At 37.2% G+C, this 41,011-nt stretch carries 42 protein-coding genes and 1 pseudogene (1 of these 43 running past the window's edge); 22 read left to right on the forward strand and 21 right to left on the reverse strand.

Annotation, left to right across the window (positions count from 1 at the left end; all coding sequences use genetic code 11):
- Both clpX and R2S57_RS08195 read left to right on the forward strand, forming a co-directional pair.
- Window positions 1-537, forward strand: partial view of an ATP-dependent Clp protease ATP-binding subunit ClpX gene (clpX, locus tag R2S57_RS08190; protein WP_410479068.1) — the final stretch only. The gene continues 732 nt to the left of window position 1, outside the view; the window shows 537 of its 1,269 coding nt (coding positions 733-1,269); its start codon lies off the left edge, out of view; it ends in the stop codon at window positions 535-537.
- An 81-nt stretch (window positions 538-618) separates the two neighbouring features.
- Window positions 619-1,482: an AMP nucleosidase gene (locus R2S57_RS08195; RefSeq protein ID WP_316844558.1), complete on the forward strand. Its 864-nt coding sequence runs from the start codon at window positions 619-621 to the stop codon at window positions 1,480-1,482.
- Window positions 1,483-1,583: 101 nt separating this feature from the next.
- On the opposite strand, the gene R2S57_RS08200 is transcribed toward R2S57_RS08195, so the two are convergent.
- A complete protein-coding gene (locus R2S57_RS08200; protein ID WP_316844559.1) occupies window positions 1,584-2,243 on the reverse strand; it encodes an ATP-binding cassette domain-containing protein in 660 nt (219 codons plus the stop codon).
- Between the two features lie 405 nt (window positions 2,244-2,648).
- On the reverse strand, window positions 2,649-3,509 hold the full coding sequence (locus R2S57_RS08205; RefSeq protein WP_131558136.1) for an RNA polymerase sigma factor RpoD/SigA: 861 nt from the start codon (window positions 3,507-3,509) through the stop codon (window positions 2,649-2,651).
- Between the two features lie 443 nt (window positions 3,510-3,952).
- On the opposite strand from R2S57_RS08205, the gene R2S57_RS08210 reads away from it, so the two are divergent.
- Genes R2S57_RS08210 through R2S57_RS08225 form a run of 4 tightly spaced genes read left to right on the forward strand, consistent with a single transcriptional unit; the run spans window position 3,953 to window position 6,156 of the window.
- The gene (locus tag R2S57_RS08210; protein WP_316844560.1) at window positions 3,953-4,510 is read left to right on the forward strand and encodes a hypothetical protein; all 558 of its coding nucleotides are present in this window, start codon (window positions 3,953-3,955) and stop codon (window positions 4,508-4,510) included.
- Window positions 4,510-5,331, forward strand: coding sequence for a DUF2975 domain-containing protein (locus tag R2S57_RS08215; RefSeq protein ID WP_316844561.1), 822 nt, complete (start codon window positions 4,510-4,512; stop codon window positions 5,329-5,331). The genes R2S57_RS08210 and R2S57_RS08215 overlap by 1 nt, the downstream gene beginning before the upstream one ends.
- Before the next feature lie 2 nt (window positions 5,332-5,333).
- Entirely contained in the window at window positions 5,334-5,945 is a 612-nt protein-coding gene (locus tag R2S57_RS08220; protein ID WP_316844562.1) for a DUF2975 domain-containing protein, read from the forward strand.
- A gap of 4 nt (window positions 5,946-5,949) precedes the next feature.
- Window positions 5,950-6,156, forward strand: a complete 207-nt coding sequence (locus tag R2S57_RS08225; protein WP_316844563.1) for a helix-turn-helix transcriptional regulator — start codon at window positions 5,950-5,952, stop codon at window positions 6,154-6,156.
- A gap of 118 nt (window positions 6,157-6,274) precedes the next feature.
- Here the strand turns inward: R2S57_RS08225 and sucC are convergent, their stop codons facing one another.
- The 7 genes from sucC to R2S57_RS08255 form a co-directional block, all read right to left on the reverse strand.
- On the reverse strand, window positions 6,275-7,474 hold the full coding sequence (gene sucC, locus R2S57_RS08230) for an ADP-forming succinate--CoA ligase subunit beta (RefSeq protein WP_316844564.1): 1,200 nt from the start codon (window positions 7,472-7,474) through the stop codon (window positions 6,275-6,277).
- A gap of 229 nt (window positions 7,475-7,703) precedes the next feature.
- Complete coding sequence (locus tag R2S57_RS08235; RefSeq protein WP_316844565.1) at window positions 7,704-8,012, reverse strand: hypothetical protein; 309 nt, start codon at window positions 8,010-8,012, stop codon at window positions 7,704-7,706.
- Window positions 8,013-8,136: 124 nt separating this feature from the next.
- Entirely contained in the window at window positions 8,137-10,965 is a 2,829-nt protein-coding gene (locus R2S57_RS08240; RefSeq protein ID WP_316844566.1) for an MSEP-CTERM sorting domain-containing protein, read from the reverse strand.
- A complete protein-coding gene (xrtK, locus tag R2S57_RS30500) occupies window positions 10,949-11,482 on the reverse strand; it encodes an exosortase K (protein ID WP_410479069.1) in 534 nt (177 codons plus the stop codon). Before xrtK ends, R2S57_RS08240 begins: the two co-directional genes overlap by 17 nt.
- 4 nt (window positions 11,483-11,486) lie before the next feature.
- The gene (locus R2S57_RS08245; RefSeq protein WP_316844567.1) at window positions 11,487-13,046 is read right to left on the reverse strand and encodes a DUF4173 domain-containing protein; all 1,560 of its coding nucleotides are present in this window, start codon (window positions 13,044-13,046) and stop codon (window positions 11,487-11,489) included.
- 114 nt (window positions 13,047-13,160) lie between these two features.
- On the reverse strand, window positions 13,161-13,457 hold the full coding sequence (locus tag R2S57_RS08250; RefSeq protein ID WP_316844568.1) for a transcriptional regulator: 297 nt from the start codon (window positions 13,455-13,457) through the stop codon (window positions 13,161-13,163).
- Between the two features lies 1 nt (window position 13,458).
- Window positions 13,459-14,094 (reverse strand): hypothetical protein, encoded by a 636-nt coding sequence (locus R2S57_RS08255; protein ID WP_316844569.1) that lies wholly within the window; start codon window positions 14,092-14,094, stop codon window positions 13,459-13,461.
- 237 nt (window positions 14,095-14,331) lie between these two features.
- On the opposite strand from R2S57_RS08255, the gene R2S57_RS08260 reads away from it, so the two are divergent.
- The 7 genes and pseudogenes from R2S57_RS08260 (at window position 14,332) to R2S57_RS08295 (ending at window position 20,785) form a co-directional block, all read left to right on the forward strand.
- Window positions 14,332-14,982: an ABC transporter ATP-binding protein gene (locus R2S57_RS08260; RefSeq protein WP_316844570.1), complete on the forward strand. Its 651-nt coding sequence runs from the start codon at window positions 14,332-14,334 to the stop codon at window positions 14,980-14,982.
- A 142-nt stretch (window positions 14,983-15,124) separates the two neighbouring features.
- The gene (locus tag R2S57_RS08265; RefSeq protein WP_316844571.1) at window positions 15,125-15,604 is read left to right on the forward strand and encodes a hypothetical protein; all 480 of its coding nucleotides are present in this window, start codon (window positions 15,125-15,127) and stop codon (window positions 15,602-15,604) included.
- 1 nt (window position 15,605) lies between these two features.
- On the forward strand, window positions 15,606-16,214 hold the full coding sequence (locus R2S57_RS08270) for an HAD family hydrolase (protein ID WP_316844572.1): 609 nt from the start codon (window positions 15,606-15,608) through the stop codon (window positions 16,212-16,214).
- Window positions 16,215-16,216: 2 nt separating this feature from the next.
- Window positions 16,217-17,707: a S41 family peptidase gene (locus tag R2S57_RS08275; RefSeq protein ID WP_316844573.1), complete on the forward strand. Its 1,491-nt coding sequence runs from the start codon at window positions 16,217-16,219 to the stop codon at window positions 17,705-17,707.
- A 147-nt stretch (window positions 17,708-17,854) separates the two neighbouring features.
- Window positions 17,855-18,121 (forward strand): hypothetical protein, encoded by a 267-nt coding sequence (locus R2S57_RS08280; protein WP_316844574.1) that lies wholly within the window; start codon window positions 17,855-17,857, stop codon window positions 18,119-18,121.
- A 121-nt stretch (window positions 18,122-18,242) separates the two neighbouring features.
- Window positions 18,243-19,268, forward strand: a pseudogene (dprA, locus tag R2S57_RS08285) (DNA-processing protein DprA).
- Window positions 19,269-19,423: 155 nt separating this feature from the next.
- The gene (locus R2S57_RS08295; protein ID WP_316844575.1) at window positions 19,424-20,785 is read left to right on the forward strand and encodes a pyridoxal-phosphate dependent enzyme; all 1,362 of its coding nucleotides are present in this window, start codon (window positions 19,424-19,426) and stop codon (window positions 20,783-20,785) included.
- Window positions 20,786-20,989: 204 nt separating this feature from the next.
- Here R2S57_RS08295 and murA read toward each other — a convergent pair whose 3' ends face one another.
- The 8 genes from murA to R2S57_RS08335 form a co-directional block, all read right to left on the reverse strand.
- The gene (gene murA / locus R2S57_RS08300; protein ID WP_230143971.1) at window positions 20,990-22,315 is read right to left on the reverse strand and encodes a UDP-N-acetylglucosamine 1-carboxyvinyltransferase; all 1,326 of its coding nucleotides are present in this window, start codon (window positions 22,313-22,315) and stop codon (window positions 20,990-20,992) included.
- 145 nt (window positions 22,316-22,460) lie between these two features.
- On the reverse strand, window positions 22,461-23,153 hold the full coding sequence (locus R2S57_RS08305; RefSeq protein WP_316844576.1) for a DUF4290 domain-containing protein: 693 nt from the start codon (window positions 23,151-23,153) through the stop codon (window positions 22,461-22,463).
- A gap of 356 nt (window positions 23,154-23,509) precedes the next feature.
- Window positions 23,510-23,677 (reverse strand): hypothetical protein, encoded by a 168-nt coding sequence (locus R2S57_RS08310; RefSeq protein WP_316844577.1) that lies wholly within the window; start codon window positions 23,675-23,677, stop codon window positions 23,510-23,512.
- A gap of 323 nt (window positions 23,678-24,000) precedes the next feature.
- Window positions 24,001-24,498: a histidine phosphatase family protein gene (locus R2S57_RS08315; RefSeq protein WP_316844578.1), complete on the reverse strand. Its 498-nt coding sequence runs from the start codon at window positions 24,496-24,498 to the stop codon at window positions 24,001-24,003.
- The gene (locus R2S57_RS08320; protein WP_316844579.1) at window positions 24,491-25,522 is read right to left on the reverse strand and encodes a glycosyltransferase family 9 protein; all 1,032 of its coding nucleotides are present in this window, start codon (window positions 25,520-25,522) and stop codon (window positions 24,491-24,493) included. The genes R2S57_RS08315 and R2S57_RS08320 overlap by 8 nt, the downstream gene beginning before the upstream one ends.
- 64 nt (window positions 25,523-25,586) lie before the next feature.
- Complete coding sequence (locus R2S57_RS08325; RefSeq protein ID WP_316844580.1) at window positions 25,587-26,189, reverse strand: DUF4254 domain-containing protein; 603 nt, start codon at window positions 26,187-26,189, stop codon at window positions 25,587-25,589.
- 204 nt (window positions 26,190-26,393) lie between these two features.
- The gene (locus tag R2S57_RS08330) at window positions 26,394-26,900 is read right to left on the reverse strand and encodes a hypothetical protein (protein WP_316844581.1); all 507 of its coding nucleotides are present in this window, start codon (window positions 26,898-26,900) and stop codon (window positions 26,394-26,396) included.
- 23 nt (window positions 26,901-26,923) lie between these two features.
- Window positions 26,924-28,606, reverse strand: coding sequence for a helix-hairpin-helix domain-containing protein (locus R2S57_RS08335; protein WP_316844582.1), 1,683 nt, complete (start codon window positions 28,604-28,606; stop codon window positions 26,924-26,926).
- Between the two features lie 88 nt (window positions 28,607-28,694).
- Between R2S57_RS08335 and R2S57_RS08340 the strand changes: the two genes are divergently transcribed.
- Entirely contained in the window at window positions 28,695-29,324 is a 630-nt protein-coding gene (locus R2S57_RS08340) for a hypothetical protein (RefSeq protein WP_316844583.1), read from the forward strand.
- Window positions 29,325-29,403: 79 nt separating this feature from the next.
- Here R2S57_RS08340 and sppA read toward each other — a convergent pair whose 3' ends face one another.
- A complete protein-coding gene (sppA, locus tag R2S57_RS08345; RefSeq protein WP_316844584.1) occupies window positions 29,404-31,170 on the reverse strand; it encodes a signal peptide peptidase SppA in 1,767 nt (588 codons plus the stop codon).
- Window positions 31,171-31,210: 40 nt separating this feature from the next.
- Here sppA and folK point away from each other — a divergent pair, with 40 nt between their 5' ends.
- The gene (folK, locus tag R2S57_RS08350; RefSeq protein WP_316844585.1) at window positions 31,211-31,717 is read left to right on the forward strand and encodes a 2-amino-4-hydroxy-6-hydroxymethyldihydropteridine diphosphokinase; all 507 of its coding nucleotides are present in this window, start codon (window positions 31,211-31,213) and stop codon (window positions 31,715-31,717) included.
- Between the two features lie 18 nt (window positions 31,718-31,735).
- Complete coding sequence (locus R2S57_RS08355) at window positions 31,736-32,104, forward strand: Hpt domain-containing protein (protein ID WP_316844586.1); 369 nt, start codon at window positions 31,736-31,738, stop codon at window positions 32,102-32,104.
- A 291-nt stretch (window positions 32,105-32,395) separates the two neighbouring features.
- Here the strand turns inward: R2S57_RS08355 and pssA are convergent, their stop codons facing one another.
- Together pssA and rho are read right to left on the reverse strand one after the other, a co-directional pair.
- Window positions 32,396-33,088 carry a CDP-diacylglycerol--serine O-phosphatidyltransferase gene (pssA, locus tag R2S57_RS08360; RefSeq protein ID WP_316844587.1) on the reverse strand — a complete coding sequence of 231 codons (693 nt, stop codon included), beginning with the start codon at window positions 33,086-33,088 and terminating at the stop codon, window positions 32,396-32,398.
- Window positions 33,089-33,221: 133 nt separating this feature from the next.
- Complete coding sequence (rho, locus tag R2S57_RS08365; RefSeq protein ID WP_316844588.1) at window positions 33,222-34,979, reverse strand: transcription termination factor Rho; 1,758 nt, start codon at window positions 34,977-34,979, stop codon at window positions 33,222-33,224.
- Window positions 34,980-35,404: 425 nt separating this feature from the next.
- Between rho and pyrF the strand changes: the two genes are divergently transcribed.
- The 6 genes from pyrF to R2S57_RS08395 all read left to right on the forward strand — a co-directional run bounded on the left by pyrF (window position 35,405) and on the right by R2S57_RS08395 (window position 39,759).
- Window positions 35,405-36,235 carry an orotidine-5'-phosphate decarboxylase gene (gene pyrF, locus R2S57_RS08370; protein WP_316844589.1) on the forward strand — a complete coding sequence of 277 codons (831 nt, stop codon included), beginning with the start codon at window positions 35,405-35,407 and terminating at the stop codon, window positions 36,233-36,235.
- Between the two features lie 120 nt (window positions 36,236-36,355).
- A complete protein-coding gene (locus R2S57_RS08375) occupies window positions 36,356-37,264 on the forward strand; it encodes a DMT family transporter (protein WP_316844590.1) in 909 nt (302 codons plus the stop codon).
- A gap of 75 nt (window positions 37,265-37,339) precedes the next feature.
- Window positions 37,340-37,540, forward strand: a complete 201-nt coding sequence (locus R2S57_RS08380) for a hypothetical protein (RefSeq protein WP_316844591.1) — start codon at window positions 37,340-37,342, stop codon at window positions 37,538-37,540.
- Between the two features lie 346 nt (window positions 37,541-37,886).
- The gene (locus R2S57_RS08385; protein WP_316844592.1) at window positions 37,887-39,170 is read left to right on the forward strand and encodes a DUF2851 family protein; all 1,284 of its coding nucleotides are present in this window, start codon (window positions 37,887-37,889) and stop codon (window positions 39,168-39,170) included.
- Window positions 39,171-39,221: 51 nt separating this feature from the next.
- Window positions 39,222-39,437 (forward strand): hypothetical protein, encoded by a 216-nt coding sequence (locus tag R2S57_RS08390; RefSeq protein WP_316844593.1) that lies wholly within the window; start codon window positions 39,222-39,224, stop codon window positions 39,435-39,437.
- A 103-nt stretch (window positions 39,438-39,540) separates the two neighbouring features.
- Window positions 39,541-39,759, forward strand: coding sequence for a PspC domain-containing protein (locus R2S57_RS08395; RefSeq protein ID WP_047799560.1), 219 nt, complete (start codon window positions 39,541-39,543; stop codon window positions 39,757-39,759).
- 82 nt (window positions 39,760-39,841) lie between these two features.
- Here R2S57_RS08395 and R2S57_RS08400 read toward each other — a convergent pair whose 3' ends face one another.
- Complete coding sequence (locus R2S57_RS08400) at window positions 39,842-40,501, reverse strand: ankyrin repeat domain-containing protein (RefSeq protein ID WP_316844594.1); 660 nt, start codon at window positions 40,499-40,501, stop codon at window positions 39,842-39,844.
- Between the last annotated feature and the right edge of the window lie 510 nt (window positions 40,502-41,011).

A 41,011-nucleotide genomic window follows, 5' to 3' on the forward strand; every position in this document is an offset into this window, starting at 1 on the left:
GTAAACACAAATAACATCCTGTTTATCTGTGGCGGTGCATTTGATGGTATTGAACGCAAAATTGCCAATCGTTTACGTACGCAGGCTGTAGGCTACAGGGTAAAGAAAGATGAGACCGTATTGGATCTTAAAAATCTTTATAAGTATATTACACCTCAGGATCTAAAATCTTTCGGGTTAATTCCAGAGTTAATTGGGCGTATACCAGTTCTGTCTCACTTAAATCCATTAGATAAAGAATCGTTAAGAAACATTTTAACAGCACCTAAAAACTCATTAATTAAACAATACGTTAAGCTTTTTGCTTACGAAGATGTTAAATTGGTTTTTGAAGATGATGTTTTAGATTTTATTGTTGATAAGGCAATGGAGTATAAGCTGGGAGCACGTGGATTAAGATCGATATGCGAAGCGATTATGTTAGATGCAATGTTCGATACACCAACGCAGACGGATGTCAAGGAATTGCACATCAATCTCGATTATGCGATAGAAAAATTTGAAAAGGCCGACTTTAAAAAGTTGCAGGCCGCATAAAAATTCAAATCCTCTCGCGAAAGCGGGGGGATTTTTTTTTAATACGCTTAGCGCATGGCGCTCGGCGCTAAACTTATGAATATGAACGAAGAAAAAGACGTAAAAAAAGACGAAGCCATTGTAGAGAAGTCAAAAAAAGTAAAAGAAGTAGAAAGTCCTGTTAAATCGGGCTTAAAGTCAAAAGACGAAATTGTTAAAAATTGGTTACCCCGTTATACAGGTAGATCTTTAGATCAATTTGGCGATTATATTCTGTTAACCAATTTCAGTAAGTATGTAACCATGTTTTCTGAATGGAATGATAACGCCCCGATAATGGGTTTAGATAAGCCTATGCAGAGCGTTACCGCAAATGGCATTACCATTATTAACTTTGGCATGGGAAGTCCTTTAGCGGCAACCATGATGGATTTATTAACCGCAATTAAACCGAAGGCGGTTTTGTTTTTAGGTAAATGCGGTGGTTTGAAAAAGAAAAATTTATTGGGCGACTTAATCCTGCCGATTGCGGCCATTAGAGGCGAAGGAACATCAAATGACTACCTTCCGGCAGAAGTGCCCGCATTGCCAGCCTTTGCCCTGCAGAAAGCAATTTCTACCACTATACGCGATCATGGTAGAGATTACTGGACCGGAACCTGTTACACCACCAACCGCAGGGTTTGGGAGCATGATAAAGAATTTAAGAAATATTTAAAAACTTTAAGAGCCATGGCCGTGGATATGGAAACCGCTACCATTTTCACTACAGCATTTGCTAATAAAATTCCGGCTGGCGCATTGCTTTTGGTTTCGGATCAACCGATGATTCCTGAAGGTGTTAAAACAGCTGAAAGTGATAGCGCTGTTACGGAGAAATATGTAGAAACGCATTTGCGCATCGGTATCGATTCGTTAAAACAATTAATCAATAACGGCTTGACGGTTAAACATTTGTTGTTTTAAAAAGAGAAAATCGTCCTCCTGAACTTGTTTCAGGATTTTTTTAGTTATTTGAAAGATGCTGATCCCGAAGATTCGGGACAGCATGGCGCCGCCTTAGTTATTTATAAAGCAAATCCTGGTAAGTAGCCATGCAATACCAAATCATCTTCCGTTTTGATGTCATAGTTGCATCTGTTGTGCAGCAGTACAATCCGATCTGAAACCTCTAAAATGGATTGATAATAATGGTCAGTAACGATAAAACCTTTATAGGCTTTTGCCCGGTTAATATGGTTCTTCAGTTCCTCTACCCATAAAGGCGATAATTGCGAAAATGGCTCGTCAAGCAATATATATTCGGTATCGCTGTAAATCATCAGTAAACATTCTAAAAAACGGCATTCGCCACCTGATAAATTGTAAAATTTCGAATGCCGATGATTGGCAACAAAGTCAATTCGATATAATTCGGAGCGGTACTTTTTACAGAAAATATCAATCGCCTGCGCAACATTAATCTGGTCCGGAATAAACCTGTCTTGAGGTAAATACGATAAGTTCTTTGATAAGTACCCTTTGCTGTAGATCTTATTATTGATATTGAGGTATTTGAAGTTGGCTTTTACACTTCCGAAAATGATTTTTAGCAAGGTAGATTTACCCGATCCATTTCTGCCCAGTAAGCCAACTACCTCACCAACTTCACAATTGAGGTAAACGCTGCTTAATACTTCTCGACTTGCAAAAGATTGGTTAACACTATCAATAAAAAGTCCTTGCATAGCCATGATATTATTAAGATTCCGATAAATATAATTAAATCATATAGCACTAAGTTTGTCATGATTTTTTTAAAACCTATGCCCTGGTTCTTGAAGAAGTAGGAGGTAGGCAAATAAAACATAAAGTATATGCCTATAGAGAATGACCAGCCTATAAGTTTGAGGAATAGGGCTAAAGAATAAATGCCTGGTTGCTTAAAGCCATTTAAAATGAGAAATACCGCTGTTAAGATACTCACCAGTATATTCCATATGAAAATGGGTTTATAGATAGAAATGGATTTCTTGAACAGGCTAATCGACATGATTTAAAGATAGGAAATCATAACGGTAAACTTAGTTATGTGCGGGCAAAAAAAAGACTGGCTATTGCCAGTCTTTTAGTATTTGTGTGAAGATATTTTTCTATCCTAAATAAGATTTTAAGATTTTACTTCTTGAAGTATGACGCAGGCGTTGTAACGCTTTATCTTTAATCTGACGAACACGCTCACGTGTTAAGTTAAATTTCTCGCCAATTTCCTCTAATGAAAGCGGATGATTAGAGCCCAATCCAAAGAATAATACGATGATTTCTCTTTCTCTTTCTGTTAAAGTAGATAAAGAACGTTTAATTTCTTCTGATAAAGATTCGTTGATCAATGAGCTATCGGTATTTGGCTCGTGGTTTTCCAATACATCTAACAATGTATTTTCTTCACCCTGAACAAAAGGCGCATCCATTGATACGTGACGGCCAGAGTTACTTAACGTATCCGAAATTTTATCTACCGTAGTTTCTAAAATTTCTGCTAATTCTTCCGGAGATGGCTCACGTTCGAATTCTTGTTCTAATTTAGAGAAAGCTTTACTGATCTTACTCAACGAACCTACCTGGTTTAATGGTAAACGAACAATACGGCTTTGCTCTGCAATTGCCTGCAAAATAGATTGACGGATCCACCAAACGGCATAGGAAATGAATTTGAAACCTTTAGTTTCATCAAAACGTTTCGCTGCTTTAATTAAACCTAAGTTCCCTTCGTTAATTAAGTCACCTAAAGTTAAACCTTGATTTTGATATTGTTTTGCAACAGACACAACGAAACGTAAGTTGGTTTTAGTTAAGCGCTCTAATGCAGCCTGATCGCCCTCACGGATTTTCCTTGCTAAAATTACTTCCTCTTCTGCTGTTATTAAATCTACTTTACCAATTTCGTGTAGGTATTTATCTAACGACTGACTTTCACGGTTGGTTATGGATTGCGTTATCTTGAGTTGTCTCATTTATACGTTTTGTGTGCTCTTTAATTATTGAAGTGTGCAAAGTTACGAAATTGTATGGCAATCCGAAAGGATAAAATGCTGAAAATGTTACTGTTTGCACATGTTTTTTACACTTTTACTTATAACAAAAATCATTCCAATAAAGTTTTTGACATAATTTGGGCAGCACAACGTGTTGTAGTTGTTTTTCAATATTTATTTATTGTAAATCAATAAATATATTTTGATTTGTAATAAATATTTTTTTATGTTTGTCTTGTAAATAATTAAATAAATATGACTTTACTGAAATTTAGTTCGTGTAGCTAAATTTCGAATTCACAATAGTTTGCAGATTTTAATTCCTGTGAATCTTTGTCAGGTTTTTCAGTGAAAGAAATCGCCTTAATTATTTGAAGGATAAATTGAATCTTAACGCAAACATTTTAAAATGATATGTAATTATGGAAATTAAAATCACAACCAGTCAGATTTTGAAGGTATTACAGATTCTTTCCTGGGTCATTTTTATTGGCCTGTGTGTCGAAGCAGGTGGGGTGTTGGTGAATACCGTTATTACCCTGTTTATAAATGCACATGGTGTGCGAAATTTTTGGGATGGCGCGGATTATTTAGCCAGTGTTTACAGCTTTGATCAGGGATATTTCCTTGTCATTACAATAGTCATGATTATTGTAGCGGTACTAAAGGCCATCATGTTCTATTTAATCGTAAAAGTATTTACCGAAAAAAAAATAAGCATTGCTCAGCCTTTCGGGATAGCATTAAAGAATTTTATTATAAAAGAGGCTTTTTTAGCTTTTGCGATAGGTTTGTTCGCGCACTCAGGTTTTAAGTACAGCATTTGGTTAGCCGCGCAAGGACTTACCACAGCCAATCTTCAGTCGCTAAATATTGACGGTGCTGATGTATGGTTTTTTATGGCCGTTATCCTCTTCGTAATTGTACAGGTGGTAAACAAAGGGATAGAAATTCAAAAAGAAAACGATTTAACTATATAATGATGAAATATAATGCTTTAGCAAGGATAATCAGAGTGCTTCTAACGCTCGTTATCTGCCTTGTATCTTTTACTTGTATAATGGATCTGGGTTCATATCTTTTTAATACGAAACGTTATATTTCAACATCAGGTGGTGCGGCATTTGGAGATACAGGCGGACCGGGTACTTATTTGCAAATTGGGATGAGTGTATCCATCCCTGATACGTCCATCTGGTACAAAAATGGAAATTTTGAAACGCGGTCGAAGACGAGGTATTTTGGTTATGATAAATTTGATAATGACAGACTTAACAATTCTGTGATCACCAAAAAGATTGCAAATACCTTAGTGGCTCTCGACAAGGAAAATGAAATTACTGTTGGGAATGATTTAATGATGACTGGGCCTGTACTCTTGAAATTTCATTCTAAAAACAAAATTGACAATGCGTTTTGGTTCTTTTACGCTCAAATTCGTATTTATGCTGTAATACTTTTATTGTTTTTCTTGATCAAATTGGTTAATATTTATCTCAAAGGAGATTTTCTCTGTAAGCGAAGTTTTAAATTAATTTCTTTCATCGGCATATTATTGATTTCTGTAGAGTTTTTTGAGTTAGTATGCATATTCATAAATACCCAGATTATACCAGCCGTTCGCTTAGAAACAAAGGCATTGATTGGTGGATTTTCAAATCAGGGAGGGGTTGATCTCCATTTTAATTTTGGGGGATCTGTAAACTTTCCTAACATCGGAATAGGCATTATCATTATTATTCTATCCAAAGTTATTAAGGATGCGGTATTAATTAAACTAGAAAACGACTTAACAATATAGTGATGAACAACTCTAGTTCTTTTTTTGGTATAAAAGTAAAATTTTGGATGGCATTGACTTTTATTATTTTATATTCTTTTTTAACAGTACCTAGGTTTTTAACCGATAGATTTGTAGGCCATATGAGTGTAAAACCGGTATTTAATGTGAACGATAAATCCAATTTGGTGAAATTAAGCGACGGCAATACATTGGTCAAACAAGATATTGGAAGATTACAGTGGAAGCCCAAGAATAAAAGAGAAATCTTTCTTCTGATGTTAGCCGATAGTGAAAGATGCGTTACACTTGATTTAGCTTATTTTTTTATTGTTGTAATATTAGCTATTATCCTCTTTAATAATGTTGGCGATGATGCTATTTTTTCTTCAAAGGGTATAGGTAAACTAAGGATTATTGGTTTTTTTATATTGATATACCCTCTTCTCTTAATCTACTTAAAACCTCTTTTATGTAACCTGGCAATTGAAATGTTAACGGATGATAACTATACGGGAGTATATTCAATGCAGCCGAATTTAGGATTTAATATTTGGGTGCTGCTTATTGGTTACTTTTCTTTTATGTTAAATAGAGCAAAGGATTTGCAGCGAGAAAACGATTTAACGATATAAGCCCATGCCCATAATTATAAATTTAGATGTCATGCTTGCCCGTCGCAAAATGTCGCTTACCGAATTAAGTGAGCGCGTAGGGATAACGATGTCTAATTTATCGATACTTAAAACAGGTAAGGCAAAAGCGATCCGTTTGGAAACACTGGAGGCCATCTGTAAGGTTTTAGACTGTCAGCCTGGCGATATTTTAGAATTTCGCGCAGAGTAAACCTCGCAAGCAAACCTATAAGGTCTTAAAGACCTTATAGGTTTTAAAAAATAGGGAAATAAAAAAAACCTTCCAGTTTTCACTGAAAGGTTTTAAAATATGATTTGCTTTGTGCTTATTACGCTTGTTCAGCCAATACTTTAGTTACTAAATCTGCAGCTTCTTTTAAAGCAATTGCCGAATAAACCTGAAGGCCAGATTCGTCAATTAATTTTTTAGCTTCTACTGCATTTGTACCTTGTAAACGGCAGATAATCGGTACTGGAATGTTCCCAATTTCCTGGTAAGCATCGATAACACCTTGTGCAACACGATCACAACGAACGATACCGCCGAAAATATTAATCAAAATTGCTTTAACATTTTTATCTTTCAAAATGATGTTGAAAGCCGCTTTAACGGTTTGTGCATTTGCAGTTCCACCAACATCTAAGAAGTTAGCGGGCTCACCACCAGCCAGTTTAATGATATCCATGGTAGCCATTGCTAAACCAGCACCGTTAACCATACAACCAACGTTACCATCAAGGTTTACAAAGTTGAGGTTAGAAGCACTTGCTTCAACTTCCATTGGATCCTCTTCCATAGTATCGCGCATTGCAGCGTAATCTGGATGACGGAATAATGCATTTTCGTCTAAATCAACTTTAGCATCAACAGCAATAATTTTATCATCACTTGTTTTTAATACTGGGTTAATTTCAAACATTGAAGAATCAGTAGCATCATAAGCTTTATATAAAGCACTTACGAATTTAACCATTTCTTTATGTGCAACACCGCTAAGGCCTAATTTGAAAGCAATTTTACGTGCCTGGAAACCTTGTAAGCCAACTTTAGGATCGATTTCTTCTTTGAAAATTAGGTGTGGAGTATGTTCCGCAACCTCTTCGATATCCATTCCACCTTCGGTACTGTACATGATGATGTTACGGCCTTTTGCACGGTCTAATAAAACCGAAATATAGAATTCCTTGGTTTCAGAAGCACCTGGATAATAAACATCCTGAGCAACTAAAATTTTACTCACTAATTTACCTTCTGGACCAGTTTGAGGGGTAACCAATTGCATACCAATAATATCGGTTGCACGTTGTTTAACTTCTTCAAGGTTTTTGGCTAATTTAACACCTCCACCTTTACCGCGACCACCAGCGTGGATTTGCGCTTTAATTACAACCCAATCAGAATTGTAATCTATTTTCAGTTGCTTAGCAGCCTCAACAGCTTGCTCAGGAGTATCGGCAACTATTCCTTCTTGAACGTTAACACCGAAACTTTTTAATATTTGTTTACCCTGGTATTCGTGAATATTCATTTGCTACAAAATTTGCCCAAAGCTACAATTTCAAAGCCTTTAAACAAATAGCAATTGCCGATTTTTTCAGAAAATGAACGTTTTATGTTAATCGGGAAATTATAGCGTTAACAAATTATTGGCAAACGGGAAAGGAAGTTGTCAACGCTTGAAAAAAAATAAATTATCTACATTTTTGCCCATTCGAATCAATGAATATCAAAGTTACGCCATGTTTGAAATATCTTGATTAACTCCCTGCAAAGGGAGTTCCAAAAATACCAACCGCAAGTTCTGCCCAGATGAGAAATAAAGCCAATAATATAATAACAAGCATTACCGTCCTAAAAGTGCCCGTTTTTAGATTTATGATCACCAATTCTATAGCTAAACCGGTGCTCAGCAATAAAATCCCAGCCGTAACAAAATCGGATAGTTTCCACACCACCTCATTTGTAAATTGCATAGCCACCAATGGAATGGCCAATATGATTGCCGTTATGCTCAAAATAGCGGTGATTCTTAGTTTACTTGAACTAAATATTTCTCGATTTTTCATGATTTTATATAATTATAATGTGCTGTTTAAATCGTAAATAATTAAACCTTTGCTTCCCGGTGCGCAATACACCGGGAAAACTAAATCCAACAAAAGTTTAGCAAAGGCGAGAGGTTAATGGTAATTAGGTTTGTTCTTTAATGGTTTTAAAAAAGTTCAGATTATACCTGGTTTTATATAAGAATACCATTATCAATAGTACGACGATCATGTACAAATTTGGCTCATCCATTCTTTGTGTTTCCTCATCGGGATCTAAGTTTTTGTTGCCTGACAAGATTTGTTCCTGTTTCTTTTTTAAAGCTAATTTTTGGGCCTCATTTTCTACAACCAGATATGATGTAGCTGGTGAAAGTATTCCGCTATACATGCTTTGTTTAATTAAATTAAGATGTGATTTGTCAGACTGGCCACCATTGATCAAACTTTTAAGCCATATTCCCTGTAGGTTTAGGCCTGCCAACCATTGTCTTTTATTACCGTTAGTTGGGTTGTTGGCTATTTCTTTGTGATCAATAGTTATTGATGGCTGACCGTTATTGGCTAAATAGGCTTTAGGTTTTGTTGTATTTGGCCAACTGTACACACCAGGATTTTCTATTGTTTTTGCAAGTTGTAATCGCTGTTTAGGCTTATCCTTCAATGAATGGATCCAAAGATGATTATACCGATCGAGCTCATAGAAATCATTACTTTCCGGATAAGCGATTTTAAAATCTGCAAAATCATTTTGTAATATGCTATTTTCTAAAGTATCGGTTATTACGATCATAACGGGATATACATTAGCGTTAGCAATGTAGTTATCTATTAATATTTTTTTTATTGCCCCTTCTAAATAAAAGCCACCTTCAAATAATTGATGGTTAAGTTGATTTCTCCAATCGGGCGCATAATCTATTTCTTTTGAAAAAGCACTTGTGAAATTAAGTTTGATGCTTTTTGGGTTAATTTGGTTTTTGTTGATAAAGTTGTTGATGCGATCGACATAATCGGCCTTGCTGCTTGCTTTGTATTTAGAAACATCCATTATAAAATGATATTCAGGTCTTCTTTTAACGAGTTTCAGTTTTGCTTTTTCATTTAAAGGGACATAAACCGTACCGTTGATGGATTCCGTTTTGGCGGTTCTTTTGGTGTTGTTGTCTCCGAGTAAAACTGTTTGGTCGTCGATATTAAAAGTTATGGGTGTTTTGTGGATCAATTCTATTCCACTTTTGCGGGTTTCTTTAGCTGAAAAGGGAAATACTTTAAATGCAATTCTGTTTCCTGTTAAATAATATAAAATACCTGGATCCCGCCTTTCATTTCTGATTTGAGAAAAAACCCAGAGCGCTGCTTTTTTCTCTGCCAATATTCCGTATTCTTTTCTATTTCCAATATTCAAATAGTAATTGCCGATCCAACAACCCTCAGGTAATATAAATTCTGATTCGTAGCTATCTAAATTTGTATTTGCAGGATTTGTTAGCTCCAAATCAACCGTACTCACCCAGGCTTGTTGTTTCTGGTCAAACTTACTGCTGCTTTCTATTTTTGATATTTTGACTTTAGGTGAAGCTTGATTGGTCACTTCTTTTTTTGACTCAACGCGCTCGCCAAGAAAAATAGCGCCTAAGGTATTTATCTTAGCATCCGACAAAATCATGTTATCTAACACCAGCCAATTGTAATATGGTGTTAAGAATGGCAGTTTTTCTTCTGATAAGAAACTATTTCTTCCTTTATTTTGCTGTATTCGCGCTAAAGTTTTGGTTAATGATTTTTTATTAATGTTATAAATCTTAGCGTAATCTGGACTGTATACATACGCTAACGCATTATTTAAAACATATTTGTCCTGTAAATTTGATCCTGTAATAAAACCTGGTAAAATCAATATCGCCAAACTTATGTAGCCGATCAGTCTTATAGGGGAGTAAATTTTGACCAGCTCATTAAACTCCTTTCGTAGTTCATTAGCCTGTAGAATAAACAGAAATAATGGTGAGAGTAACAGAAAGCCTATGCCAATTGCAACCACAGCAATTACTGCCAGGGGTAAATAGGGTAAGAATACCAGGAAAAAGTATAAAGTATAAGGAAAGCACATCACAAGCCCTAAGAACCGCACAAGACGAAAATTATTGTTTTTAAAAGGTGGTAAACAGATGAGTACTCCGTTTATTAAAGCAATGATATAAAACCAGATACTGCCAAAATTCCCGAAAATTGACCCGCTTAACCCACGGTAGAATGACAATGAACCATTGTTAAAAAGCAAGCCTGTAATTGGTAAAATTATAGCGACTAATATTTTTAAGTAAATAGCATATTTTGAAATTTTTTGCGCGTTAATATTCGTTAGGATATAAATACCCCTGCAGATAAAAAATAGGAATAGTATCGATCCTATAATCAATAAAACGATCAATGCATTTAACTCAAAATTACTTTCGGTTTTTTGCCATAATGGAAGAACAACCTGCGAAAACAGGTATCCAAGTACTGGAACAGAAATACCATATAAAAAACTTAGCCAGGCAGATGATGTTTTGCTTTTTCGGCTCGAAAAAACCACAAGGATAAAAAGTGCGTGGATTAGGGTCGGCATTAAAAAAGTACCGGGATATAAAACGATATCTATATTGATCATCCACTGTGGAACTGAAAATGGAATCAATATATCAGTATACTGTGCATAAGCATACAATAAGATCGTATAAATCAATAGGCTAAAAAATGCATAGTAGATGGAAAGCTTTTGTTTTTTTAATATGCTAAAACCAATATAAGCCAGTTGTATCAGGGTTAATATAAGTAGGATCAGTGAAAAGTTTAGCCATACGGTTACAGTCTCTGTTGTAAGTAGACTTTTAATTATGCCGAATTGGCCATAAAATAATAGCAATAATATTACCGTAGGGATAATATTAATGACAATAAGCCATTTTGGATTAAGCAGGTTTTTCATGTTGACAAGCGTAAGTTTTTAGTAAATGGTTAATTAGTTTATAGGATAGTATCAGAAAGGATAGATAGATAAATGTGCCTTCTGCCTGATGTGCAATTAAGTGGTATTGTTTTGGTATAACTGCCCATTTGCCTATTAAAATTGAGCTTGTTATCCTTGATGTGTTAACGAAGAGGGTTAATATCCAACAAAATACAAGCGAAATGGGCATTGCAATCCACATTGACTTTATACTTTTTAAGTAACTGACCGATGAGCAATACGTAATTAAAAAACTTAATAGGAGAAAATTAAAGCCCGAACACGATTTTTCTATTGTGATATTGAGGTCTTGATGAAAATAACCTAAATGTTCAATAAATGTACTATCAGAGTTCGTTATCAACGATACAAAGTAGTTGGTTGGACCTAGTATAAACAGTAAGCCTTTGATGCTTAACGAAACATAGATCAATTTTAAGGCAACAAACAATACCATACCCATTGCATAAAATAAATATTTGCTATTTTTTTTCATTTTCTTATTTATTCAATCCAAAATATGCTGCCGTATTCCAATCCTGTAAATTCCACGATAACCAGCTTTCCTGCTCATAACGCGCCTTGAAATAACCGATCCGTTTATCCAATTTTCTCATCAATTCCTCCGTTGGCTGGTCTACTTTGACAATTTCGGAATCGTTGTTTGTAGAGGGATGGATCTTTGCCCTATTTTTATCGAGGAAGGGCAGCGTTTTTTCTGATAAGGAAGTTAAATAATAAGGATCGATCGAAACGGCATCAACATGGTTTAGGTTATACTTTACAATTAAGACGTCCCAGTTGATGATGCTAAAACCCAGTAACAATGCGAACCAGATATTTCCATTTATCTTAAATAAATAGAATATTGTTTTCTGTTTGGCTACTTTGAAATAAACTGTTGCCAAACCAATGATACAAAGCGTGGCAAATACCAAAACACCAATCCTTTTGTGGGTTAAGCCATGAAATTCGATATAATAGCCATCACGGATAAATACCGATATGATGAGGATGAAGTTTTGAACCATCCAGGTGTAAGCCAATAACCTTAACGTTTTGCTTTTGTGGTAAAAATTCAAATTCCCTCTGAAATAGTATAAGATTACGGCCATGGCCATCACAATACTGAAAATCAGGGAATTTGTACCCTGGTGCAGCTCACCCGAAAAATTACCTGTGGGTTCGTAACCAAACCAAAGTGTGGTAATATCGATCGCATTTAACAGTAGCAATAGGAGATTAAGTGCAGCAAAAGAGATAATGCCGACAATATATTCTGTTTTTAGTGCCATTTTTCGGGTCAAAAGGTTACCCGTAAAGGTTTGCAAAATATTGTACCATATGGTTTTTTGTCCTAAACCCCTTCTCAAGCGTACCAATCCTTCCTTACATTTCAGCTCGGCCTTTTCCAAACTTTTATCAAAAAATGTAAGCAATAAGCCTCCCGTTAAAATCAAACCGAAACAGAAATGCGTGATGCGCTCAAAGCTTAAATCTTTAAAAAAGAAGTGAAGTACACTGTCGAAGAAGTTGCCAATGTGAATGAACAGGGTCTCCGCATAGTGCGCAAAAACATTACTTGCAGCTGCATAGAGGCATGAAAATATGGTTACAATAATGATTGGGATAAAAATGTATTTAATTAGGGTAAAAACAGGTTTCAGATTAAAATTACCTATGCTTATCTGACTGAGATGTTTAATGGCATTAAAAGGAACAGTTACCATCTGTAAAATAGCCGCAACAAAAGCCGCGAAAATAGTCCTGATTTGTTGATTGTGGCTAAAACCAATAAATAGGATTAAGCTGATGTAATAGGTAGCAATAGATAGGTCTGAGTTATTAACTACAACTAGTATCGCCGCCATAAGATGTGCTAAACTATAAATTTTAAGTTTGGCGCTTTTGGCTACATCAGGATTAATAAAGGTAATTACCAGCAAATAGATGCTATAAATAAATAGATTAAGCGCTAATCTTTCCTGCCAAAACAGAAAAGTAAATAACAGACCGCCCAACAGGGCCGAGAGTAATAAGAGGTTGGATTTATTTTTCATTTTATAATTTATTAATTGATGTTAGTTTGAAGTTGATATAGAAATATTTTTATTTCTTATTTGTTGTTTTTAAAAGTGCTTTGAATTTCAAAGTAAATAGTTAAAAAAAATTGTCTATAGTTTTTTGATCATTTTTTCAAGTGCATCCAAATGTGCTTTAAAGGATTGTTTGCCCAAAGCTGTAATCGAGTAGGTGGTACTGGTTTTACGGCCAATAAAACCTTTGTGTACCTTGATAAATTCGGCCTGCTCCAAAGTATTCAGGTGTGAGGCTAAATTTCCATCTGTTAACTCAAGCATCTGTTTAAGGTCGTTAAAACCGATTTCATTGTTAACCACCAGCATAGACATTACGCCCAGCCTGATCCGGCTATCGAATAATTTATTTAAATCTGCTATCGGGTTCTTCATCTTATTGGCCTCTTTCGTATTTAAAATACATTACCAATCCGTAAACAATATGCAACACACCAAATCCAAATGCCCAAAAATAAAGTCCATAACCAATATTAAACATACATATCAGGCCTAAAATAACTTCGCAATAACCAAGGTAGCGGATATCACTATAGGTATATTTACTGGCATTGATCAGGGCAAGACCATAAAAAATTAAGCAGGTAGGCGCTATAATGCTGTAGGTATTGGGGTGGTTAATCAGTAAAGCGATAATAAACAGTCCGCCTGCAGCCAACGGAATAAATAAGTTGAGCAATAAAGATTTCGATGTTTTGTCCCAGATTGGCAGGTTATTTTTCTGACTTTTTCTATAAGTGAATAAAATCCCGCCTGCCAAAGCAATAATCAATACAAAAATACCAAGCTTAATTAGATTAAATTCCAAATCCATTTCGCCATCTACACCATAGCCATAACCACGTTTGTTCACATACTTATTAATCTCATCATTAGCAAAATAAGCACCAATTAAGGCAATAAAACCTGCAAATACACCGGATAAACCACTTAATGAAATAAACCTCGACGATCGATCCATCATTTGTCTGATATCTTTTAAGGCATTTAATTGTTCTTCTTGATTGCTCATTTTGAAAGTGCTTTGTTTTTCAAAGTTAAATAGAAAATTGATATCTCCAAATCTTTTTTGTTTTTTTCTTCGAGATGATGACACCAATTTAGGGATTACACCGATTTTAATAGCCTGAGTGAGCAGGAAGTATATCCCTTTCCATAGCTATCAACCATGAACCAATTAACCCGTGAACATATGAACTAATGACCAATGATCTATTGAACTAACCAACCATTTTACTAAATTTGAGGCATGTTAAAAGCCACTGGAATAAGAAAATCGTACGGGAATCTACAAATTTTAAAAGGAGTAAATTTTGAAGTGCAAAAAGGGGAGATCGTAAGTATTATTGGTCCATCTGGCGCCGGAAAGAGTACCTTATTACATATTTTAGGCACACTCGATAAACCTGATAATGGTACTGTAGAATTAAAAGGTACGGTGATCAATAAACTGAGTGGCGATTTGTTAAGTACTTTCCGCAATCAGAATATTGGTTTTGTATTTCAGTTTCACCATTTGCTGCCAGAGTTTAGTGCAATTGAAAATATCTGTATTCCGGCTTTTATAGCTAAAACCAATAAAAAACAGGCCGAAACCAGGGCACTCGAGCTGTTGGATCTTTTTGGGCTGAAAGATAGGGCCCAGCACAAACCGAATCAGTTATCAGGCGGTGAGCAACAGCGCGTGGCCATTGCAAGAGCTTTGATCAACAATCCTTCAATCATTTTAGCTGATGAACCTTCCGGTAATTTAGACTCTGAAAATGCAGCTGGACTACACCAATTGTTTGTAAGCTTGCGTGATAATTTCCATCAAACCTTTGTCATTGTGACGCATAACGAACATCTGGCTAAAACCAGCGACCGCGTGGTGAGCATGAAAGATGGACTAATTGTCTAGGGTTAAAGGATTGTATGATTTTAAGATAAAATAGAAGGCATTCGGTTATTCGCTAAATCTATCATTCAATCATTCAAAATTCAATAAATCTCTTTATTCGCTCATTCAAAATTAATTCATTCATTTATTCAATCATTAAATCTTGAAAATACTCATCACAGGTGGAAATAATGCCAAAGCTTTAAAGTTGATGAAAGCATTTCCCAGCCATTTCATTTTGCTAGCCGATTATGGCGGCGTGCCAGGCATTATTACTGAAAAATATGCTTTTGCCTCATTAGGTGTGCTGAATAAAGATAGCATAGCGCATATTTTATTGAATTTCTGCATTACAGAAGGCATAGACTGTATTATTCCACTGCACGATTATGAGGTTGAGCCTTTAGCGAAATCTGCTGTACTTTTTGGTGAATATGGCATTCAGGTTTTATTGCCGGATGCGGATGTAATTACGGATTATATTGGTGAAGAAAAAGCCAATTATCAAAACTTTGCGGTGTTTATCCATGGCGATTGTATTTTTTCGAGCGAAAGCAATTCGGTTGCTCAAAAATTACCTGTCACATTTAATGGTGTATTCGGCTATAATCAATCTGATGATTTAAAACTTTTTACTGTTTAATATGGACGCATATCAATACGTTAAGGATAAGGAGATAGTCATTTTTGAGTTGGACGATGTGCTTTTTCCGGAAAAAGACTATTTGCTGCAGGTGTATTACCTGTTTGCCCAATTTATAGAATATACCGAACAAAAAACTGCTCAAGCCATTATCGAATTTATGCGTTCCGAATATGAAAATGGAGGAACAGATAAGCTTTTCGAAAGAACAGCAGCTCAATTCGGTATTGATGCAAAATATCAGTATAATTTCGATCTTTTACATCAAAACGCCCGTTTACCGCTAAAGCTTTTGCTTTATAAAAACATGCTTGAGTTTATGCAGGAACTTGTGGTAAACCGCAAAAAGATATTTATTGTAACTTCTGGGAATCCCGAGCAGCAATTGAATAAAATAAAGCAAACTGAGTGGAATGGACTCGAACAATATCTTACGGTATTCTTTGCCGACGAATTGAACCAAGCTAAAGCTGAAATTTTTCAGAACATACTAAACGACAATAGTTTATCGGCTGAACAAGCCCTAGTTGTTGGTGCAAATAAATTTGATGCGCAACAATCTAAATTAATTAATTTGCCGTATATTGTGTCACTAGAAATTTACAGATAAATATGCTTAGAAAATTTTTTTCGCAAAATGCATTTTTGTATGCGTTGCTATTGGTGATTGGATTTACAGTTTCATGTAAAAAATCGAATAATGATCCAGATGGTAACGGAGTGCCACAAGGTACATCTGGAACCAGGGCTGAATTAACTAAAGATTCAATTTACCTGTATGCACAGCAAACCTACTTTTGGAATGTAGGGATGCCAAGTTACACATCGTTTAACCCAAGGCAGTATAGTTCAAATAATGCAATTTTGGCTGCTTTAAAGGTTTTACCAAGCACAGGTGGGAAAGATAAATATTCTTTTATTGATGATGGATCGGTCGCCACTCAACTTGGTGGTGCAGGTGATGATTACGGTTTTTCTGCTAATTTCGATACTTCCGATCTTTTAAGGGTTAAGTATGTTTACCCAGGTTCGCCTGCTGATTTAAAAGGATTAAAGCGCGGTTATCAGATTACTAAAGTGAATGGTGGTGGAACTTCCAGATCGAGCAGTACCGATATTGCCAACTTAAACGCATCAATATTTGGCGATAATCCATCTATTTCATTAACCTTTTTAAAACCGGGCAATATTTCGGTAGATGTTGTGATTAACCGTGCTAAATATGACATTAACCCTGTATTATATAGCAATACCTATACAGTTGGGGCAAAAAAAGTAGGTTATATCGTGTTTAACAGTTTTACCACCAATGCACTTACCGCTTTAGACGCGGCCTTTGCAAAATTTTCTACTGATGGGGTAACTGAACTGGTAGTAGATTTAAGGTATAATGGCGGTGGTTCAGTTTCTACTTCTGAAGCATTTACAAACCTAATTGCTCCCCCTTCGCAAAATGGGAGTGTGATGTATACTACCTATTGGACCAAAACCATGCAGGATGGAGCCGCAACTATTCTGGAGAACCAGAAATTTTATGCCAAGGGCAATGATGGTGTAACCAGGCTTTACTCTTACGCGGATTATTCTTATAAACCAACAATGGCGGCCGGAAATCAGGAAAATTTTACTAAAAGAGGTGCTTTAAATGGATTGACAAGGGTTTATTTTTTGGTTACCGGAGGTACCGCTTCGGCAAGCGAATTATTGATCAACAATTTAAAACCGGTTATGGACGTGAAATTAATTGGTAAAACCACTTATGGTAAACCTGTTGGCTTTTTTGCGCTACGGATTGATAAAAACGATTTATACATTCCACAGTTCCAAACTAAAAACCAATCGGGGCAAGGTGATTATTTTTCAGGTATGGCTGTTGATAAAGATGTTACAGATGATTTAACAAAAGATTTTGGAGATCCAACTGAAAAAATGTTGGCACAGGCTTTATATTATTCTGCAAACAATAATTTCTCAGCACTTGCCAAAGATAATGTATTAAGCAGCACTTCTGGAGCAACAAAGGTTCAGATAGACGCTGCAAATGAAAAGTTGAATCACGAATTTAAAGGCATGATTGAAACTAGAAAGCTGAAATTTAAGTAATTAACTATATGTATTGCAAGAAAGGCTGGTTTTGTATTTCGAAACTGGCCTTTTTTATATAATTATTACAAAAATTGAATAAATAAGAGTTGCTTTTTTTCTAAAAAATTGATAAGCTTGTTTAACATTAATCGTTAAAGAGATACCATGCCAATAGAAATTGTAGAAAAGGAACATATAAGCTACTTAAACATTATCAATGCAAAAGAAGATCACACCAATGAATTAAAAACAAAACTTGATGAAGCACAACGGCTGGGTAATGAATTTAAATCGAAAGCCGTGATTACATTCAACACAACCATTGGTCCAAAACGTGTTGACACTACCGTTTGGGCCGTTACAGAGAAATATATACAGTTAAAAAATAATATTCACATTCCATTAAAAAGTTTAATCGATATTGATTTTTAAGCTTGCTTGAAGGAAATAAATCATCCCGCATTTATTTAACCTGATCATACTATGAGCACGCTTCACAAAAATTGCATTAACGTTTATTAAATCTATTGGTCCGGTAACGGCGAAAAACCTCCTGGCTTATTGCGGAAGTGCTGAAAATGTGTTTTCAGCATCCAAAAAGAAACTTTTGGAAATTCCAGGTGTTGGAGAGAAAACAATTGAAGCCATTCGGGGTACCAATGCCTTAACAAGGGCGCAACAAGAACTGGATTTTGTTGAAAAACATGGCATAGAAGTGTTGTTTTTCTCCGATGAAAAATACCCGAAGCGGTTAAAAAACTGCGTCGATTCTCCCATACTGCTTTACGCTAAAGGAACTGCCGATTTAAATCACCAGCGCATTATTAGCATCGTTGGAACCAGAAATGCAACCTCCTATGGTAAAAACCTTTGTAAAGAGTTGTGCGAAGTTTTAGCACCCTATAATGTGTTAATTGTAAGTGGGCTTGCCTATGGAATAGATGTTACCACGCATAAAGAATGCTTGGCTAACAAAATTCCAACTGTAGGCGTTCTTGGGCATGGCCTTGATCGCTTGTATCCCAAAATCCATCAAACGATTTCCCAGAAAATGGTGCTTAATGGTGGTTTGCTTACATAATTTCCTATCCTGACCAACCCCGACCGGCCGAATTTTCCGCAAAGAAACCGGATTATTGCATGTATTGCAGATGCTACCATTGTGGTAGAAGCTTCTATAAAGGGAGGTGCCTTAATTACTGCCGAAATAGCCAACTCGTATAATAAAGATGTTTATGCTTTTCCAGGCCGAACAAATGATGTTTTTTCCGAAGGTTGTAACTTTCTCATTAAAACAAATAGGGCTGGACTGATCAACAATGCCAACGATCTGATTTATTATCTGGGCTGGGATGATGAAGTAAAGGAAAAGAAAAAAGTAGCTCAAACTACCCTACAGCTTAGTCTTACCCCGAACGAACAAAAAGTTGTGGATGCGTTACAGCATGGTCAGCTTTCTATCGATGAACTTTGCGTGCAATTGAATATACAACAAAGCAAATTGGCAATTGTAGTGCTCACCTTAGAAATGCAGGGCATTATTGTTTCTTTACCCGGAAAGATTTATAAGCTGGTATAAAAAAACAATTTGCCATTCGCCCAATAATCAATCTATAATGCCGATCATAATTATAGATTAAGCAATAAAATTCTTTTAAATTTTAATTTTCGAAATTATGTTTCAAATAAATATTAGTTTATAAAATACTTAATGCCTTTGCTTAATTTTGTGGCATGTGGTACAATAATATTTTAGAAACCATTGGCAATACGCCACTGGTTAAATTAAATACGATAACAAAAGGAGTTCCGGGAACAATCCTGGCCAAAATAGAGACTACCAATCCAGGCAACTCCATTAAAGACCGTATGGCGGTTAAAATGATTGAAGATGCGGAGAAAAGTGGCAAGCTAAAACCTGGTGGAACCATTATTGAAGGAACATCTGGAAATACAGGTATGGGTTTGGCCATGGCTGCCATTATTAAAGGTTACAAATGTATTTTTACCACCACAGATAAACAATCGAAAGAAAAGGTTGATGCTTTGCGTGCCTTTGGTGCCGAAGTAATTGTTTGTCCTACCAACGTAGAGCCTGAGGATCCCCGTTCTTATTATTCAGTTTCTTCACGTTTAGAGCGTGAAGTGCCAAATTCGTGGAAGCCCAATCAGTATGATAACCTGGCCAATTCGCAAGCACATTACGAGCAAACCGGACCTGAAATTTGGGAACAGACCGAAGGCAAAATAACACATTTAGTAGTTGGTGTGGGCACAGGCGGAACAATTTCTGGAACCGGAAAGTACTTAAAAGAAAAAAATCCAAATATTAAGGTTTGGGGAATTGATACGTATGGATCAGTTTTTAAGAAATATAAAGAAACTGGCATTTTTGATAAAGATGAAATTTATCCATACATCACCGAAGGTATCGGGGAAGATTTTCTTCCGGCAAACGTAAATTTTGATGTAATCGACCTATTCGAAAAGGTAACAGATAAAGACGCTGCTTTAATGACGCGTGATATCGCCCGTAAAGAAGGTATTTTTGTGGGTAACTCTGCCGGTGCAGCAATTGGCGGACTGATCCAGTTAAAAGATAAATTAAAGCCTGAAGATGTGGTTGTTGTGATTTTTCATGATCATGGTAGCCGTTACATGGGCAAAATGTACAACGAAGACTGGTTACGCGAACGTGGGTTTCTACAGGATGAAAAATTAACAGCTAAATCTATTCTGGCTAAAAAAGACAGCACGGAGATTGTAACCTTAGATGCTGAAAAATCGGTACTGGAAGCAATCAATACCATTAAATCCATGAATATCTCTCAAATTCCGGTTACGCAACAGGGAATGATTGTAGGTAAAATTGCGGAGAGTGATATTTTGAGTGCATTGCTGGAGAATCCGGGATTAAAATCTGCTCCTATTTCTGAAATCATGACCTCGACATTCCCGTTTGTGGATCTGAATACTTCGATTGATAAAATTTCTTCGTTGATCAATAGAGAAAACTCAGCAGTGTTAGTAGAAGATGAAACTGGGAAGATTGAGATTATTACGCAGTATGATATCATTAATGCGATATCGGGGTAGGAGAGAAGACGTGAGATGGGGTTATATGGACTAACTCATAAATAATTTGCGGGTCGTCTTCCTGAACTTGTTTCAGGATCTTTATAGCATGACGATACGCACAAAATAAAAACGCCCGGGTAATATTTTTACCCGGGCGTTTTTTGTAATTAATGTTCGATCGGTAGGTTTTACCTTCTACCCTTCACCTTTACACCTTCAACCTTAATGGCTTGGTGCATCAGCATTTACACGTTTGATCTGCGCGCCTAAGGCACGTAAACGGGTGTCGATATCCTGATAACCACGTTCAATCTGTTCGATGTTGTAAATGGTCGATTTTCCTTCAGCAGATAAAGCCGCAATTAATAACGAAACGCCAGCTCTGATATCCGGAGAAGTCATGCTGATTCCACGCAGTTTATATTTTTTATCAATACCATTAACCGTTGCACGGTGCGGATCGCACAAGATAATTTGAGCGCCCATGTCAATTAATTTATCCACGAAGAATAAACGGCTCTCAAACATTTTCTGGTGGATTAAAACGTTTCCTTTTGCCTGTGTGGCCACAACCAGAACGATACTCAATAAATCAGGTGTAAAACCTGGCCATGGAGAATCGGCAATGGTTAAAATCGAGCCATCAATAAACGTATCAATTTCGTAGTGTTTTTGAGAAGGAACATAAATATCATCGCCACGACGTTCCAGCTTAATTCCCAGTTTTCTAAAAACCTCAGGAATTACACCAAGTTCATCATAACAAACATCTTTGATGGTGATTTCAGATTCAGTCATCGCTGCCATCCCGATAAAAGAGCCAATCTCAATCATATCCGGTAACATTCTATGCTCAGTTCCCCCTAAAACACTTACCCCTTCGATGGTCAATAAATTAGAGCCGATACCCGAAATTTTTGCACCCATACGGTTAAGCATTTTGCAAAGTTGCTGTAAATAAGGCTCACAGGCAGCATTATAAATGGTAGTGATACCTTTAGCTAAAACAGCTGCCATTACAATGTTTGCTGTTCCGGTAACCGATGCCTCATCTAACAAAATGTACGCACCCTTTAAATTAGTGGCATCAACATTAAAGAAAGCTTTTTTGCTATCGTATACGAATTTTGCGCCTAACTTTTCGAAACCGATGAAGTGTGTATCCAATCTTCTGCGGCCAATTTTATCACCTCCTGGTTTAGGAATTGCTGCTTTACCAAAACGCGCCAATAACGGGCCAACAATCATAATCGAACCGCGTAAACCGCCACCTTTAGCTTTAAAAGTATCTGATTCAAAAAAGTTTAAATCAATATTTTTAGCTTCAAATGTATAGGTGTCTTTATTGATGCGCTCAACAGTAACGCCTAAATCGCCAAGCAATTCAATCAGTTTGTTTACATCTTTAATATCAGGGATGTTACTGATAGTTACTTTTTTCTCGGTTAGCAATACTGCCGATAAAATCTGTAACGCTTCGTTTTTGGCTCCCTGAGGGGTAATTTCGCCTTTTAGTTTAATTCCGCCTGTTATTTCAAATGCGTTCATAATGTTTTTTTAGTATCAAGTATTAAGTACCCGGTAATTGAGTATCGTATCGAGTATTGGGTAATAAGTATCGAGTAACAAGTATCAGGTAGATTGTGTGGGTGCAGATATTTAACCTTTCGCCTTCTACCTTCCTCCCTTTAATTTAATATTTAGGCTTATTGTTGTTGTTCGGCCTGCGGTTATTGTTGTTGTTATTGTTTTGACGGTTTTTTCCGTTGTTATTATTGTTGTTGCTTCTGCCGCGGTTATTGTTGTTGTTATTGCTTTGACGTGGGTTTTGTGCCCTAAATTCAACTTTCGCCAGGTTAACCCCCTCATCAAGGGATAGTAATCCGCCAGACAGGTATTTTAAATCTTTAATAATGGTATCATCGCTCACATTATCCTTATTCCAGGTAACATACGCCATTTTCATAAAGTTTGCAATGCCTTGAACCATTGCTTTTTTCTGCTCTGGATTTTCCTCACGCATGGCTTTTTCGATCAAATTCTCAACCGTTTTACCATAATGTTTGTAGGTAATCCGTTGCTGAGGATAGGCCAGAGGCTCTGGTTTGATATAAGCATTCTCTATTAAAGGTTTTGGATATGGACTATCTACATCAATCTGGTAACCAGAAATAATGTGTAAGTGATCCCAAAGTTTATGTTTGAAATCGGCCACATCACGCAAATGTGGCTGTAAAAATCCCATCAGGTCGATAACCGCCTGGGCATATTTATTACGTTCTTCAATGGTTGGCAATTCGCAGATATACTTCACCATGTTTTGTACGTTACGGCCATATTCCGATAAAATTAAATGGCTACGCGTAGTATTATAATCAAAATTCATGTACAGATAAATTAATGGATAAATTTTCTGGCGATACGAATTATGAAATAACCAGAAGAGATGAGGTTATGAATTCACCGAAATGTCTATTGCCAGATTTTCGTTTTTTATATATTCAAAGGTAATAAAATTATTTAATTAGAGATGTTAATATTTGATGCGAAATATATGCTTTTATTTTTTGGAAAGTAGGGGGCAGGAGTTCTTGGCTCATTCAGTCCCGTTATTCGCTATAGCCCCGATAAAAGATCGGGGGCTGCCGCTACTACCGGGTTTATCTAACTGAGGTTTGTGCTGTTTGGAGAAACCGTTCACGCGTTCATTTGATTAATAAAAGGCTAAACCTATGATTCTTCTTATAAGAAACGGTAATGCCATGTCACCGTCGCGGGTTTATTTGCATCTAATTTGGTGTTCTCTGCTCCGTTAATGACGCTATATTGCTCATTAATGGTGTTTTTTGCTTCGATGTTGCTGTTCTTTGCTCCATTAACGGCGTTATTTACACCGTTGACGGCGTTCATTGCTCCATTATTGATGTAATTTGCTCCGTTAATGGCCTTGCTTACGCCGATGTTGGCGTTCTTTACTCCGTTGATGGCGTTCTGAGCTGCAATGTTTTGTGTTTTTACTCCATTGATGGGGTTCTTTACTCCGTTAATGGCGTTATCTACACTGATATTGGTGTTCCTTGTTGAGTTATTCTAGTGGTTTGCTTCGATCAAGGCTTCATCAATTCATAGATTAAGTATCATTGTTCAGTGGGTTAACCCACTCCGAACTCGATTTGGCTCATTGTTACTTTAATAAGCTCGAATGTTCTTAATTGCTCAATGGTAAAATAAAACTAAACCTCATCACTATTCTTCGGGTAATCAAAAAAGACCAGTTCCCCCGTTCCCTTACTTACCATCTTCCACGAATCAAACGGAAAAGAGATTAACACCATACCCGCAGTTGGAATGTTATAAATATCGGCACCACTCAATTCGTTTGCGAAATCTGTAAAACCAGGGTTATGACCGAATATAATTGTTTTTTCTGCGCTGTCATCAAGGCGATTAACCACTTTTAGTAAGGCGGTAGTATTGGCTTCGTATATAGATTCTTCGAAGTGGATCTGGTCTATGTTATAGGCCTCTGCAAAGAATTTGGCAGTAGATTTGGCTCTTTTTGCCGGGCTACTCACTATTAAATCGGGTTTGAAACCTTTATTTACTAATCTTTCTGCCATTTCAGGGGCATTTTCCTTACCGCGTTTGTTTAGCGGACGGTCGAAGTCTTTTAAATCTAAATTTCCCCAATCCGATTTCCCGTGGCGGACTAAAAGTAGTTGCTTAGCCATTTAGTTTCTCCTTAATTTTATTTACAATTGTTTCAGGTTGAATTAAGTCTATACAGTTTTCAACACCGCAGAGGCAAGGTTTGTTTCCGTAAATAGAATTTGGACGTGATGGGTGGTCGACCTGGAGGCAATCGTTTTCCGATTGTCCGTAGCCTAAAAACCCCGCATAGGGGTGAGTTGGCCCCCAAACCGAAACAACAGGTACACCCATCAACGATGCCATATGCATGCCTGATGAATCCATGCTCAACATCAAATCAAGGTTCGAAATAATAGCCAATTCTTCGGTAAGGTTATAATTGCCAATTAAATTGTGGGTGTTGAGATATTTTTGTGTCCATTGCTCAGCAACAGTCTCTTCTGTTTTACCACCGCCAAAAATAAAAAGTTCATAACCAAGATTACTCAAGGAAGCGATTACTTCCTCCATTTTTGCTAAAGCATATACTTTGTAAACATGCTGTGCGAAAGGGGAGATGCCCACCTTTCTCGTGGCTTGATCTGTAAATAAACTTTGTGCTTTCGCCGGGATGGCTAGTGGCGATTTATGGATTTGATGACTAAGCTTAATGTTCAGTCCCAATTCGCGGAAAACATCGGCATAAAGTTCTACAGTTTTTCTTAGCGGCTTAAAAACCTTATTATTGGCACGTGTCAGTCTTTTTTTTCCAGCCCTTCCCTTGTTTATCCGCCTAATGTTGGTGCCTGTTAAACGAAAGAAAGTACAAATCGCCCTGCTTCTTAAATTATCATGTAAATCGGCAATTGCAGTTGGCTTATATCTGCGAAGTTCCTGGTAAAGTTTATATAAACCGTCAATCCCTTTATGTGTGGTTTTAGGTTGGATGGGGTGAAAGATCAGGTTTGGGATACCATCGAAAAACGGTTTAAACGCAGATCTGCTTACCATGATAAGTTCTGCAGATGGATTTTGTTCAGAAAACTCGCGTAATACAGAAGCCACCATAGCCACATCGCCCATAGCCGAAAAGCGTAAAACGATAATTTTTTGGGTTGCGGTCATAGTGTTTTACCACAAAGACACAAAGGGCACCAAGGCATTCTTTGTGTCTTAGTAGTTGATTAATTTATGCTTTATTATACAAAACCGGGTTTAAACTCGGGTCGTTGTACATTTTCATTTGTTTGTACACTTTCATGTATTTTTTGCCAGCTTCAATATCTGCCAGTAGTTCGTCGATACTGGTCGATAAATCATCGCGCTGTGATAACAAGACGTTTAATTTGGTCTGGCATTGTGTGCGGTGTTCTGCTGATGCACTTTCGCGTTCAGCTTCTTCCTGCATGTGGTAAATTTTCAGTGCAAGGATAGAAAGCCTGTCTATAGCCCAGGCCGGACTTTCAGTATTGATTTTAGCATCTGGCAAAGCTGAAATTCCATGATAAAGGTTTAAAAAGTAGCCATCAATAAATTCTACCATATCAGTACGTACCTGGTTTTGTGCATCAATTCGTCTTTTCCAGCGCAAACCCTCCACAGGATCAATCTGCGGATTACGCACCACATCTTCCATGTGCCATTGGGCAGTGTCGATCCAGTTTTTAACATAAAAAAGATGCTCCAAACTTTCGGCATCGTATGGGTTTTCAACCGGATGATCAATATCATCAAACTTGTGATAGTCTGTAATTACTTGATTAAATATGCGGTTGGCAATTTCACTTATCATGGGGGCAAAGATATTAAAAGATTTCTTATGGGTTGATTACGCGGGTTGATGATTACATTGGTTTTTTCCTTGTGGTTTGATTACTCAGATTGTTAGATTATACAGATTTTTTCCTGACGGGTTGATTACACACATTTTACCTTCGGGTTGATTACACAGATTTGGAGATTACACAGATTAAATAGGTTTGTATTTTTCTATTGATTATTCGTCGTAGTATGGAGGCTCTATTTCTTCATCAGATGGAAGCCAATCATTGTTGATTTTTTCGATTAGATTTAGAATGATCTTTTTTACACCTCTTTTTGTGAAGTCTATACAAATAAGTGTGTTTATATCATTTTCCTCATTTTGTGCAACAAATGCAGCGAACCAAAACCCTTCGCTGAAATTTTTATGTGCAGTGGTAATCGGCGACTGGTCATAGTTGAATGGTATTTGGGTTATGTTTTCTTGTTCGATGGCTTTTTCAACTATTTTTAGATCAAATGATAACTCAACGGCATCCGAAAGTTGGCCCGCACTACAAATATAGGCCACTTGATTTTCAAGAGATTTTTCGACAACTAATTCTATAAAATCGCTATCATCATTATCCGTAATTGTAAAAGCACACCAATTACCCAATGGCAATTTTTTAAGCCACTCCGCATCTCTTCTTACGTTTGTATAAAGGATTCTTCTGCCATTGATTATACCGAATTGCTGCATGCCGTTATTTTTAGATCTCTTGGTTAACCCATTGGTTTCTTACGCTCAAAATATTCCGTAATCTCTTCTAAAGAGAAAGCATTTAAACATTTATCCGCGCTTAGACCTCCTTTACGCGCAACCAAAATGCCATAATGCATATCGTGGAAGCCTTCGGTACGGTGGGCATCGGGATTTACAGAAAGCAATACACCTTTTTCTAAAGCATAACGGTGCCAGCGCCAGTCTAAATCCAAACGCAAAGGATTGGCATTGATTTCGATCACTACTTTGTTTGCCGCACAGGCATCAATAATTTTTTTATAGTCGATCGGGTATCCGGCCCTGCTTAATAATAAACGGCCAGTCGGGTGTCCTAAAATAGTGGTATAAGGATTTTCGATGGCTTTTAGTAAACGTGCTGTAGCTTTTGCTTCGTCCATGCGCAGGTTACTGTGTACCGAGGCCACAACGAAATCAAAAGTTTTTAAAATATCGTCTGAATAGTCAAGAGAACCATCGCTTAAAATATCACTTTCAATTCCTTTGAAAATTTTAAAAGGAGCCAGTTTTTTATTCAGTTCGTCAATTTCCTGGTGTTGGCCAAAAACACGTTGTTCATTTAATCCTTTGGCATAAAAGGCTGTTTTAGAGTGGTCGCAGATCCCTAAATATTGGAGGTTTAAGTTCTCTTTACAGTAAACGGCCATTTGTTCTAATGTGTGTACACCATCGCTCCAGGTAGAGTGGTTGTGCAAACTGCCTTTCAAATCTTCGTATTCGATTAATGTTGGGAGTTTATTCGCTTTCGCCAGTTCAATTTCATCAAAATCTTCACGAAGTTCTGGTGCAATAAAAGACAGTCCCGCTTTGCTGTAAATTTCTTCTTCATTTAAAAAGGGACCGTTACCGGCTAAGGCCAAAACCTTTTCCACATGTTCGGTATTTCCTGTCAGTTTAAACCAATGTAAATAGAAATTAACTTTTTCAACAGTATGGATTCTTATTCTGAAACCCGCTTCAGTAGTGCAGATGAAAGAATTTTCTGCTTCAATGAGCGAAAGTGTCTCGAAAGCAGGTAGATTTTGTTTAAGGGTATCAATTTGTTCAGCACCGATTACGAGTTCCAGCTCATCAATAATCTCACAGGCGCGGCGATACTGACCAGCGAAACCCAACAATGCACTTTGCTCAATTTTTGCAGTCCAGTCAGAAAGTTGCGTAAACAAGGTTTTGGCAAAACCTTCAACCTGGGCATATAAAAACCTTCCGTTGGCAGCCAATTTAAATTCGATGGCATTTTTAATTTCTTCCTGGGTTTTTAAACCAAAACCCTTGGCTTCAATTAAACGGTTTTCGTTACAGGCATAATACAATTCGCCTATGCTTTCTATGCCTAAAGTGCGCCAGATAATGAAGATCTTTTTTGGTCCGATACCTTTTATGGCCAGCATTTCTACCACACCTTCGGGCGTTTTCTCCAGAATTTCATTAAGCTCTTTTAATTCTCCAGTTTGAAGCAACTCAATGATTTTGGAAGCCAGTCCTTTACCAATCCCTTCAATTTTATCCAGTTCATCCAAAGGTTTATCCTTTAAAGCAAAAGGCAATTTATCTACTTTAAAATAGGCATTTGCAACAGATTTAATCTTGAAAGGGTTTTCTTCATGCAGTTCCATGAGCTGCGATAACAGGCGTAAGGTGCGGGCGATGGTCTTATTTTCCATAAGGGGTAAAATTAGGAAATAATGCCTCAAATTTTTGCCGTGCTCATAAAATTAAAACACAATTTTAGTAAAGCGTTGTTTTACACTAATGAAAAATATAAAATTTGCCCTTTTGGGCTTAAGTATAGGTTTGGCGGCTTGCCAATCAAACCATAAAACAGATGAAAGTACTGCTGATTCGCTAGCCGATACAACTTCTGCTCCGGTACAAACTACTGATGAGCGGTTTTTAGTGGTAGCAGGCCATTCGGTTGGTGAAATTGCGCTTGGAGAAGATATGGAGCAGGTGGGAAAAAAATTGGGCAGACCAAATGCCGGTGATGCTGCGATGGGAAAAGCCTGGGGGATTTGGTATAGCGACGATTCTACCGCAAAACACCGTAACGAAATTGCGGTGTATTCTTCTTATCGCGATACCAGTATGCGGATAAAGGATGTAAAACAGATCCGGATTACTTCCAATAAGTTTAAAACACAGGAGGGTTTGTCAACGGGTAGCACTTTGGAGCAAACAAAACAGAAATTTCCAGCGATTGAAAAACTCTCTGCCTATTTAAATGAGGATAAAGATACCATTACGGTTTATGATGCCAAAAAAGATGGGATTGGTTTTGAATTTTTAAAGGGAAAAAGTATTTCTTTAACCGTGCACCCGGTAAATATTCCGGTTAATGCCACTTATTTAACCCTGCATCCGGAGTGGAAGCTGATTGAATAGGGACCAGGGACAATGTAAAATGTAAAATGGAAGAGGGGGGTAATTCCTTCTTCCATTGTACATCATCCATCTTACATTATTACTTGATAACTGCTTCAAATGGCATTCTGGCCTGAATGCCTGAACTCGCAATTACCTTTTTCATTTGTTGGTAGAGCATGTAATTGTCGCCAAGTTCTTGTTTGGTATAATAGGTTTTAACCTTGTCAGTACCCTCATCCATTAACGATTTCCATGGATCGATTACATCTGGATATTCAACCACCTTATATTTCTTTAATTTAGCTTTTTTCGCGGCTGCTTTAATCGCATCGTTAAAACTTCCGATTCGATCGGCCAATCCAATTTGAACAGCATCTGTTCCGATCCAAACATGGCCACCGCCAATACTATCGATGTAAGCTTTGCTTTTCTTTCTGCCATCGGCTACGCGGCTCACAAAACCGCTATAAATTCTGTTTAATTCATTCTGGATGATAAACTTTTCACCAGCAGTCATAGGGCGGTTAGTAGCCATAATATCCGCGTATTTACCGGTTTTAACGCCGTCAAAGGTAATTCCCAATTTATTAGTCATAAGGTTTTGAAAGTTCGGGATGATACCAAATACACCGATAGAGCCCGTAATGGTGTTCGGCTGCACAAAAATACTATCAGCAGCGCAACCGATATAATAACCGCCAGATGCGGCCACATCACCGAAGGATGCAATAACCGGTTTTTCTTTTTTGGTTAAAACAATTTCTCTCCAGATGACATCCGAAGCCAATGCGCTACCCCCTGGAGAATTTACGCGCAAAACAACAGCTTTGATATCGTCGTCCAAACGTGCTTTTCTGATGGCCCTAGAAATACGTTCCGAACCAATTTGGTTATCAGAACCTTCACCACCATTAATTTCACCATTGGCATAAATTACGGCAACTTTATCTTTTCCTTCGCCGGTATCGGTATTGTTTTTAGCGTAATCGTTAATGCTAACCGTACGGATATTCTCGCCTCTGGTTCTTCCTGATAAACCTTTTAATTCTTCTAAAATCTGATCTTTATACTTCAAAGCATCGATCATTTTAAAGTTCACTGCATCCTGTGGCTGTTGTACTTTGTAATTATCGGCAATGTTGTAAAGACTGTCTTTTTGTATGTTTCTGCTCTGTGCAATATCCGTTAAAAAGGTATTGTACAAACCACCAACATAAGCCGTAACCTGTTTACGGTTATAATCGCTCATTTTATCTAAAATAAACGGCTCAACAGCGCTTTTGTAGTTTCCTACACGGATCACCTGCATTTCTACACCAACTTTTTCTAAAGTTCCTTTAAAGAAAGTCAATTCAGAGCTAAAGCCTTTAAATTCCAGTGCTCCTTCAGGATTTAGATATACTTTATCGGCCACTGAAGCCAAATAATAAGCTCCTTGTGTGTACACTTCGCTATAGGCGATAATTTTTTTATGCGATTTTTTGAAATCGATTAAGGCATTTCTAACCTCACGCAAGGTGGCATAACCGGCATTCGGACTGCTTACATTCAGGTAAATACATTTAATATTATCATCTGTTTTGGCTTTCTGTACCGCTTTTAGGAAATCGTTTAAACCAATACCATCTTTTTCTTCACCGCCAACGATTGGCAGATTTCCGAACGGATTTTTAGGGGTACGCTCGGTAATGGCCTGATCTAAATTTAAAAACAGTACCGAGTTATTGGATACAACAACTGTTTTATCGCTGTCGATAGACGATATGGCACCCACAACGATGACGAAGCAGATGATAAACAATATGATCATCGATACGAAAAAGCCCAATATAGAGGCAAATAAATACTTAAAGAATTCTCTCATTTAAATGTTTTAATTTTGTGAGGTAAAGATATAAAAATACATGATGCTTAATAAAGCTTTAGAGTGCCACACGGCTTATTTGTTACTGGGCGGAAATTTAGGGGATAGGGAAGTGAATTTAAAACGGGCAATTGAGCTGTTGAATGAAAAAATTGGCGAAGTATTAGCCGTTTCGTCGCTTTATGAAACCGCGGCCTGGGGCAAAACCGATCAACCTGCTTTTTTAAATCAGGCGGTGGGTTTACAGACCAATTTAAGTGCAATAGAAGTTTTGGAACTTGCATTAAGTATCGAACAGGAATTGGGTAGGGTAAGAAAAGATAAATGGGGTGAGCGTTTAATTGATATTGATCTTATTCTTTTTGGTGATGAAGTGATCAATATCCCGGATAAACTTCAGGTACCCCATCCACATATGCAAAACAGGAAATTCGTGATGGAACCCTTAGCTGAGATTGCGCCAGATGTTATACATCCGCTATTAGGTGAAACCATGTTATCGATCTCTCAGCATATTGAAGACCCGCTCGAGGTTAAAAAACTTTAATGCATTAAATTTGATGGCATGCCAGATAACCAACAGCTGCTTGATTTTTCTTATCTCATCGAAATGGTTGGTGATGATCCTGTATTTTTAATCGAATTTTTTGAAACCTTTATTAAACAAACGCCGATTTATTTAGGGGAGATGACTGAGGCTTTGGCAAGTGAGAACTGGAGCAAAGTAGCCAACTGTGCACACAAAATTAAACCTACATTCAGTTATATCGGGCGCAATGATGTAAAAGAGTTTGTGCAGACGATTGAACACAATGCTAGGAATATGATCTCTTTAGAAAAAATATCTGTCGATATTGAGCGACTTGAGTTTTTGTTAGTACAGATTTACGACCAGTTGGAAGTAGCCAAAAAAGAAATGCAAACCAGGTTATAAAAGATTAGAAAATCAAGGTTCTGTCTTTGTCGGTCCCGATAGTCCTGCTATACATTTCAAGCCGATGAAGGATCGGGCTTTACATTCCTATCAGGTTTATTTTTCAGATTATGCCTAACTATTAACAATAATTTATGCTCTAAAAAAAAATGATTGCCTCAATTTCTGTTCCCGGCAAGGCCATTAACTTAATCACCAGGTACTCAGTCTGAGCGTAGTCGAAGACTTCTCGTGTTAAAAAACAAAAAAAGATTGCCCTTCGACTACGCTCAGGGTGACATCTTTTTTTGTTTAAACTTTATTATTCGCAGTAGTGCCTCTAAAGTGCAATACCGAAGAAGCAATATATAACACCAAAACAAATGGGATTGCTGCAAATTTTAAAAAAGCAATCAATACCGCCGATAGGATCAGGAAGATAAACTTGATTTTATTTTTCGCCCAGCTTAAATCGCTGAATTTTAAAGAGAATATTTTGATCTCACTCACCAATAAGAAACTGGTAATAGCGGTAATGGCTATCAGCAAAATACTGGAAGAAATAACCTGAGGGTAATCGTTGGCAATAAAAGGTAAGGAACAGATAAACAAGGTATTCATCGGGGTATTTAAGCCAATAAAATCTTCTGTTTGCCTTTCATCGTTGTTGAATTTAGCCAGACGCAGAGCTGAAAAAATGGTGATCAAAAAACCCAAATAAGGAAGGTAATCTGAGGAATAATCACTTGCTTTTAAAAGATGGAACATGATTACACCCGGCAAAAAGCCAAAACTCACCATATCTGCCAACGAGTCGAGGTCTTTACCAATTGCCGATTTAACATTTAACAAACGGGCAACCATACCATCAAAAAAGTCGAAAATCCCGGAGAAGATTACGAAATATGCTGCGGTTTCTAAATTGCCTTTAAATGCAAAAACGATTCCGATGCAGCCAGATAAAAGGTTTGCACAGGTAATCGCATTAGGGAGGTGCCTTTTCATAAGGTTTAAGGTATATGGTTTAAGGTGTAAGGTTTTGAGTGCAGATGTAAGTGTAAAACCTTTAAAGTTGTAAGGCTTAAAGCACCAAATCAGGAAACCTTAAGCCTTACGCCTTTTACCTTTCAGCCTTAATTTAGCTGTTCATCGAAATTAAGAACTCTTCATTACTTTTTGTTCCTTTGATCTGAGATTGAACAAATTCCATTGCTTCCTGGCTGTTCATATCGGCAAGGTGGTTACGTAAAATCCAAACACGTTGCAAAATATCTCGATCTAATAATAAATCATCACGACGGGTACTTGAAGCCGTAATATCAATAGCAGGGAAAATACGTTTGTTAGATAGTTTACGGTCTAACTGTAACTCCATGTTACCGGTTCCTTTAAATTCTTCAAAGATCACCTCATCCATTTTAGAACCTGTATCGGTTAGTGCGGTAGCCAAAATGGTTAACGAACCACCGTTTTCGATGTTACGTGCCGCACCAAAGAAACGTTTTGGTTTGTGTAATGCATTTGCATCAACACCACCCGATAATATTTTACCCGATGCTGGTGCAGTGGTATTGTATGCCCTTGCCAAACGTGTAATCGAATCTAAAAGGATTACCACATCATGTCCGCTTTCTACCAAACGTTTTGCTTTCTCTAAAACAATATTGGCAATTTTAACGTGACGCTCAGCTGGCTCATCAAAAGTAGAGGCAATTACCTCAGCCCTTACACTACGTGCCATATCGGTAACCTCTTCCGGACGCTCATCAATTAATAAGATAATTAAATAAACTTCAGGGTGGTTTTTAGCAATTGCATTGGCAACCTCTTTCAGTAAATTGGTTTTACCTGTTTTCGGTTGTGCTACAATTAAACCACGTTGTCCTTTACCAATTGGCGTAAATAAATCCATAATACGGGTAGAGTAGTTACTGTTATCCGTAAATAAATTTAATTTTTCAGTTGGGAAAAGTGGGGTTAAATAATCGAAAGGAACACGGTCGCGAACCTCAGCAGGAATTCTGCCGTTAATGGTTTCTACACGAACCAATGGGAAATATTTTTCGCCTTCTTTTGGCGGACGGATGCTACCTTTTACAGTATCACCTGTTTTTAAGCCAAATAGTTTTATTTGCGACTGAGATACATAAATATCATCAGGAGAAGTTAAATAGTTGTAATCCGCAGAGCGCAAGAAACCGTAACCATCAGGCATAATTTCTAGAACACCCTCATTAGTAATTACATTATCGAAATCTAAGTTAGAGTAACTGTTTTCGTTTTTGTGGTGGTTGCCACCGCCAGGTTGTTTTGGCTGACGGTTTTCATCACGTTGTTGCTTGTCTTGCTTTTCTTTCGGCTCTTGCTTTTGTTTTGGCGCCACCGGAAGTACTTCTGCACTTTCTTCGATTAAAGCAGAGATGGGTTTTACACTTTCCTCAGATTCAACAATTCTGTCGGGTTGTCTTTCAGGTTGCTGATGGTGCTGTGGCTCGTCAAATAACGTTACCGAATCTCTTCTTCTTTCAATTGGTGCTGCAGGCTCATCTTTGCTTAACCGGGCACGTTTTTTAACCGGCTTATCGGCGGCAACGGGCTTATCAGCTACAACATCAGCTACGACAGCACTTTCTACTACTGCTGCAGAAGCGGCGGCGGCAGCAACTTTTGATGTTTTGGTAGACTTGGTTTTTGGTGCAGGAGTAGCTGCAATAGGTTCGATTTCGCTATAAGGGTCTGCACCAGCTTTAGCGGCATTTATAATTTCCTGTTGGTGTAAAAGTACTTCAACAAGGTCGATTTTTCTAAGGGAGTCGGCACCTTCAATGCCATAGCTTTTTGCTAGCTCACGTAATTCTGTTGTGAGCTTATCATTTAATTCTGTTTTACTAAACATTCTAAATATATATGTTTCAAGAAATTTTTCATTTGTTTATAACGGATGTTTTCTGTTATAAATCTACACAGGCTTAAAAATATTTGTGTTAGCGTAAGCCCGGCAGTTTCATTGTATATAAGTTCTTAAGGTTATAAAACATTAAATGAGTTCATCAGGGAAAATGCTCACATTGTTTCATAATTGTTTACAAGCTGAATAAAAAGCAAAATTTGCTTCTAAAAAATGGTAACAAAAAACAAGTCTTGATAAATTTTTCTGGGATATTCAGATAAACGGTTGAGAAATTATGTTGCAATTGTATGTATTTGAAACGTAATCTGCAAGCAAAAGTTTAAAATGTTTATAAAAATATTTCATGTGAACATTATTTTGTCGCTCAGAAAACTTAAAAATCTTCATATTTGCAGCAAATAAGCCCATATATGACCAAGCAACAACTTTTCGAGCAGATACAAAAAAAACGTTCATTTTTATGTGTCGGATTAGATTCTTCGTTAGATAAGATCCCAAAACACCTGTTGAAATATGAAAATCCAATTTTGGAATTCAATAAACAGATTATTGATGCTACAAAAGATTTGTGTGTGGCTTACAAACCCAATACTGCTTTTTACGAGTGTTATGGTAAAAAAGGTTGGGAAACATTGATCGAAACCTGGAAATATATTCCAAAAGATATTTTTTCTATTGCTGATGCCAAACGTGGCGATATTGGCAATACCTCTGCTATGTATGCCGAAACATTTTTCAATGCTACATCTTCCGAAATGAGCTTTGATTCTGTGACTGTTGCACCGTACATGGGCAGTGATTCGGTTACTCCTTTTTTAACCTTTAAAGATAAATGGGTCATTCTATTGGCTTTAACATCTAATACAGGTCATGCCGATTTTCAATTGCAGGAAATTGGCGGAGACAAACTTTTCGAAAAAGTGATCAAAACATCGCAAACCTGGGCAACAAATGAGCAAATGATGTATGTAGTGGGTGCAACCCGTGGTGCAGCTTTTGGCGATGTGCGTAAATTGGCCCCAGATCATTTTCTTTTGGTTCCTGGCGTTGGTGCACAAGGCGGAGATTTAAATGAGGTGTGTAAATACGGTTTAAATTCGCAATGTGGTTTACTGATTAATTCTTCGAGAGGCATTATTTATGCCGGCCAGGGAGAAGATTTTGCTGAAAAGGCAAGGGAAGAAGCTTTGAAACTGCAACAGGAAATGGAGCAGATTCTCATTGCTGCTGAACTCGTATAATTTATATTTACAACAAAGGCACGGAGAAAATATTTTATACGCTGTGTCTTTGATTGTTTGTGGTAAAACTTCTTTTCTTTGCGAAGAGCTTGGCGTTCTTTGCGGTTTGTCCAACCCAATATGAAATCGAAAATAGATCTTAAACTCGTACTCGCATTATTTGGGGTGGCCTTGATATGGGGAACAACATATTTGGGGATTAGAGTTGCTGTAGAAAGCATTCCGGCCTGGTACGTAACCGCCATCCGGCAGGCTGTGGCTTCTCTAATTATATTGATCCTGTTGGTTAAACAGAAAGAACTGAAATGGATTGGATGGCCAAGCTTTAAACGACAGATCCTCTTGTCGATATTAATGGTGGTCGTTGCCAACGGAATGACCACCGTTGCAGAAAAAACCATTCCAAGTGGCCTGGCATCTTTAATTAATGCCACCTCTCCCTTGCTTGTATTTCTCGGATGCGTATTTTTAGGGATTCAAAAAGCGAGCCTGAAGGGTTTTATCGGTGTTTTTATTGGTTTTTTGGGTATTGTCTTTATTTTTAGGGATGGTTTGAACGATTTACTTGAACCTGGCTACCGCAACGGGATTTTATCATTGGTGATTGCCGTTTCAGGTTGGACGATCGGTACGATCTATTCGAAAAAACATAGTGGCAAACCGCAGTATATCTTCTTAAATCTTTTTTATCAATTTGTATTTTCGGCCATTATCCAATTGGGGCTGGCAAAAATCTTCTCTGGAGAGGCTGACCTGAGTTCGTGGAAAACAGAAAGTATATTGGCAACAATTTATTTGGCCGTTTTCGGTTCCGTTATGGGTTATTTCTGTTACCATTATGCCCTGAAAAAGGTTTCCGCTTCCGAAGTTTCCATTTTAACTTATTTCAATACCATTATCGCAATATTTTTAGGCTGGCTGATTTTAAATGAAAAAGTAGGGCTGGATTTAATTGTTGCAACAGTTTTGATTATCGCAGGTGTTTTCATTACCAATTATAAAAAGAAAACGGAGGTAAAAGTAGTCTGAAATTATTATCTTTAAATATTAAGATAAGTTGTGAAAGATTCGTCTGAGAAATTAAGCTTTGAAAGATTAACCGTTTTGGTTAAAGCATTAACAGCGGAAGAAAAACAGCGCCTGGTTAATATCTTAATAGAAGAAAATCAATTTGTTGTTCAGGAAGCTGAAGTTGTTTATTTAAAGAAAACTAAAACGTTCGATGAAAAATGGGCTGAAAGTATTTCTGTAGAAGAATTTGAGAAAGCGGTCCATGAGAACATACAAAAACTGCCTTGGAAATAACAGTAAATTTTCATCCATCGGTTATCCAGTATTTTAACGAACTTGTTGATGATTTGTTCTACGAAGGTTACTTTTTTATATAAGGAAAGCGCGCTAAACTACGTTTCTGAAATTATTTTTAACGTAAAAAGATCTATTCATAAAAAGGAGAATTACCATTGTCCGACCGAACTATTGAAATTTGGTGAATATTATATTCATTTCAATATGAACCCAAATACAACATGGTATTTTGTGTTTGAAAGAAGGGAGACTAGGTATTTAATTACATATGCGTTTAATAATTATTCTACAGAAGTGAAATATTTAACATACAAAAATTAAGAATTATTTATTATCTTCAAGGATGAATTTTCCAGAAGATTTCCTTCATTACGTATGGCAGTTCAGGTCGTTTGATTATAACGGGCTGCAAACTGTTAATGGAGAAAGCTTGAAAATTATCAGTCCGGGTTTGCTCAATAAAAATGCTGGTCCCGATTTTTTTAATGCAAAAATCGAAATTGGCGACACGATGTGGGCCGGTAATGTAGAAATCCATCTCAGATCGTCTGATTGGTTAAAACACAACCATCAGCTAAATCCGGCCTACGAAAATGTAATCTTGCATGTGGTTTACGAGCACGATGCAGAAATTAAAAGAATAGACCAATCCATTGTACCTGTTATAGTTTTGAAAAACAGGATTTCCGCCGATCTCATCAAAAAATATGAAAATCTGTTTCTTACACTTACCGATTTTCCCTGCATTGCCCAGATAGGTAGGGTAGACGAATTAATTGTAGATTCTTTTTTAGCGCGAACCTTAATCGAACGTTTTGAGCAGAAAACAGCCGCTGTTACCGAAACCTTAAACGAACTGAATGGAAATTGGGATGAAACATTTTATCGTTTTATGGCGCGTAATTTTGGCTTCAAAGTTAATGCGCTGCCCTTCGAACTGTTTGCCAAAGCCGTACCACAAAATATTTATGCCAAACATAAAAATAATCCCCAGCAGATAGAAGCACTGGTTTTTGGTGCCACCGGGTTTTTAAATGATCAGTTTGAGGAGGAATATCCTAAAAAGCTAAAGGTCGAATTCCAGTTTCTGAAGAAGAAATACCATATTAAACCAATACCAGTTTCGATATGGAAATTTATGCGGATGCGCCCACAAAATTTTCCTACTATCCGCCTGGCACAGTTTGCCGCATTAATTGTGAAAACCAAACATCTTTTTTCTAAAGTTATGGAGATAAAAGATATTGCCGGGTTACATGACTTATTCGAAGATCTGCCCGTACACGCCTATTGGAAAACACATTATCATTTTAAAAAGGAAACTTCCGGGGCAAATACACAAATTGGAAAAACATCTGTTGATAATATCCTGCTCAATACCGTGGCCCTTTTTTTATTTGCTTATGGTAAACACACAGCCACACAATTTTATATCAATAGGGCAATAAAGTTGCTGGAAAGCCTGCCAGCTGAGCAAAATGCCATTACCAGTAAATTTACCAATGCAGGCGTGAAGATGGATCATGCATTTGCTTCGCAGGGAATTTTGCAGTTGAAAAAGCAATACTGCGATCAGAAAAAATGTCTATCTTGTGGTATTGGAATTAAAATTTTAAAGCAAGCCTAACCAGATGCTGATTTCCAACAAACTTTCTACCTTATAATCTGTTTCTAAATTATGGAATTCCCACACGAGCTAAAAGAAATTTACCCCGATCAGATTATTGAAGTTAGAGGCAATGCTGATGCCTTAACCGTTATTTTGAACAAAGATGTCGACATCCATAAATTTAAAACCGAACTGATTAAAAGGTTTTCAGGATTAGAGGAACAACAGACACTCTTTATCAAACACGAAGGTAAACAGGATTTTGAAAAGCTCGTATTGGAGTAAACGCTAAATTAACTGTGCGGTTTACCGATTAATTTTATTAAATTAGGGTTTGCAATAATTGCTGTAGTATTGTCGTTATTATGGTTTTTAAAATAAGCTTAACATGTTCCAGAGAATTATAACTTATTTTGAACAGCAGAGTTTTGGGGTTTCTACCTATTTGGCCAATAAACTGAATATGAGTACCGCAAAGGTTCGCCTGTTTTTTATTTACTCCTCTTTTTTAGCGGTTGGTTTTCCGATACTGTTTTATTTTTTGGCCGCAGTTGTGCTCGATATCCGAACCTATATGAAAAGAATGCGGTCGAGGATATGGGAGTAAACATGTAATGGAAAATGGTTGATGGATAATGGGTTAATAAATTTAGACTTAGGACTAAAGACTCACGACTTCAGACTCAATGCTAATCATCGTCTCTTAAAATCTCTGCAATTTCATTAAAGCCTTTTTCTGCAGCTAAATCTGCAGGTAGTTTTCCACCTTCCATACGTAAGGAAACTTCGGCGCCATGTTCTAAAAGTACAATAATCAGTTCTATGTTTCCCAATTGTGCGGCGGTATGTAAGGGAGCAAGGCCTGCTTTCTGACAAACATTTGGGTATGCTCCGGCTTCTAAAAGCATTTTGGTAATATTAAAATTATTGGCTGCAACTGCCGAGTGGATTGGAAATACATTAAATCCGTTTTTCGATGGCAGGTTAACATCTGCACCTTTTAACACTAAAAAGCGGGCTAACTCTTCATGACCGAAATAACAGGCTAAACCGAGCGGTGTAAAGCCATCTTCCGAAAATTCGTTAATACTATCAGGACTTTGAAAAATCAATTGCGAAGCCGCATCAAATTTGCCTACTGCACAGGCTTCGAACAAGGTGAGGTCGTCTACAAATTCAGCAATTAAATCGGCGATTTCCTGTTTTTTATAATAACAGGCCAATAACAGTGGCGAGATGTGATGCGAAGTATCCACATTTGCCAGTTTTGGGTTTTCTACCAAGATTTCTTTTACCGATTGTAAATTTCCTGCTTCAATTTGTTCTTCGAGTTGCGCTATACCCATCATATAATTTCAAAAATCGCTTTAAATTAACAAAAATTAAGAAATTGTAAACTTTAATGCTTAAATATATATAGTGTGAAGCAATCTACCAAGACCTTATAGGTTTTTAAACCTATAAAGTCTCCAAAAAAGAGTCGCCGCCCGAATATTGGCAATCAAAAGCTATTAACTGATTTGGGCGTTACCCAATCCCGAGAATTCGGGAAAGGGGCAGGCTTTTCAGGGCTACGCTTCGCTTCGGTACCGATGAAGGATCGGTACTGAACCCCTACAATCCCTAACGCAAACCCCACTGTTTTAATCAAATCTCGCAGGTTTTTAAAACCTGCGAGGTTGATCGCACTAGTCTTAGGCTCCAAAGACCATAAACCCAGGTTAAATAAACCTGATAGAACGAAAAACCCGGAACGAGGTACGAGTGAGGACTTGGAGTGATAGCAGGACTGTCATCACCGAAATGCACCGAACCCTGCTTTTCAAAAAAAATGAACCAGCTAAGTCACTTATAAGTCT

This window comes from Pedobacter psychrodurus (genome assembly GCF_032678585.1).
In the GTDB taxonomy this organism is placed as follows: Bacteria; Bacteroidota; Bacteroidia; order Sphingobacteriales; family Sphingobacteriaceae; genus Pedobacter; species Pedobacter psychrodurus_A.

Excerpts from the sequence above, each read along its gene's own strand:
- R2S57_RS08195 (WP_316844558.1), top strand. The coding sequence starts at position 619 with ATGAACGAAGAAAAAGACGTAAAAAAAGACGAAGCCATTGTAGAGAAG.
- R2S57_RS08200 (WP_316844559.1), bottom strand. The coding sequence starts at position 2,243 with ATGCAAGGACTTTTTATTGATAGTGTTAACCAATCTTTTGCAAGTCGA.
- R2S57_RS08205 (WP_131558136.1), bottom strand. The coding sequence starts at position 3,509 with ATGAGACAACTCAAGATAACGCAATCCATAACCAACCGTGAAAGTCAG.
- R2S57_RS08210 (WP_316844560.1), top strand. The coding sequence starts at position 3,953 with ATGGAAATTAAAATCACAACCAGTCAGATTTTGAAGGTATTACAGATT.
- R2S57_RS08215 (WP_316844561.1), top strand. The coding sequence starts at position 4,510 with ATGATGAAATATAATGCTTTAGCAAGGATAATCAGAGTGCTTCTAACG.
- R2S57_RS08220 (WP_316844562.1), top strand. The coding sequence starts at position 5,334 with ATGAACAACTCTAGTTCTTTTTTTGGTATAAAAGTAAAATTTTGGATG.
- R2S57_RS08225 (WP_316844563.1), top strand. The coding sequence starts at position 5,950 with ATGCCCATAATTATAAATTTAGATGTCATGCTTGCCCGTCGCAAAATG.
- sucC (WP_316844564.1), bottom strand. The coding sequence starts at position 7,474 with ATGAATATTCACGAATACCAGGGTAAACAAATATTAAAAAGTTTCGGT.
- R2S57_RS08235 (WP_316844565.1), bottom strand. The coding sequence starts at position 8,012 with ATGAAAAATCGAGAAATATTTAGTTCAAGTAAACTAAGAATCACCGCT.
- R2S57_RS08240 (WP_316844566.1), bottom strand. The coding sequence starts at position 10,965 with ATGAAAAACCTGCTTAATCCAAAATGGCTTATTGTCATTAATATTATC.
- xrtK (WP_410479069.1), bottom strand. The coding sequence starts at position 11,482 with ATGAAAAAAAATAGCAAATATTTATTTTATGCAATGGGTATGGTATTG.
- R2S57_RS08245 (WP_316844567.1), bottom strand. The coding sequence starts at position 13,046 with ATGAAAAATAAATCCAACCTCTTATTACTCTCGGCCCTGTTGGGCGGT.
- R2S57_RS08250 (WP_316844568.1), bottom strand. The coding sequence starts at position 13,457 with ATGAAGAACCCGATAGCAGATTTAAATAAATTATTCGATAGCCGGATC.
- R2S57_RS08255 (WP_316844569.1), bottom strand. The coding sequence starts at position 14,094 with ATGAGCAATCAAGAAGAACAATTAAATGCCTTAAAAGATATCAGACAA.
- R2S57_RS08260 (WP_316844570.1), top strand. The coding sequence starts at position 14,332 with ATGTTAAAAGCCACTGGAATAAGAAAATCGTACGGGAATCTACAAATT.
- R2S57_RS08270 (WP_316844572.1), top strand. The coding sequence starts at position 15,606 with ATGGACGCATATCAATACGTTAAGGATAAGGAGATAGTCATTTTTGAG.
- R2S57_RS08275 (WP_316844573.1), top strand. The coding sequence starts at position 16,217 with ATGCTTAGAAAATTTTTTTCGCAAAATGCATTTTTGTATGCGTTGCTA.
- R2S57_RS08280 (WP_316844574.1), top strand. The coding sequence starts at position 17,855 with ATGCCAATAGAAATTGTAGAAAAGGAACATATAAGCTACTTAAACATT.
- R2S57_RS08295 (WP_316844575.1), top strand. The coding sequence starts at position 19,424 with ATGTGGTACAATAATATTTTAGAAACCATTGGCAATACGCCACTGGTT.
- murA (WP_230143971.1), bottom strand. The coding sequence starts at position 22,315 with ATGAACGCATTTGAAATAACAGGCGGAATTAAACTAAAAGGCGAAATT.
- R2S57_RS08305 (WP_316844576.1), bottom strand. The coding sequence starts at position 23,153 with ATGAATTTTGATTATAATACTACGCGTAGCCATTTAATTTTATCGGAA.
- R2S57_RS08310 (WP_316844577.1), bottom strand. The coding sequence starts at position 23,677 with ATGAACGCCGTCAACGGTGTAAATAACGCCGTTAATGGAGCAAAGAAC.
- R2S57_RS08315 (WP_316844578.1), bottom strand. The coding sequence starts at position 24,498 with ATGGCTAAGCAACTACTTTTAGTCCGCCACGGGAAATCGGATTGGGGA.
- R2S57_RS08320 (WP_316844579.1), bottom strand. The coding sequence starts at position 25,522 with ATGACCGCAACCCAAAAAATTATCGTTTTACGCTTTTCGGCTATGGGC.
- R2S57_RS08325 (WP_316844580.1), bottom strand. The coding sequence starts at position 26,189 with ATGATAAGTGAAATTGCCAACCGCATATTTAATCAAGTAATTACAGAC.
- R2S57_RS08330 (WP_316844581.1), bottom strand. The coding sequence starts at position 26,900 with ATGCAGCAATTCGGTATAATCAATGGCAGAAGAATCCTTTATACAAAC.
- R2S57_RS08335 (WP_316844582.1), bottom strand. The coding sequence starts at position 28,606 with ATGGAAAATAAGACCATCGCCCGCACCTTACGCCTGTTATCGCAGCTC.
- R2S57_RS08340 (WP_316844583.1), top strand. The coding sequence starts at position 28,695 with ATGAAAAATATAAAATTTGCCCTTTTGGGCTTAAGTATAGGTTTGGCG.
- sppA (WP_316844584.1), bottom strand. The coding sequence starts at position 31,170 with ATGAGAGAATTCTTTAAGTATTTATTTGCCTCTATATTGGGCTTTTTC.
- folK (WP_316844585.1), top strand. The coding sequence starts at position 31,211 with ATGATGCTTAATAAAGCTTTAGAGTGCCACACGGCTTATTTGTTACTG.
- R2S57_RS08355 (WP_316844586.1), top strand. The coding sequence starts at position 31,736 with ATGCCAGATAACCAACAGCTGCTTGATTTTTCTTATCTCATCGAAATG.
- pssA (WP_316844587.1), bottom strand. The coding sequence starts at position 33,088 with ATGAAAAGGCACCTCCCTAATGCGATTACCTGTGCAAACCTTTTATCT.
- rho (WP_316844588.1), bottom strand. The coding sequence starts at position 34,979 with ATGTTTAGTAAAACAGAATTAAATGATAAGCTCACAACAGAATTACGT.
- pyrF (WP_316844589.1), top strand. The coding sequence starts at position 35,405 with ATGACCAAGCAACAACTTTTCGAGCAGATACAAAAAAAACGTTCATTT.
- R2S57_RS08375 (WP_316844590.1), top strand. The coding sequence starts at position 36,356 with ATGAAATCGAAAATAGATCTTAAACTCGTACTCGCATTATTTGGGGTG.
- R2S57_RS08385 (WP_316844592.1), top strand. The coding sequence starts at position 37,887 with ATGAATTTTCCAGAAGATTTCCTTCATTACGTATGGCAGTTCAGGTCG.
- R2S57_RS08390 (WP_316844593.1), top strand. The coding sequence starts at position 39,222 with ATGGAATTCCCACACGAGCTAAAAGAAATTTACCCCGATCAGATTATT.
- R2S57_RS08395 (WP_047799560.1), top strand. The coding sequence starts at position 39,541 with ATGTTCCAGAGAATTATAACTTATTTTGAACAGCAGAGTTTTGGGGTT.
- R2S57_RS08400 (WP_316844594.1), bottom strand. The coding sequence starts at position 40,501 with ATGATGGGTATAGCGCAACTCGAAGAACAAATTGAAGCAGGAAATTTA.